Annotated in this window: 55 protein-coding genes (2 of these 55 cut by a window edge); 28 read left to right on the top strand and 27 right to left on the bottom strand. The window is 72.3% G+C overall.

Going from position 1 to position 55,306, the window contains the following annotated elements:
* On the top strand, window positions 1–446 hold the 3' portion of the coding sequence (locus tag AB0H64_RS11730) for a class I SAM-dependent methyltransferase (RefSeq protein ID WP_357622948.1). 313 nt of this gene lie to the left of the window's left edge; only the last 446 of its 759 coding nucleotides appear in the window; the start codon falls outside the window, past its left edge; the stop codon is at window positions 444–446.
* A gap of 142 nt (window positions 447–588) precedes the next feature.
* Entirely contained in the window at window positions 589–936 is a 348-nt protein-coding gene (locus AB0H64_RS11725; RefSeq protein WP_357622946.1) for a DoxX family protein, read from the top strand.
* A gap of 127 nt (window positions 937–1,063) precedes the next feature.
* On the opposite strand, the gene AB0H64_RS11720 is transcribed toward AB0H64_RS11725, so the two are convergent.
* From AB0H64_RS11720 to AB0H64_RS11710, 3 genes are all read right to left on the bottom strand, one after another.
* On the bottom strand, window positions 1,064–2,227 hold the full coding sequence (locus AB0H64_RS11720; protein ID WP_357622944.1) for a histidinol-phosphate transaminase: 1,164 nt from the start codon (window positions 2,225–2,227) through the stop codon (window positions 1,064–1,066).
* Between the two features lie 71 nt (window positions 2,228–2,298).
* Window positions 2,299–4,392 carry a LuxR family transcriptional regulator gene (locus AB0H64_RS11715; RefSeq protein WP_357622942.1) on the bottom strand — a complete coding sequence of 698 codons (2,094 nt, stop codon included), beginning with the start codon at window positions 4,390–4,392 and terminating at the stop codon, window positions 2,299–2,301.
* Window positions 4,389–6,734, bottom strand: a complete 2,346-nt coding sequence (locus AB0H64_RS11710) for a LuxR C-terminal-related transcriptional regulator (RefSeq protein ID WP_357622940.1) — start codon at window positions 6,732–6,734, stop codon at window positions 4,389–4,391. The genes AB0H64_RS11715 and AB0H64_RS11710 overlap by 4 nt, the downstream gene beginning before the upstream one ends.
* A gap of 222 nt (window positions 6,735–6,956) precedes the next feature.
* Here AB0H64_RS11710 and AB0H64_RS11705 point away from each other — a divergent pair, with 222 nt between their 5' ends.
* Complete coding sequence (locus AB0H64_RS11705; protein WP_357622938.1) at window positions 6,957–8,153, top strand: cytochrome P450; 1,197 nt, start codon at window positions 6,957–6,959, stop codon at window positions 8,151–8,153.
* Window positions 8,154–8,171: 18 nt separating this feature from the next.
* Here the strand turns inward: AB0H64_RS11705 and AB0H64_RS11700 are convergent, their stop codons facing one another.
* Window positions 8,172–8,996, bottom strand: coding sequence for a DeoR/GlpR family DNA-binding transcription regulator (locus AB0H64_RS11700; protein ID WP_357622936.1), 825 nt, complete (start codon window positions 8,994–8,996; stop codon window positions 8,172–8,174).
* Between the two features lie 218 nt (window positions 8,997–9,214).
* Here AB0H64_RS11700 and AB0H64_RS11695 point away from each other — a divergent pair, with 218 nt between their 5' ends.
* The 4 genes from AB0H64_RS11695 (at window position 9,215) to AB0H64_RS11680 (ending at window position 14,708) form a co-directional block, all read left to right on the top strand.
* Complete coding sequence (locus tag AB0H64_RS11695) at window positions 9,215–10,516, top strand: extracellular solute-binding protein (RefSeq protein WP_357622934.1); 1,302 nt, start codon at window positions 9,215–9,217, stop codon at window positions 10,514–10,516.
* Window positions 10,513–11,427, top strand: a complete 915-nt coding sequence (locus AB0H64_RS11690; RefSeq protein ID WP_357622932.1) for a sugar ABC transporter permease — start codon at window positions 10,513–10,515, stop codon at window positions 11,425–11,427. The genes AB0H64_RS11695 and AB0H64_RS11690 overlap by 4 nt, the downstream gene beginning before the upstream one ends.
* The gene (locus AB0H64_RS11685) at window positions 11,424–12,236 is read left to right on the top strand and encodes a carbohydrate ABC transporter permease (RefSeq protein WP_310708139.1); all 813 of its coding nucleotides are present in this window, start codon (window positions 11,424–11,426) and stop codon (window positions 12,234–12,236) included. The genes AB0H64_RS11690 and AB0H64_RS11685 overlap by 4 nt, the downstream gene beginning before the upstream one ends.
* 120 nt (window positions 12,237–12,356) lie before the next feature.
* The gene (locus AB0H64_RS11680; protein ID WP_357622930.1) at window positions 12,357–14,708 is read left to right on the top strand and encodes a LuxR C-terminal-related transcriptional regulator; all 2,352 of its coding nucleotides are present in this window, start codon (window positions 12,357–12,359) and stop codon (window positions 14,706–14,708) included.
* Between the two features lie 247 nt (window positions 14,709–14,955).
* Here the strand turns inward: AB0H64_RS11680 and AB0H64_RS11675 are convergent, their stop codons facing one another.
* Both AB0H64_RS11675 and AB0H64_RS11670 read right to left on the bottom strand, forming a co-directional pair.
* On the bottom strand, window positions 14,956–15,150 hold the full coding sequence (locus AB0H64_RS11675; RefSeq protein WP_310708137.1) for a DUF5999 family protein: 195 nt from the start codon (window positions 15,148–15,150) through the stop codon (window positions 14,956–14,958).
* 157 nt (window positions 15,151–15,307) lie between these two features.
* A complete protein-coding gene (locus tag AB0H64_RS11670) occupies window positions 15,308–17,260 on the bottom strand; it encodes a beta-galactosidase (RefSeq protein WP_357622928.1) in 1,953 nt (650 codons plus the stop codon).
* Window positions 17,261–17,407: 147 nt separating this feature from the next.
* Here AB0H64_RS11670 and AB0H64_RS11665 point away from each other — a divergent pair, with 147 nt between their 5' ends.
* The 4 genes from AB0H64_RS11665 to AB0H64_RS11650 are packed head-to-tail and all read left to right on the top strand — an operon-like array spanning window position 17,408 to window position 20,444.
* The gene (locus AB0H64_RS11665) at window positions 17,408–17,986 is read left to right on the top strand and encodes a TetR family transcriptional regulator (protein ID WP_357622926.1); all 579 of its coding nucleotides are present in this window, start codon (window positions 17,408–17,410) and stop codon (window positions 17,984–17,986) included.
* 34 nt (window positions 17,987–18,020) lie between these two features.
* A complete protein-coding gene (locus AB0H64_RS11660; RefSeq protein WP_357622925.1) occupies window positions 18,021–19,433 on the top strand; it encodes an MFS transporter in 1,413 nt (470 codons plus the stop codon).
* A complete protein-coding gene (locus AB0H64_RS11655; RefSeq protein ID WP_357622922.1) occupies window positions 19,417–20,169 on the top strand; it encodes a glucose 1-dehydrogenase in 753 nt (250 codons plus the stop codon). Before AB0H64_RS11660 ends, AB0H64_RS11655 begins: the two co-directional genes overlap by 17 nt.
* A gap of 14 nt (window positions 20,170–20,183) precedes the next feature.
* Entirely contained in the window at window positions 20,184–20,444 is a 261-nt protein-coding gene (locus AB0H64_RS11650; protein WP_357622920.1) for a GNAT family N-acetyltransferase, read from the top strand.
* A gap of 17 nt (window positions 20,445–20,461) precedes the next feature.
* Here the strand turns inward: AB0H64_RS11650 and AB0H64_RS11645 are convergent, their stop codons facing one another.
* The 5 genes from AB0H64_RS11645 to AB0H64_RS11625 form a co-directional block, all read right to left on the bottom strand.
* Window positions 20,462–21,298 carry an NAD(P)H-binding protein gene (locus tag AB0H64_RS11645; RefSeq protein ID WP_357622918.1) on the bottom strand — a complete coding sequence of 279 codons (837 nt, stop codon included), beginning with the start codon at window positions 21,296–21,298 and terminating at the stop codon, window positions 20,462–20,464.
* Complete coding sequence (locus tag AB0H64_RS11640) at window positions 21,295–22,182, bottom strand: alpha/beta fold hydrolase (protein ID WP_357622916.1); 888 nt, start codon at window positions 22,180–22,182, stop codon at window positions 21,295–21,297. Before AB0H64_RS11640 ends, AB0H64_RS11645 begins: the two co-directional genes overlap by 4 nt.
* Window positions 22,179–22,634 (bottom strand): nuclear transport factor 2 family protein, encoded by a 456-nt coding sequence (locus AB0H64_RS11635; protein WP_357622914.1) that lies wholly within the window; start codon window positions 22,632–22,634, stop codon window positions 22,179–22,181. Before AB0H64_RS11635 ends, AB0H64_RS11640 begins: the two co-directional genes overlap by 4 nt.
* Complete coding sequence (locus AB0H64_RS11630; RefSeq protein WP_357622912.1) at window positions 22,631–23,035, bottom strand: nuclear transport factor 2 family protein; 405 nt, start codon at window positions 23,033–23,035, stop codon at window positions 22,631–22,633. Before AB0H64_RS11630 ends, AB0H64_RS11635 begins: the two co-directional genes overlap by 4 nt.
* An 82-nt stretch (window positions 23,036–23,117) precedes the next feature.
* Window positions 23,118–24,038: a helix-turn-helix transcriptional regulator gene (locus AB0H64_RS11625; protein ID WP_357622910.1), complete on the bottom strand. Its 921-nt coding sequence runs from the start codon at window positions 24,036–24,038 to the stop codon at window positions 23,118–23,120.
* A 229-nt stretch (window positions 24,039–24,267) separates the two neighbouring features.
* Between AB0H64_RS11625 and AB0H64_RS11620 the strand changes: the two genes are divergently transcribed.
* Window positions 24,268–25,152: a LysR family transcriptional regulator gene (locus tag AB0H64_RS11620; protein ID WP_357622908.1), complete on the top strand. Its 885-nt coding sequence runs from the start codon at window positions 24,268–24,270 to the stop codon at window positions 25,150–25,152.
* Between the two features lie 35 nt (window positions 25,153–25,187).
* Here AB0H64_RS11620 and AB0H64_RS11615 read toward each other — a convergent pair whose 3' ends face one another.
* Window positions 25,188–27,929, bottom strand: coding sequence for an AAA family ATPase (locus tag AB0H64_RS11615; protein WP_357622906.1), 2,742 nt, complete (start codon window positions 27,927–27,929; stop codon window positions 25,188–25,190).
* Between the two features lie 120 nt (window positions 27,930–28,049).
* Here AB0H64_RS11615 and AB0H64_RS11610 point away from each other — a divergent pair, with 120 nt between their 5' ends.
* A complete protein-coding gene (locus AB0H64_RS11610) occupies window positions 28,050–28,847 on the top strand; it encodes a DUF2306 domain-containing protein (RefSeq protein WP_357622904.1) in 798 nt (265 codons plus the stop codon).
* Window positions 28,848–28,857: 10 nt separating this feature from the next.
* On the opposite strand, the gene AB0H64_RS11605 is transcribed toward AB0H64_RS11610, so the two are convergent.
* Complete coding sequence (locus AB0H64_RS11605) at window positions 28,858–29,622, bottom strand: TetR/AcrR family transcriptional regulator (RefSeq protein WP_357622902.1); 765 nt, start codon at window positions 29,620–29,622, stop codon at window positions 28,858–28,860.
* Window positions 29,623–29,724: 102 nt separating this feature from the next.
* Between AB0H64_RS11605 and AB0H64_RS11600 the strand changes: the two genes are divergently transcribed.
* The 8 genes from AB0H64_RS11600 to AB0H64_RS11565 all read left to right on the top strand — a co-directional run bounded on the left by AB0H64_RS11600 (window position 29,725) and on the right by AB0H64_RS11565 (window position 37,231).
* Window positions 29,725–30,924, top strand: a complete 1,200-nt coding sequence (locus tag AB0H64_RS11600; protein WP_357622900.1) for a DUF418 domain-containing protein — start codon at window positions 29,725–29,727, stop codon at window positions 30,922–30,924.
* A gap of 123 nt (window positions 30,925–31,047) precedes the next feature.
* A complete protein-coding gene (locus AB0H64_RS11595; RefSeq protein ID WP_357622898.1) occupies window positions 31,048–32,127 on the top strand; it encodes a lytic polysaccharide monooxygenase in 1,080 nt (359 codons plus the stop codon).
* Window positions 32,112–32,687, top strand: a complete 576-nt coding sequence (locus tag AB0H64_RS11590; RefSeq protein ID WP_357622896.1) for a hypothetical protein — start codon at window positions 32,112–32,114, stop codon at window positions 32,685–32,687. The genes AB0H64_RS11595 and AB0H64_RS11590 overlap by 16 nt, the downstream gene beginning before the upstream one ends.
* A 389-nt stretch (window positions 32,688–33,076) precedes the next feature.
* Entirely contained in the window at window positions 33,077–33,652 is a 576-nt protein-coding gene (locus AB0H64_RS11585) for a hemerythrin domain-containing protein (RefSeq protein ID WP_357622894.1), read from the top strand.
* Entirely contained in the window at window positions 33,649–34,131 is a 483-nt protein-coding gene (locus tag AB0H64_RS11580) for a hypothetical protein (RefSeq protein WP_357622892.1), read from the top strand. Before AB0H64_RS11585 ends, AB0H64_RS11580 begins: the two co-directional genes overlap by 4 nt.
* Before the next feature lie 103 nt (window positions 34,132–34,234).
* On the top strand, window positions 34,235–34,918 hold the full coding sequence (locus AB0H64_RS11575) for a sensor domain-containing protein (RefSeq protein WP_357622890.1): 684 nt from the start codon (window positions 34,235–34,237) through the stop codon (window positions 34,916–34,918).
* Between the two features lie 198 nt (window positions 34,919–35,116).
* On the top strand, window positions 35,117–36,007 hold the full coding sequence (locus AB0H64_RS11570) for a helix-turn-helix transcriptional regulator (protein WP_357622888.1): 891 nt from the start codon (window positions 35,117–35,119) through the stop codon (window positions 36,005–36,007).
* 114 nt (window positions 36,008–36,121) lie between these two features.
* A complete protein-coding gene (locus AB0H64_RS11565) occupies window positions 36,122–37,231 on the top strand; it encodes a class I SAM-dependent methyltransferase (protein ID WP_357622884.1) in 1,110 nt (369 codons plus the stop codon).
* A gap of 100 nt (window positions 37,232–37,331) precedes the next feature.
* Here the strand turns inward: AB0H64_RS11565 and AB0H64_RS11560 are convergent, their stop codons facing one another.
* The 4 genes from AB0H64_RS11560 to AB0H64_RS11545 form a co-directional block, all read right to left on the bottom strand.
* Window positions 37,332–38,153 (bottom strand): DUF1206 domain-containing protein, encoded by an 822-nt coding sequence (locus tag AB0H64_RS11560; RefSeq protein WP_357622882.1) that lies wholly within the window; start codon window positions 38,151–38,153, stop codon window positions 37,332–37,334.
* A gap of 84 nt (window positions 38,154–38,237) precedes the next feature.
* Window positions 38,238–39,470: a hypothetical protein gene (locus AB0H64_RS11555; RefSeq protein ID WP_357622880.1), complete on the bottom strand. Its 1,233-nt coding sequence runs from the start codon at window positions 39,468–39,470 to the stop codon at window positions 38,238–38,240.
* On the bottom strand, window positions 39,467–39,976 hold the full coding sequence (locus tag AB0H64_RS11550) for a SigE family RNA polymerase sigma factor (protein ID WP_357622878.1): 510 nt from the start codon (window positions 39,974–39,976) through the stop codon (window positions 39,467–39,469). Before AB0H64_RS11550 ends, AB0H64_RS11555 begins: the two co-directional genes overlap by 4 nt.
* 117 nt (window positions 39,977–40,093) lie before the next feature.
* Window positions 40,094–41,608 carry a M28 family metallopeptidase gene (locus tag AB0H64_RS11545; protein ID WP_357622876.1) on the bottom strand — a complete coding sequence of 505 codons (1,515 nt, stop codon included), beginning with the start codon at window positions 41,606–41,608 and terminating at the stop codon, window positions 40,094–40,096.
* Between the two features lie 181 nt (window positions 41,609–41,789).
* Here AB0H64_RS11545 and AB0H64_RS11540 point away from each other — a divergent pair, with 181 nt between their 5' ends.
* Window positions 41,790–41,972, top strand: a complete 183-nt coding sequence (locus tag AB0H64_RS11540) for a hypothetical protein (RefSeq protein ID WP_357622874.1) — start codon at window positions 41,790–41,792, stop codon at window positions 41,970–41,972.
* A 254-nt stretch (window positions 41,973–42,226) separates the two neighbouring features.
* Here AB0H64_RS11540 and AB0H64_RS11535 read toward each other — a convergent pair whose 3' ends face one another.
* The 4 genes from AB0H64_RS11535 to AB0H64_RS11520 all read right to left on the bottom strand — a co-directional run bounded on the left by AB0H64_RS11535 (window position 42,227) and on the right by AB0H64_RS11520 (window position 44,950).
* Window positions 42,227–42,454, bottom strand: coding sequence for a hypothetical protein (locus AB0H64_RS11535; protein WP_310708113.1), 228 nt, complete (start codon window positions 42,452–42,454; stop codon window positions 42,227–42,229).
* 79 nt (window positions 42,455–42,533) lie between these two features.
* The gene (locus AB0H64_RS11530; RefSeq protein ID WP_357622872.1) at window positions 42,534–43,283 is read right to left on the bottom strand and encodes a metallophosphoesterase; all 750 of its coding nucleotides are present in this window, start codon (window positions 43,281–43,283) and stop codon (window positions 42,534–42,536) included.
* A 100-nt stretch (window positions 43,284–43,383) separates the two neighbouring features.
* Window positions 43,384–44,376 (bottom strand): CU044_5270 family protein, encoded by a 993-nt coding sequence (locus tag AB0H64_RS11525; RefSeq protein ID WP_357622870.1) that lies wholly within the window; start codon window positions 44,374–44,376, stop codon window positions 43,384–43,386.
* Window positions 44,369–44,950 carry an RNA polymerase sigma factor gene (locus tag AB0H64_RS11520; RefSeq protein ID WP_357622985.1) on the bottom strand — a complete coding sequence of 194 codons (582 nt, stop codon included), beginning with the start codon at window positions 44,948–44,950 and terminating at the stop codon, window positions 44,369–44,371. The genes AB0H64_RS11525 and AB0H64_RS11520 overlap by 8 nt, the downstream gene beginning before the upstream one ends.
* Window positions 44,951–45,220: 270 nt before the next feature.
* Here AB0H64_RS11520 and AB0H64_RS11515 point away from each other — a divergent pair, with 270 nt between their 5' ends.
* Window positions 45,221–45,910 (top strand): glycosyltransferase, encoded by a 690-nt coding sequence (locus AB0H64_RS11515; RefSeq protein WP_357622868.1) that lies wholly within the window; start codon window positions 45,221–45,223, stop codon window positions 45,908–45,910.
* A gap of 16 nt (window positions 45,911–45,926) precedes the next feature.
* Here the strand turns inward: AB0H64_RS11515 and AB0H64_RS11510 are convergent, their stop codons facing one another.
* From AB0H64_RS11510 to AB0H64_RS11500, 3 genes are read right to left on the bottom strand one after another with little or no spacing between them, the layout of a single operon-like run.
* Complete coding sequence (locus AB0H64_RS11510; RefSeq protein ID WP_357622866.1) at window positions 45,927–47,252, bottom strand: cytochrome P450; 1,326 nt, start codon at window positions 47,250–47,252, stop codon at window positions 45,927–45,929.
* Window positions 47,253–47,262: 10 nt separating this feature from the next.
* A complete protein-coding gene (locus tag AB0H64_RS11505) occupies window positions 47,263–47,547 on the bottom strand; it encodes a hypothetical protein (RefSeq protein ID WP_357622864.1) in 285 nt (94 codons plus the stop codon).
* The gene (locus AB0H64_RS11500) at window positions 47,522–47,866 is read right to left on the bottom strand and encodes a sigma factor (RefSeq protein WP_357622862.1); all 345 of its coding nucleotides are present in this window, start codon (window positions 47,864–47,866) and stop codon (window positions 47,522–47,524) included. Before AB0H64_RS11500 ends, AB0H64_RS11505 begins: the two co-directional genes overlap by 26 nt.
* 204 nt (window positions 47,867–48,070) lie before the next feature.
* Here AB0H64_RS11500 and AB0H64_RS11495 point away from each other — a divergent pair, with 204 nt between their 5' ends.
* The 3 genes from AB0H64_RS11495 to AB0H64_RS11485 all read left to right on the top strand — a co-directional run bounded on the left by AB0H64_RS11495 (window position 48,071) and on the right by AB0H64_RS11485 (window position 50,249).
* Complete coding sequence (locus AB0H64_RS11495; RefSeq protein ID WP_357622860.1) at window positions 48,071–49,384, top strand: GAF domain-containing SpoIIE family protein phosphatase; 1,314 nt, start codon at window positions 48,071–48,073, stop codon at window positions 49,382–49,384.
* Window positions 49,381–49,746, top strand: coding sequence for an STAS domain-containing protein (locus AB0H64_RS11490; RefSeq protein ID WP_357622858.1), 366 nt, complete (start codon window positions 49,381–49,383; stop codon window positions 49,744–49,746). The genes AB0H64_RS11495 and AB0H64_RS11490 overlap by 4 nt, the downstream gene beginning before the upstream one ends.
* A 98-nt stretch (window positions 49,747–49,844) precedes the next feature.
* Window positions 49,845–50,249 (top strand): STAS domain-containing protein, encoded by a 405-nt coding sequence (locus tag AB0H64_RS11485; protein ID WP_357622856.1) that lies wholly within the window; start codon window positions 49,845–49,847, stop codon window positions 50,247–50,249.
* Between the two features lie 16 nt (window positions 50,250–50,265).
* On the opposite strand, the gene AB0H64_RS11480 is transcribed toward AB0H64_RS11485, so the two are convergent.
* From AB0H64_RS11480 to AB0H64_RS11470, 3 genes are all read right to left on the bottom strand, one after another.
* Complete coding sequence (locus tag AB0H64_RS11480; protein ID WP_357622854.1) at window positions 50,266–51,315, bottom strand: NAD-dependent epimerase/dehydratase family protein; 1,050 nt, start codon at window positions 51,313–51,315, stop codon at window positions 50,266–50,268.
* Between the two features lie 36 nt (window positions 51,316–51,351).
* On the bottom strand, window positions 51,352–52,533 hold the full coding sequence (locus tag AB0H64_RS11475) for a zinc-dependent alcohol dehydrogenase (RefSeq protein ID WP_357622852.1): 1,182 nt from the start codon (window positions 52,531–52,533) through the stop codon (window positions 51,352–51,354).
* Window positions 52,534–52,721: 188 nt separating this feature from the next.
* Window positions 52,722–53,282, bottom strand: a complete 561-nt coding sequence (locus AB0H64_RS11470; RefSeq protein ID WP_357622850.1) for a DUF4142 domain-containing protein — start codon at window positions 53,280–53,282, stop codon at window positions 52,722–52,724.
* Window positions 53,283–53,570: 288 nt separating this feature from the next.
* On the opposite strand from AB0H64_RS11470, the gene AB0H64_RS11465 reads away from it, so the two are divergent.
* Both AB0H64_RS11465 and AB0H64_RS11460 read left to right on the top strand, forming a co-directional pair.
* Window positions 53,571–54,569, top strand: a complete 999-nt coding sequence (locus tag AB0H64_RS11465; RefSeq protein ID WP_357622848.1) for a polyprenyl synthetase family protein — start codon at window positions 53,571–53,573, stop codon at window positions 54,567–54,569.
* 107 nt (window positions 54,570–54,676) lie between these two features.
* Window positions 54,677–55,306, top strand: the 5' portion of a protein-coding gene (locus AB0H64_RS11460; protein WP_357622846.1) for a family 2B encapsulin nanocompartment shell protein. Its footprint extends 780 nt past the window's final position; the window shows 630 of its 1,410 coding nt (coding positions 1–630); it begins with the start codon at window positions 54,677–54,679; the stop codon falls past the right edge of the window.

The raw sequence follows: 55,306 nt of genomic DNA, 5'->3' as shown, positions 1-55,306 counted from the left end.
ACCCGGTCGCGGGCACGGCCAAGGCGGCTCAGGTGCTGCGCCCCGGCGGCCTGCTCGCGGTGTTCGCCCACGCGTTCGACCCTCCGGCCCCGATCGCGGACGCGTTCGCCGCCGCACTACGGCAGGTGGTGCCCGACTCGCCGTTCAGCGCCGGCCCACCGAGACCGGCCCAGGAGATCTACCAGCAGATGTTCGCCACGTTCGCCGACGGCATCCGGCAGTCCGCCGCGTTCGGCGAGCCGGAGCAGTGGCGATTCGACTGGGAGCGGCACTACACCCGCCACCAGTGGCTCGATCTGCTGCCCACCACCGGCGGTCTCACCCGGCTCCCGCCGGACAAGCTGGCCGAGGTGCTGGAGGCCGTCGGAGCCGCCATCGACGCGGCCGGAGGCGGCTTCACCATGCACTACACGACGATGGCGGTCACCGCGTCCCGGGCCGCCTGAGCTTCCCGCTTTCGCGCGAGATCGTCCACCGTCAGGTCACATGTCGGTCGAGAAGCCGTGCATCGCGAACGCATCGCGGAGCTATCAACCGGGGCTCGCAGGATTGGCGTCACAGGAAAGCACCAGCTAGGGAGAGTCCCCCATGTCCACCACCACCACCGTCGTCACCGTCCTGGCCGCCCTGTGGGTGGGCTTCTCCGCCTTCTCCCTCCTTCGCCGCGCCGAGTGGGTCGTGAAGCCGCTGACGGACTACGGCGTCCCCAGCTCGTGGTGGCCCTGGCTCGGCGCGGCCAAGGCCGCAGGCGCGGCGGGCCTGCTGGTCGGCTTGTTCGTGCCGGTCGTCGGCGTCCTGGCCGGGATCGGCCTCGTGCTGTACTTCGCCGGAGCCGTCGTCACCGTGCTCCGGGCGCGCTCGTACTCGACCGTCGTCTACCCCCTGCTGTACCTGGGCCCGGTGATCGCTGCCCTGGTGCTGGGATACAACGCCTGACAGCCGCCCGAATCACGGTCCCACGGTTGTCATGTCGCACCGATCCGTTCAGCCGACGAGTCGGGCAAGGCCCGGCTCGACCCGGATGGCGGCCGCTCCTCCGAAGCGGTCGCCATCTTTTTGGGCCTTACGCGGACAACGAGCCGGCGCGGCGGTGGTGCTGGCCCGTGACCGGGATCTCGTGCAGGCTTCCCGAGTACAGGAACTGGGTCATGCCGATCAGCAGCCGCCGCACGTCCTCCTGGGGCCGTACCACCAGGCGCAGGAACTGGCTGGTCGTCCCCAGCTTGTTGCCGCACTCCCGGACGTACACCCCGTGCTCGCTGAGCAGGTGGTCGCGCAGCGGCACCCCGTCGTAGCCGGGCGGCAGCTTGACCAGCAGGAAGTTGCCCTGCGAGGCGTAGACCGACAGCTCCGGCATGGTGCTGAGCTGCTGGAACATCACCCTCCGGTCGTTGTTGAGCCGCCGCAGGCTCTGCTGGTACTCCGGCATGCACTCCTTGAGCATGAACACGACGACCTCGGCGAAGGAGTTGAGGTTCCACTTGGGCAGCGCGTCGCGCACTTTCCCGGCCAGCGCGGGGTTGGCCACCAGGTAGCCGAACCGGATGCCGTGCAGGCCGAAGTTCTTGCCCAGGCTGCGCAGCACGATGACGTTCGGCCGCACCGCCGCCTCCCCGGCCACGCCCGGGTACGGCTCGGCGTCCACGAAGTCGCCGAACGACTCGTCCACGATGACCAGGTCCAGGTCGATGAGCTGGTCCAGCAGGCGCAGCACCTCGTGCTTGGGCAGGTAGCCGCCGTCGGGGTTGTTGGGGTTGCAGATGACCGCCACGCGGGAGCCGCGGGTCCGGATGAAGGAGACGTACTCGTTCACGTCGAGCGTGAAGTTGCGGCTCTCCAGCAGCGGGTACATGTCGACCCGCTTGCCGGTCTCCAGCGGCTGGTCGGTCCAGCGGCCGAACGTCGGGATCGGGACCGCCAGGCTCTCGCGGACCAGCAGGTGGTCGATCCAGGTGATCAGCTCGGTGGAGCCGTTGCCCATCGCGACCGTCTTGGGGTTGAACCCCATGGTGGAGCAGAGCTCCTGGCTGATCGTGTCGGCGTCGCTCGGGTAGAACTTGAGGATCGTCTCCAGGTTCCGGCCCAGGTACTCGAAGATCTCCGGGGTCGGGAAGTACGGGTTGCAGGGGATGCAGAAGTCCACCGGGGGGCGCTGGCCCGAGGAGCCGCGCAGCAGTGAGAAGTACGAAGGGCTGTGCGCCTGTGCACGTAAAAGGCTGAGCTCCACGACACCTCCATGGGCACGCGTCGGACGTCGGGAGGTACGCGCCGTCCCGCACCCCGGTTCAGACGGCGGGCTCAGGCGCGGGACCCGGAGTCGATCGTGTCGAGGACGGTGGGGTCGAGGCTGTGCCGGGCGCCGTCGCGGAAGGCGGCGGCGAAGTCCCGGTCCCCGAGCGCCCGCCGGGCCCGGTCCGCGCAGCGCTCGTGCCAGCCGGCGTGGTACCAGAGCCGGGTCGGCGAGGAGTCCACCGCCTGCCACAGCGCGTGCGCCGCACCCAGCACCCAGGCGGCCCGCGCGTGGTCGCCGCCCGCCCCGGCGATCCACGCCAGCACCTCCAGGCACTGGGTCAGGCACCACCGGTCGTTGATGCGCGCCGTGAACGCGGCGGACTCCCGCACCAGCGACTCGGCGCGATCACAGTCGCCCAGGCTCCAGGCGGCGATGCCGAGCGAGAGCTGGGCGTAGCCGCGGGACACGGCCGCCCGCCGGGCCTCGCACAGCGCCAGCAGCTCCTCCCCCTGCGCGGCGGCCCGCCGCGGGTCGTGGACCGAGCCGTAGGTGGCCGCGAAGTAGAGGTCCAGCGCCACGCCTGCCACGTCGTCCACGGCGCGGTGCAGGACGAGCGACTCCTCCAGCAGCTCCAGCCCGCGCCGGGCGTCCCCTGCGACGTACGCGGCGAGCCCGGAGGTGCGGACGACGTACGGCAGGAGCCGCTCGTCCCCGGTGCTCAGCGCGAACGCGTGGCTCTCCGCCAGCCACGGCGCGGCCGCCGCCACGTCGCCCTGCCGCAGGGCCAGCATGCTGACGACCCACAACGCCGTGGCCCGCGCCTGGCAGGGGGCGGGCGCGAGGTCCAGGCCCCGTTCCAGCCAGTACCGTCCCTCGGCCAGCGAGCCCGCGGGCAGGCTGAACGACCACATCATGGCGGCGGTCTCCAGCCCCACGACGGCCGTGTCGGGCTCCCCCAGGCACAGCTCCAGGGCGGCGCGCACGTTGGGCCGCTCCCGCTGGAGCAGCCGGTAGCGGTCGAGCTGCTCGGGGACGAGCTCGTCGACCCGGTGCCCGCTGACCAGGTCGCGGTGGTGGCCGATGTAGCGCTGCCGCATCGTCCGGTCGTCGCCCGGCCGGAGCCGCTCGCAGCCGTACGCCCGGATGCACTCCAGCATCCGGTACCGCGTCCCCGCCCCGGAGTACTCGCTGACCAGGACGGACTTGTCCACCAACCCCGCGATCAGGTCGAGCACCTCGGCGGAAGCGATGCCGTCGCCCGCGCAGACCGCCTCGGCGGTGTCCAGGTCGACGCCGCCGGGGAACATCGACAGCCGGCCCCACAGCCGCTGCTCCGGCGGCGAGCACAGCTGGTAGCTCCAGTCCAGGGTCGCGCGCAGCGTGCGGTGACGCGGGAGCGTGACGGCGCTCCCCGCGGCGGGGACCTCCAGGAAGTCGTCCAGCTCCCGCATCAGCCCGTCGAGCCGGAGCGTGCGCAGCCGCACGGCGGCCAGCTCGATGGCCAGCGGGAGGCCTTCGAGGCGCTGGGCCAGCCGCGCCACGGTCGGCGCGTTGCTCGCGTCCACGGCGAACCCCGGCCACACGCTGGCCGCGCGGTCCGCGAACAGCCGCACCGAGTCGTGGCGGGCGATCTCCCGGGCCGGACGGCCGGGGTCGGGCACGGGCAGCGACGGCACCGCGAGGACCTGCTCGCCGTACACGCCGAGGAGCTGCCGGCTGGTGACCAGCACCCGCATGCGAGGCGCGCCGCGCAGGATCCGGTCCACCAGGCGGGCGCAGTCGTGCAGCAGGTGCTCGCAGTTGTCGAGGGTCAGCAGCATGCGCTTGTCCGACAGGTAGTCCAGCAGCAGCGCCGCGGGGTCAGGCCCCTCGTCGCGCAGCCCCAGCGCGGCGGCGACGGTCGGCCCGAGCAGGTCACCGGTCTCCAGGGTGCCGAGCTCGACCACCTGGACGCCGTCCTTGTACGCGCCGCGCAGGCTCTCGCAGATCCGCAGCGCCAGCCGGGTCTTGCCGACCCCGCCCGTGCCGGTCAGCGTCAGCAGCCGGGCCCTGGACAGGATCTTGCGCGCCGCGGCCAGCTCGCTCCTGCGGCCGACGAAGCTCGACACCTCCCTGACCGGGTCCGGCCGGGCATGGCCGCCGTCCGTCACCGGCCTCATGGCGTACCTCCTGACCACGGCTCGTCCACGGACAGCTCCTGCCGGCCGATCCAGGCCGCGATCTGCACGCGCGAGCTGAAGCCGAGCTTGCTGAGGATCTTCTCGACGTGCCCCTCGGCCGTGCGCTGGGCGATCACCAGGGAGGCCGCTATCGCCTTGTTGCTCATGCCCAGGGCGACGAGCCGGGCGATCTCCATCTCGCGCCTGGTCAGCGGCGAGGAATCGCGCGGGCGCTCGCCGGTGCGCCTGTCGTCCCGCAGCGCGTACGCGATCACCTGGGCGGGGGTCATCGTGGCTCCCTTTCGGCAGGCCGTCTCGAACCTACGATCGCCGATGGCCGCCCGCGCCGCCTGCTCGCACGCGTCGTGGTAGTGGGAAAGGTGACCGAACAGCGGCCCGCCGAACGCCCGCCGCATCTCCTCCAGCGCGCCGAGCAGCGTCGCGGCCCGCCGCCCGTCGCCCTCCCCGGCCGCCATCCAGGCCAGGGCCTCGGCGCACAGCGCGATGCCGAGAGGGTCCTTGAACGGCTCCTTGAGCCTGATGGCCTCGCGCTCCATCTCCACCGCGCGCCGCGTGTCGCCCTGCTTCCACACCTCTATCCCGTACGTCCACAGGGTGTAGGAGCGGAACCAGCGCTCCCGGCGCGTATCGCAGAGGCGCAGGCACTCCTCGAAGCTGTCGACCGCCTCGTCCGCGCGGCCCAGCAGCGACCGGGCCGTCCCGAGGTAGATGAGCGAGTTGACCACGAGCATCTGGTCACCGGTGACCCGGCCGCATTCGAGCGCCTCACCGAGCAGGCCCAGCGCCTCGGGCAGGTCGCTCCGGAGGACCGCGGCGAGCCCCTCGACGTACGCGGCGGCTCCCGCGATCCCGTCGTCGCCGAGCTTGCGGCCCAGCTCGCGGCACTCGGCCAGCAGGCCGGCGGCCACGCCGAAGTCGCTCTGCAGCACCGCGAGCCGCGCGTCCACGCACAGGGCCCGTGCGCGCGCCCGCACCGGGGCGGCGTCGACGGCGAGCAGCCTGTCGAGCCAGCCGCGTCCCTCGCGCGGCGAGTCGGCGGCGATCCAGTAGTAGCGCAGCGCGGCGGCGAGGGTCATGCCGGCCTCGGCCTCCCCCGGCGTGGACACGCAGTAGTCCAGCGCGGAGCGGACGTTGTCGTGCTCCAGGCGCATGAGCTGGTACCAGGTCACCTGGTCGGGGCCGAACCACGCCTGATGCATCCGCGTCGCGAGGTCGTGGTACCAGACGCGGTGCCGCCGTCGCAGCTCCGCCTCCTCGCCGGACTCGCGCAGCCGGTCGCGGCCGTACTGGCGGATCGTCTCCATCAGCCGGAAGCGCACCATGGAGCCGTGCTCCTCGCGCAGCAGGATGGACTTCTCCACCAGGCCGATGACCACGTCCACGATCTCCTCGGCGACGATGCCGTCACCGGCGCAGACGTACTCCGCGGCCTCCAGGTCGAGGCTGCCGGAGAAGACCGACAGTCGCGCCCACAGCAGCCTCTCCTGCTCGGTGCACAGGGCGTGGCTCCAGTCGATGAGCGCCCTCAGCGTCTGCTGCCGCGGCAGCCGCGCCCGCGACCCCGTCGTGAGCAGCCCGAACCGGTCCTCCAGCCGGGTGAGGAGCTGCTCCGCGGAGATGACGCGCAGCCGCACGGCCGCCAGCTCGATGGCCAGCGGGATGCCGTCCAGGCCCCGGCAGATGCGGGTGACGGCCTCCCGGTTCGCGTCCGTGATCTCGAAGCCGGGCACGACGGCCCGGGCGCGCTCGGCGAACAGCAACATCGCGTCGGAGCACTCGGGCGGCTCCCCGCCGGGCCGCTGCCCGTTCATCCCGGGCACCGTCAGCGCCGGGACCACCATGGTCTGCTCGCCGGGAGCGCCGAGCGCCTGCCTGCTGGTGGCGAGGATGCGCAGGCCGGGCGCGGCGCGTACGAGCGTGGCGGCGAGCACCGCGCACTCGTGCAGCAGGTGCTCGCAGTTGTCCAGGACCATGAGGATCTGACGGTCGCGCAGATGGTCGGCGAGGACGTCCATCGGCTCCCGGGAGGAGTGGTCCACGATCCGCAGGCTCTCGATCACCGCCTGGGCCAGCACCCCGGAGCTCTCCAGCGCGGCCAGCTCGACCAGGCACACACCGTCGCGGAACGCGCGCCGCACCTCGGCGGCGACCCGCAGGGCGAGCCGGCTCTTGCCGACCCCGCCCACGCCGGCGAGGGTCACCAGCCTGGAGCCGGCCAGCAGTCGCTTGACCTCGGCGATGTCCTGCCGGCGGCCCACGAAGCTGGTCAACTCGGCCGGCAACCCGCCGGCGGTCCAGCCGTCGGTTCCCCGTGACGTCATGACTGCTCCACAATTCCGGTGGCGGGGTCCCCTTCCTCGTCACCGGCAGACAGAACTCAGCGTACGCCCATCCCCATACCCCATCGCACAAGATCGTCGCAGGTCGGAGCCACGGCGAGAAACGGGTTTCCGCGTGGATCTTGCATCTGGGCGAGCCGTTGGTACCGTCATGGTCAGGAGTGGTCAGGAGTGGTCAGGATCGCCGGTCACCCGAGGGGACACATGACGGACACCTCGATGATGCCGCTGCACATGCGGCGGGACGGGTTCGATCCCATCCCCCAGCTGGGTGCGCTGCGCGACGACGAGGGCGTCAGGCGGGTCACCACGCCGTTCGGCGTCGAGGCGTGGCTGGTCACCCGCCACGCCGACGTGCGCGCGGTCCTGGGCGACGCCGAGCGCTTCCCGCTGTCCCAGCTCGGCCTGGCCCGGCTGCCCGGCGCCCCGCCGGTCAGCGACGAGGAGCTGGCCGTCCTGCGGGCGGGCAACCTGCTCGCCCACGACCCCCCGGAGCACACGCGGCTGCGGCGGCTCCTGACGCCGGAGTTCACGCTGCGCCGCATGCGCCGGCTGGAGCCACGCGTGACGAGCATCGTCGAGGAGCATCTGGACGCGATGGAGAAGGCCGGGCCGCCGGCCGACCTTGTGCAGGCGTTCGCGCTGCCGATCCCGTCGCTGGTGATCTGCGAGCTGCTGGGCGTCCCCTACGCCGACCGCGAGGGCTTCCAGCACCGCACCAGCCGGATGCTGGACGTGTCGGTGCCCATCGAGAAGCGCATCGAGCTCCAGCTGGAGTCACGCGCCTACATGTCCGAGCTGGTCGCGCGGATCATGGCCGACCCCGGCGAGGAGCTGCTGGGCATGCTGGTGCGCGAGCACGGCGGCGAGGTGACGGCGGCCGAGCTGACCGGCATCGGCAGCCTGCTGCTGTTCGCCGGCCACGAGACGACCTCCAACATGCTCTCCCTCGGCACGCTGGCACTGCTGCGCCACCCGGACCAGCTCCGCATGCTGCGGGACGAACCCGAGCGGGCCGACGCCGCGGTGGAGGAGCTGCTGCGCTGGCTCAGCATCGTCCACTCCGGCACCAGCAAGGTGGCGGCCGTGGACACCGAGATCGCCGGCCGTACGATCCGGGCCGGGGAGATGGTGATCTGCGCGCTGCCGACCGCCAACCGCGACCCCGAGCTGCTGCCCGACCCGGACGCGCTGGACATCACGCGTGGGGCGCCCGGCCACGTGGCCTTCGGCCACGGCGTCCACCACTGCCTGGGCGCGCCGCTGGCCCGCATGGAGATGCGGATCGCGTTCCCGGCGCTGCTGCGCCGGTTCCCCGACCTGCGCCTGGCCGAGCCGGGGCCCGCCTTCCGGTCCTTCCACGTCGTGTACGGCCTGACCTCGCTGCCCGTCACCTGGTGACGCGGGCGCACGGGGACGCTACGGCTCGGTGACCTCGGCGACGTCCACCCGGTGGTGCCGGTCGCGCAGCCGCTCGATCGCCTCGGCGGGGGCGCGGGAGTCGACCACGATGACGTCGAACGCCTCCAGCGGGGCCACCCGGTGCAGGGCCACCCGGTCGAGCTTGGTGTGGTCCACCGCGAGGACGCACCGCGTGCCGGAGGCCAGCATGGCCCGCTTGACCAGCACGATCTCCTGCTCCTGGTGGAAGGCGTGCCGGTCGGACACGGCCGAGGTGGAGACCACGACCGTGTCGGTGTTCATCGCCTCGACCGCGTCGACGCAGGCCACCCCGAGGAACGAGTCGTGCGTCGGGTAGTACTCGCCGCCGAGCGCCATCAGCCGGATGCCCGGCACGGGCGCCAGCAGCCGGATGGCCTCCAGGAAGTTGGTCACCACGGTCAGCGGGGTGACCTCGCTCAGGTGGCGGGCGACGGCCAGCGCGGTCGTGGAGTCGTCGAACATGACGGAGCTGCCCGGCTCGATCAGCCCCACGACGTGCCTGGCGATCGCCTCCTTCTCCGCGGTCTGGGCGGTCTTGCGGTAGGCGATGTTGCTCTCGAACACGCTGGTCGCCTGGGCGCTGGCCCCGCCCCGGAACTTGCGCACCATGCCCTGGGTCTCCAACACGTCCAGGTCACGGTGGACGGTCATCACGCTCACCTCGAAGGTCTCGGCGAGCTCCGCCATCGAGACCGAGCCCTGGCGCATGACGTGCTCGGCCATCGCCTGGCGTCTGCTGGCCCCACTGGCCGCGCGTGGACGCGACTTCACCTGCTGCGCTCCCATGCCCTCGATGCCCATGTCTGTTTGTTACGGCGACTCAATCTCTCACACCCTTGACACCTCGGGGAGTGCCTCATAGTCTCCACGCAACATCACAAGTTCACACGTTTTAGCGTTAGATTTAACGCAACCCCCAGATGCCGCCCGAAACCGCAGCGCATCCACGACCCTCCCAATTAAAACGTTCGCATGCCACCCCACCCCCCGCCGCGTGGGAGTTGTACGGAGGAGACCTCATGACCGACCTACGCGAAGCCCGCATGAGCCGCGCCCAGTTCTTCCGCATGATGGGCGGGCTGGCGGCGGCCGCCGCGGCCACCGCCTGTTCCACCAAGCCGGAGGCCACCACCGCGCAGGGCGGCAAGCCCGCCGCCACCCAGCTCAGGTTCGTCGGCGTCGCCGACCAGAAGGCGCCGATGGACGAGCTGGTCGCCGCCTACAAGCAGGCCAAGCCCAGCGTCTCCCTGTCCACCTCCTTCGCGCCGACCGACCAGGTGCAGACCTCGGTCCGTACGCAGCTCGGCGCCGGCAACGCCCCGGACCTGCACGTCGTCTTCCCGGGCAACGGCAGCGCCATGTCGATGAGCCAGATCGCCAAGGCCGGCCTGCTCGCCGACCTGTCCGACCAGGCGTGGACCCAGACCATCCCGACCGGGTTCAAGCCGGCCTTCCAGATGGACGGCAAGACCTACCTGTACTCGGCGGGCTCCTCGGTCATCGGCGCCGTCTACAACAAGAAGGCGTTCGAGAAGGCCGGCATCGAGGCGCCGCCCACCACGTGGACCGAGTTCCTGTCCGTGTGCGACAAGCTGAAGAAGGCCGGGATCACCCCGATCGCGCTCGGCGCCCAGACGCCCTGGGTCACCCAGCTCATCACGTACGCGCTGGTGCCCTCCACCGTGTACGCCAAGGACCCCACCTTCGACGACAAGCAGCTCGCCGGGCAGGCCAGCTTCGCCCAGTCGGGCTGGCGCGACGCCATGGAGATGTACCTGGAGCTGCAGAAGCGCGGCTTCTTCAACGACAACCCCAACGGCACCACGTTCGAGCAGCAGACCTCGATGGTGGCCACCGGCAAGGCGGCCATGGCCATCCAGGTCTCCGCCGTGCTGCCCGACTTCCGCAAGGCCGCCGCCACGCCCGACGACCTGTCGATGTTCCCCGTGCCGGGAGCCGACTCCGCCGACCAGGTGTGGATCCCCGCCGGCGTGGTCGTCGGCCTGGGCGCCGCCGCCAAGGGCAAGAACGTGGCCGAGGCCAAGGCGTTCATCGACTTCCTCGGCAAGCAGGAGAGCATCAACCGCTGGGCCAAGGCCATCTCCGCCATCCCGCTCACCCAGGACTCCAGCTCCACCATCGACCCGGCCGTGCAGTCGTTCCTGCCGTTCACCAAGGACCGCGCGGTGCCGTTCATGGACCAGCGCTGGCCGAACGCCGAGGTGCAGCCCGTGCACTTCGCGGTCGTCCAGGAGCTGCTGGCCGGCAAGACGAAGATCGACGACGCCCTCAAGAAGATGGACGAGGCGTACGCCAAGTGACCTCGAACGTCGTCCGGAGCCTCCCCTCCACGGCCCGCCGGCCGTGGGGGCGGTTCAGCTCGCTCACCCCTTCGTGGATCTTCGCCCTGCCGGCCCTGCTCGTGTACGCCGCCGTCGTGCTGTACCCGAGCCTGGCCGGCATGTTCTACGCCTTCACCGACTGGAGCGGCATCGGCGAGGACAAGACCTTCGTCGGGCTGGCCAACCTGACGGCCATGTTCCACGACGACCAGGCCATGGGCTCGATCGGCAACACGCTGCTGCTGACCGTGACCATCGTCGCGGTGCAGAACGGCGTGGGGCTGCTCCTCGCGCTCGGCGTGCACGTCAAGCTGAAGAGCCGTGCCGTCCTGCGGGTGGTGTTCTTCGCCCCCGTCGTGGTCAGCCCGGTCATGGTGGCCTTCCTGTGGAAGTACATCTACAACCCGGACCCGACGGCGGGCCTCAACGGCGTGCTCGGCACCCATGTCGACTGGCTCGGCAACCCGTCGCTGGCGCTGTGGTCCATCGCCGGCACCGTGGTGTGGCAGTACGCCGGCTACTCGATGGTCATCTTCCTGGCGGGGCTGGAGGGGATCCCGCCGGAGCTGCACGAGGCGGCGATGATCGACGGCGCGGGGACGTGGCAGCGCTTCCGCTACGTCACCTGGCCGCTGCTGGCGCCGTCGCTGACCATCAACCTGATGCTGTCGACGATCGGCGGGCTCAAGCTGTTCGACCAGGTCTTCGCGGCCACGAACGGCGGCCCCGGCTACGCCACCGAGACGCTCTCGACGGTCCTGTACAAGCAGGCGTTCGTCTTCGGCAAGTTCGGCTACAGCACGGCGATCGCGCTGGTGCTGGCGCTGTTCGTGGCGGCCGTGTCGATGGTGCAGCTCTACTATCTCCGCAACCGTGAGGTGGCCCAGTGAAGCGGACGTTCCTCCTGGAGATCGTCATGGTCGCGGTGGCCGTGGCGTTCCTCTTCCCGGTGTACGCGCTGATCACGCTGTCGCTGAAGGACCCGGCGCAGATCTCGCACACCCCGCTGTCGCTGCCCTCGCCGCCCACGCTGGACAACTTCGGCAAGGCGTGGACCGCCGCCGCGCTCGGCCCGTCGCTGGTCAACAGCACGGTGATCACCGTGGTCAGCCTCGTCGCGCTGGTGGCGCTCGGCTCGTTCGCGGCCTACTACCTGGCCCGCGCCAAGAGCCGCATGGGCTACGGCCTGTACGTGCTGTTCCTGCTCGGCATCGTGCTGCCGTTCCAGCTCGGCATGATCCCGCTATACCAGCTCGTGACCGACCTCGGGCTGATCGGCTCCCACACCGGGATGATCATCTTCTACACGGGGATCCAGCTCCCGTTCACCGTGTTCCTCTACACGGGCTTCATCCGGGCCCTGCCGCGCGACTACGCCCACGCCGCCCAGATCGACGGCGCCTCCCACTTCACCGCCTTCACCAAGGTGGTCTTCCCGCTGCTGCGGCCCATCACGGGCACGGTGCTGATCCTCAACGCCGTGTTCATCTGGAACGACTTCTTCACCCCGCTGCTGTACCTGGGCGGGTCGGGGTTCGAGACGATCCCGGTGAGCGTCTTCGCCTTCGTCGGCCAGTACGTCTCCGACCACGGCCTGGTCTTCGCCGGCCTGGTGCTCGGGGCGCTGCCGATCGTCGTCGCGTTCCTGCTGCTCCAGCGGTACGTCATCAAGGGCTTCGCCAGCGGCCTCAAGGGATGAGCGGTCCGCCCCCGGGCGGGCCCGCTCCGCTTCCCACCGGCGGTGACCAGCGCATAACCTGAGGTGAAGGCCCGGGTGATACCCGGTGGCCCGGGCGGCGGGGCATTCATGATGCTGGCTATGAACGAGTCCAGGCGGCAGCAGTGCGTCAGGCTGCCCGCCGAGGTGACCAGTTTCGTAGGGCGTGGGCACGAGGTGGCCGAGGTCAAGCGACTGCTGTCCATGTCACGGACCGTGACGCTCACCGGTGTGGGCGGCGTCGGCAAGACCCGGCTGGCCCTGCGGGTCGGGCTCGACGTGGCCCGCGACTTCCGCGGCGGCGTGTGGTTCGTGGAGCTGGGCGCCCTGGACAACCCCGACCTGCTGGCGCAGGTCGTGGTCGAGGCGCTGGAGATCCGCCGCCAGAGCGCCGAGCCCCCGCTGCGGCTGCTCGCCGACCATCTGCGCGACAAGCACGCGCTGATCATCCTGGACAACTGCGAGCACCTGGTCCGCGCGTGCGCCGTCCTCGCCGAGCAGCTGCTGCGCGCCGCGCCCCGGCTGCACCTCCTGGCCACCAGCCGCGAGGCGATGGGGTTCGCGGGTGAGCGGATCATGCCGGTCCCGACGCTGTCCGTGCCGGAGGTGGACGGGGCGGAGCTGTCCATCGAGTCGCTGGCGCGCTCCGACGCCGTGCGCCTGTTCACCGAGCGGGCCATGGCCGTCCTGCCGTCGTTCGCCCTCACCGAGGACAACCGCGACGTCGTCCTGCAGATCTGCCACCGGCTCGACGGCCTGCCGCTCGGCATCGAGCTGGCCGCCGTCCGGCTGCGCGCCCTGTCGGTGCGGCAGCTCCTCGACCGGCTGAACGACCGGTTCCGGCTGCTCACCGCCGGGTCGCCGGCCGAGGCGCCGCGCCACCAGACGCTGCGCGCCCTCATCGACTGGAGCTACGCGCTGTGCTCGGACAAGGAGCAGCTGCTGTGGGCACGCGCGTCGGTCTTCGCGGGCGGCCTCGACCTGGAGGGCGCCGAGACGGTCTGCTCCGGCGCCGGCATCGACCGCGAGGAGGTGCTCGACCTCGTGTGCGGGCTGGTCGCCAAGTCGATCCTGATCAGGGAGGAGAACGGCTCGCGGGTCCGCTACCGGCTGCTGGAGATCATCCGCCAGTACGGCCTCGAACGGCTCGCCGCTCAGGGAGAGGACGCCGAGCTGCACCGGCGGCACCGCGCCTACTACCGGGAGCTCGCCGCCCAGGCACGGGCGGAGCTGTTCGGGCCGTCGCAGGTCTCGTGGTTCACCCGGCTGCGTCAGGAGCACGCCAACCTGCACACCGCGCTCCAACGCTGCCTCGACGACCCCGGGGAGGCGGGGGCCTGTCTGGAGATGGCCGCCGACCTCCTCTACCACTGGATCACCGGCTACTACCTGGGCGAGGGCCGCCGCTGGCTGGACCGCGCGCTCGCCACCGGCGGCGGGAGCCCCGAGACGCGGGCGCGGGCGCTGTGGGCCGGAAGTTGGCTGGCCATCATCCAGGCCGACGTCCCGGCCGCCGCGGCGATGCTGAAGGACAGCCAGACGCTGGGCGAGCGGCTGGAGCTGGCGGACGTGCTCGCCTACGTCTCGCTGTACTCCGGGATGATCGCCATGTACGAGGGCGACACGGACACGGCCATCGAGCTCTACGAGCAGGCCCTGGCCCGGCACCGCGCCACGGGTGACCCGGTGGGCACCACGCTGGCCCTCATCCGGCTCTCCCTGGCCCACTCCTTCCGCGGTGACTCCGACCGTGCCATCGCGATGGGCGACGAGTGCCTGGCCCTGGCCGACGCGCACGGGGAGGGCTGGCACAAGGCGTACATGATGATGGCGCTCGGCGTGGACGTGTGGCGGCAGGGCGACCCACGGCGGGCCTTCGAGCTGGAGACGCAGAGCCTGACCTTCAACCGCGCGGTCGGCGACCCGCTCGGCGCCGGGGTGAACCTGGAGGTGCTGGCCTGGATCGCCGCCACCGAGCAGCACCACGAGCGGGCGGCGCGGTTGCTGGGCGCCCTGCAGGCGGTGTGGGAGGCGATCGGCGCGCCGCTGTCCGGCTACGGGCACCTGGCTTGCTACCACGACGACTGCGAGCGCCTCGCCCGGGAGGCGCTCGGCCGGTCCGCCTTCGAGGCGGCCTTCGAGGAGGGCGCCCGGCTGTCGTACGACGACGCGCTCGACTACGCGCTCCAGAGGGACGAACGCGTCGGCGAGCCCGCCGCCGCCGGCGGCGAGCGCCCTGCCTCCAAGGGAGGGTCCACTCCCCTCACCCGGAGGGAGCTGGAGATCGCCCGGCTCGTCACCCAGGGTCTGAGCAACAAGGAGATCGCCTCGTCCTTGGTGATCTCGCAGCGCACCGCGGAAAGTCACATCGAGCACATCATGAGCAAGCTCGGCTTCCACTCGCGGGCGCAGGTGGCGGTCTGGATGAACGAGCACGACGGCGGCCCGGGCTGAGGCGTCCCCACGGCACTCACCCGCGGGGCGGCGCGCCCCCGATCAGTACGGCAGGGTCAGTACGGCAGGGTCAGTACGGCAGGCGGCGGCCGGATGGGGTCCGCAGGTCGGGGCCGGGGTCTCCGGCGCTCGGCTTCTTGGACTTGCGGATCTGGATCCTGCGCACGGGATGACTGTTCCTTTCGCGCTCCGCCGCCGGAGGCGGCCGGTTCACAGGACGCCGGAGGCGGCCGTTTCACAGGACGCCTCAGGCGGCCGTTCCACAGCACACGGGGCCCGTGGAGATGCTCCGGCCGTCCGGCAGGAGCTCCCCCGTGTCCTCGAAGATGACCACGCCGTTGCAGAGGAGGCCCCATCCCTGCTCGGGATGGAAGGCGACCAGGCGGGCCGCGTCGTGACTCGGGTCGTCCGCCGGTGGACACGGCGGCTGGTGCTGGCACATGGCTCGTACCTCTCTCCTTCGGTTGAGCCCATGTCTAAGCACTCAGCCTGCCCGGCGAACGGCAACAGAGCCACGGGATAAATCCCTATTTCGGTACCTAGACGCCAGCACCTGAGTAGTCAGGTCAGGAAACGGTCGAGCGGGAGGCACCGCACGGTCAGGCGGGCGGAGCCTCGCGGACGACGCGCACCTCGCCCGCAGGGACCGTGAGCGCGCCGTCCACCGGCCGGCCATCGGGAAGCGTGACGCCCGTGACCGGCACCGTCGCCCCGGCCTCCGTGTGGTTGATGGCGAACAGGTACGACCGGCCGTCCGGGTGCGCCCGCCGGACGAGCTCGACGCCCGGATGGGACGTGGTGCCGACCCCGGCGTCCGCGCAGACCTCGGCCACCACGCGGCCCAGCAGGTCGCCGTCGGGCAGCGTGGTCAGGTAGTGGGCCGTGCCCTCGCCCCACGTGTTGCGGGTCCAGGCGGGCTCCCCGCTGGTGTAGACGTCGAGGATCTTCGCGGTGGTGGCGTGCGCGAGCTCGCTCCACACCGTGCCGGCGCCTCCGCCCGCGAGCGTCACCGACTCGCCGGCGGCGAGCGGGAAGAACTCCTCGACCGTCACCCCGAGCAGCTCGCGGAACGCCCCCGGGTAGCCGCCCAGCCGCACCCGGTCGTGCTCGTCCACGATCCCGCTGTACGGGCCGACGAGCACGGTGCCGCCGGCCGCCGCGAACCGCTCGACGTTGGCCGCGCCCCGGTCACTGATCAGGTACAGGGCGGGCACGACGAGCAGTTTGTACCCGGACAGGTCACCCTCCGGGTGGGCGACGTCGCAGGTGACGCCGGCCTTCCAGAGCGCGCCGTACCACTGGCGGATCACCTCGGCCGGGTCGTGGTCGGCGGTCGGCTGGGCCGGGTGGTCCTCCGCCCAGACGCTGGCGTAGTCGAGCAGGACGGCGGCGTCGGCCTTGACCGTGCTGCCCTCCACCTCGGCCAGGTCCTTCAGCAGCGCGCCGAGTGCGGTCACCTCGCGCCAGATCTTCGTGTCGGTGCCGGTGTGCGGGACCATCCCCGAGTGCCACTTCTCGGCGCCGGCCCGGGAGGCCCGCCACTGGAAGAACATGATCGCGTCCGCTCCCCTGGCGAGGTGCTGGACGGAGTTGCGCAGCATCTCGCCGGGCCGCTTGGCGCGGTTGTATCCCTGCCAGTTGACGCCGCTGGTGGAGTGCTCCATGAGCAGCCACGGGCGGCCGCCGTTCAGCGAGCGGGCGAAGTCGGCGGAGAACGCGAGGTGGATGTGGGGGTCCTCGCCGATGAGGTAGTGGTCCGTGGCGACGGGGTGCACCTCGGGGGCGAACGACCAGTAGTCCATCTCCCAGTGCATCCCGGCCATGAGGTTGGTGGTGGCGGGGACGCCGGGGGTGATGCCGGCGAGCAGGTCGCGCTCGGCCCGGAAGAGGTCGAGCAGCGCGTCGGAGCTGAACCGGCGGAAGTCGAGCTGCTGGCCCGGGTTGGTGAACGTGGGGGTCGCCCGGGGCGGCAGGATCTGCTCCCAGTCGCTGTAGCGCTGCGACCAGAAGGCGGTGCCCCAGGCGTCGTTGAGCGCGTCGAGGGTGCCGTAGCGGCCGCGCAGCCAGACGCGGAAGGCGGCGGCGGAGGTGTCGCAGTGGCAGCGGGCGTTGTGGCAGCCGTACTCGTTGTGGATGTGCCACATGGCCAGCGCCGGGTGGTCGCGGTAGCGCCGGGCCACCTGCTCGGCGATGCGCAGCGCCCGCTCCTTGTAGATCGGCGAGCTGGGGCAGAAGCCCTGCCTGCTGCCGTGGTGCAGCCTGCGGCCGTCGGCGTCGACGGGCAGCGCCTCGGGATAGGTGTGCCCGAACCACGGGGGCGGGGCGGCCGTCGGGGTGGCCAGGCACGCCTGCACGCCGTTGGCGTGCAGCAGGTCCATGACCTTGTCGAGCAGGCCGAAGTCGAACCTGCCCTCCTCCGGCTCCAGGAACGCCCACGAGAAGATGCCGACGCTGACCCGGTTCACCCCGGCCTCGCGCATGAGGGCGACGTCCTCGGCCCAGGTCTCCTCGGGCCACTGCTCGGGGTTCCAGTCGCCGCCGTAGACGATCACAGGGGGGCTCCTCGCGGGGACGGCGTTCGGGGGCGCGTGGCCGCGCCAGGGGTATTAAAACGTTCTTCTTCGTCCGGGACAAGGGCGGTCCGCAGGCTGACATCGCCTGAATTGACCGATCGTTCCAGTAAGGGCTAGGGTTTGAGCATGGCCAGGAGCAAGGAGTTCGACCCCAGTGCGGCGCTCGACGCGGCGCTGGAGCTGTTCTGGGAGCGGGGCTACGAGGGCACCTCGATGGCCGACCTGGTCGAACGACTGGGCATCGGCCGGGCCAGCCTGTACGCGACGTTCGGCGGCAAGCACGAGCTCTACATGAAGGCGCTCCAGCGCTACCTGGACGCGCAGAGCCCGTCGCCCGTCGAGATGCTGTCCCAGCCCGGCCCGGCACTGCCGGCCGTCCGGCGGCTGATCGAGACGTACGCCCGGCAGTCGTCCGGCGAGGAGGGCAAGCGCGGCTGCATGATCGTCAACGCGGCGGCGGAGCTGCTGCCGCGCGACGAGGAGGTATGCCGGTTCGTCGACCGCAACTGGGAGGGCCTGGAGACGGCCCTGACCTCGGCGCTCATCCGGGCCAGGGCGCAGGGCGAGCTCGCCGCGGACCGCGATCCGCGGGCGCTGGCCAGGTTCCTCATGGTGCTGCTGCAGGGGATGCGCGTCATGGGCAAGGCGTCGGCCGACCCGGCGAGGATGCGGGACGCGGCGGCCCACGCCCTCAGCCTGCTCTGAAGCCTCCCATCTTGAAGACGAGGAAGACTTTGCCATGCCCGCTATCTGGAACGATCGATCTAGTTTGGCGAGTCCGGCGTTCATCGTGCTCGCCGGCTCACAGGTCGTCCTCATCGCGTCGATCACGCTCCTCGTCGTCCCGCTCCCGGCCGTCCAGCGTGAGTTCGGCATGGACCCGGCCGACCTGGCGCTGCTCAACTCGGCCTACGGGCTGTCGTTCAGCGGCCTGCTCCTGCTCGGGGGAAGGCTCGGCGACCTGTACGGGCACCGCCGCGCGTTCCTGGCCGGCGTGGCCGTGTTCGGGGTCGCCTCGGCCGCGGCCGCGCTCGCGCCCGGAAACCTCGTGCTGCTCGTGGCGCGGTTCGCCCAGGGGGTGGGGGCCGCGCTCACGGCTCCGGCGGCCATGGCGCTGGTCCGGCAGGTGGTGCCGGAGGAGCGCCGGCCACGGGCGACGGCCGTGTGGGGGACGCTGTCGGTGACCGGCGCGACGGCCGGCAGCCTGCTGTCCGGGGTGATCGCCGCCCTGGTGTCATGGCGATGGGCCTTCGCCATCCCGATCGCGGCCTCGGCCGTCGTCGTGGCCGCCGCCCGGCTGCTCCCGGGCCGGGCCGCCGGCGGGACTCCCGGCCGGGCGCCGCGGCTCGACGTGCCCGGAGCGGTCCTGGCGACCGCGGGCATGGTGACGCTGAGCTTCGGGCTGCTGTACGCCGCGCCGATCGTGGCGGGCGCCGGCGGGCTGCTGCTGCTGGCGTTCGCCGCCGTGGAGCTCCGCGCGGCCGAGCCGCTGCTCCCCCTGGGTTTCCTGGCCTCGCCCCGCCGGCCCGCGGCGCTGGTCGCCGTCCTCGTCACGGCCGCCGCCAGCGCGACCACCACGTTCTTCCTGACGCTCTGGCTCCAGCAGGTACGCGGCCTGACGCCGCTGCAGACCAGCGCCGCGTTCGCCCCGTACCTGCTGGTGCTGGCCATGGGGCCGGTGTCGGGACGGCTCGTCGGGCGGCTCGGCGCCCGCGCGGTGACCGTGTGCGGGCTGGGGCTCGGGGCGCTCTCCATGGGGCTGCTCAGCCTGATCGAGCCGGGCACCCCGTACGCCGGAGTGGTGCTCGCCGGGCTGCTGCTGTTCCCGGTCGCCTCCGGGCTGGCGCTGTCGGGGGCGACCGTGACGGCGCTCGACGGCGTGCCCGCCCGCCAGGCCGGGCTCGGGGCCGGGCTGGTCAACACCGCGATGGAGGTGGGGCCGACCGTCGGGCTGGCGGCGCTGGCGGCCCTCGCCGCGGCACGCACCGGCCCGCACCGGGACCCGGCCGCCGTCACCCACGGCTACGGCTTCGCGCTGGCCGTCACCGCACTGCTCTTCGTCCTGACCGCGGCGCTGACCGGCATCGCCGGCCGCAGCCCGCGCAACGAGAACACCCGCAACAGAGAGGATCGTCATGAGGTTCGCAGATAAGGTCGCGCTCGTCACCGGCGGCGGCTCCGGCATCGGCCGCGCCACCGCGCTCGCCTTCGCCCGCGAGGGCGCCCGCGTCGTGGTCGCCGGGCGGAGCAGGGAGCCGCTGGAGCAGACCGTGAAGCTGGCCGAGGAGGCCGGCGGCCGGGCCGTCGCGATCACGGCCGACGTGACCCGCGCCGCGGACGTGGAGCGGCTGGTGGCCGGGACCGTCGCGACGTACGGGTCGCTGGACGTCGCCGTCAACAACGCCGGGGTCCTCACGACAGGGAAGGCGGCCGAGATCGACGAGGACGACTGGGCCTTCACCTTCGCGGTCAACACCACGGGCGTCATGCTGTCCATGAAGTACGAGATCGCCCACATGCTCACGGCCGGAGGCGGGGTCATCGTCAACATCGCCTCGCAGATCGGCGCCCATCAGCGCCTCCCCGGCCTGGGGGCGTACGCGGCGAGCAAGGCGGCCGTGGCCGCGCTGACGCGCACGGCGGCCCTGGAGTACATCCGCGAGGGCATCCGGATCAACGTCGTCAGCCCGGGAGCGCACGACACGACGATGTCGATGCGCCCGGGTGAGACGGAGGCGGACCGGGCGGAGCGGATGCGCGACGCGCTCCCCGCCGGGCGGGTCGGCACTCTGGAGGAGGCGGCGGGCGCGATCCTCTGGATCGCCTCGCCGGAGGCCGGCTTCACGGTCGGCCACGACCTGGTGGTGGACGGCGGCGCCGCCCTCTGACGCGGCTTCCCCTGGTGGGGTGGGGGCGGGTTTCGCGGCACCTGGCTTTCCTGGCGGTCCACCCGTCACGGCAGGGCCAGGGGCTCGGCACCGCCCTGCTGCGCCACCACCAGGCCGAGCTCGGCGGGCTGCCCGCGTACCCGGAGGCGAGCAGCCCGCGCAGCCGGGCCCTGTACCTGCGCCACGGGTACCGGCCACGCGATCCGTTCGCGCTGCCGGACGGCTCGACGTTCTGGCCGATGTGGCGCCCCGGCGACGTCCCCTCGGCTGCCTGACCGGTCTCCGGCGCGTTCTACGCCGGGCCCGCGTCCACCGTGAAGGCGGTGCGATGGGCCAGGGCCCACTGGTGGAAGGTGCGCGGCGGTGCCCCGGTCACCTTCTCCACGGTGGGATAGATCTGGGATTCGTCCAGGGTGCCGTCGCTGTAGAAGCTGAAGAACGCCTGGATGTACTCCTCCGGCACGCGCCCCGCCATGTCAGCCCTGGCCTCCTCGTCCGACAGGGCCTGGAAACGCAGGTCACGCCCGAGCACGCCGGCCAGGACGGCGAGCCGCTGCGCGGGCAGCAGCCGCTCCGGCCCGCTCAGCGGGTATATCCGGCCCTCGTGCCCGGGGTCGAGCAGGGCGCGGACGGCCACGGCGGCGATGTCGTACGGGTCGACCGAGGCGATCGGCACGCCGCCGAACGCGTCCTTGACGACGTTCCCGGCCCGCAACTGCGGCAGCCAGCGCAGCGCGTTGGACATGAACGCGTTGGGCCGAAGGAACGTCCAGGCCAGCCCTGACTCGCGCACCGCCGTCTCCGAGCCGATCATGTACTGGGAGACGGCGTTGCGGGTGTCGGTGGCGACGGTGGCCAGGCTGGACAGCAGCACCACCCGCTCCACCCCGGCCTCCCGGAACCGGGTGAGCAGACCGGGCATGTCGCGGTAGCCGGGCAGCAGGAAGACCCCGCGCACGCCGTCGAGGGCGGCGCCGAGCGAGCTCGGCGCGTTCAGGTCGCCGACGGCCTGCTCCACCGGCAGGCCGGCGGGCTCGCGGACCAGCGCCCGCACGGGTTCTCCCGCGCCGACCAGCGCGCGCACGACCTCGCCGCCGACGTTGCCGGTGGCTCCGGTGACGAGGATCATCGCAGCGTCCTGCCGAAGTGCGCGGCCACGGCGTCCACCGCGACCGCCACCTGGGGCTCCTGATCGTAGAAGTCGAACTGGGTGCCCTGGGTCCACAGGATGTCCTTGGCGCCGGCGAGCCCGGCGTGGAAGCGGTGGGCGCCTTCGGGGATGGCGGCGTCCTGGCTGTGCACGAGCAGGGTGGGCTGGAAGATGCGCGGCGCCAGGGCGATGGAGTCGTAGGTGAGCCAGTCCGGCCACGCCATCACGGCGAAGCGGTTGGGCCAGGCGGGGATGCCGCCACGCTCGGGGTTGAGGTAGAAGTCGATGTCGTACGGCATGGCCGCGCGTGGGTCGGTGGCGCTGACGACCGGCACGTAGTCGATCTCCCCGGTCTCGTCGTAGCGCGACCGGGCCTCCCGTCCGAGCTTGATCTTCTCGGCTACCGCGTCGGCGCCGCCGTACGCCTGCTCGCAGATGGAGGCGTCGTGCAGCCAGGGCGCCACCAGAGCCAGGGAGGCGACGAGCGGGTCGTGGGCGGCGTTGTCGGCCATGTACATCGCGGCCGCGCAGATGCCCAGGGCGCCCAGGCGGTCGGCGTCCACGGCCGGGTGGGTGGCCAGGAAGGCGACCGCGTGGTGGATGTCGAGGACCTTGCGGGCCGGGTTCTCCACGTCGCGCGGCTCGCCGCCCGACTCGCCGAAGCCGGTGAAGTCGAAGGACAGGGCGGCGTATCCGCGTTCGGCCAGGCGCTGCGCGTAGCGGTCGGCCATCAGCTCCTTGACACTGGTCCAGGTGCCCGCGACGACGACGGCCGGGGCCCGCTCCACCCCCTCGGGCAGGTACAGGTTGCCGGCGAGGGTGACACCGTCGCTGTCGAAAGCGACCTTGGTGACCTTGTTCACGCGTACTCCAGAGTGGCTTTGGTGATCAATCCGTCGGTGATGTCGAAGTGGTAGTTGGCGCGGAAGCCGCCCACGCCGCCGGGCTGGAAGCGGACCAGCATGGTGACCCCGCCGGCGCGCGGGGTGTGGTCCAGCAGCGTGTAGACGCCGCCGATGACCTCGTCGGCGGCCCACCGCCGGATGGCATCCCGGCCGCGGATCTCGCGCCCGACGTCGATGACCAGGCCGTCGGGCGCGAAGCCGGCGGCCAGGGCGTCGGCGTCCTCGGCCGCCACCGCGTCCAGGTAGCGCCGCGCCGCCGGGTCCAGCGGTCCGCGCGAAGCGGTCACCGAGGGCAGGGGCTCGACGGCGTCGGTGGCGACCGCCCGCAGGAAGTCGCTGCCGGCCACGGCCACCACTCCGCCGGCGACCAGCACGGCGGTCGCCGCCCCCACGATGGTGCGCGTCCTCATCGGGTGCCGTCGCTCCAGGCCGCGGTCATCACCACGCCGGTGATCCGCCACCCGTCGCCGGTGCGCACGAGGTCGAAGCGGTAGGTGCCGCCCAGCGTCCACAGCGAGTCGTCGTCCTTGCGGTGCGTGGCCTGGAAGGAGGCCGTGCACACCGCCACGTCACCGGCGACGGTGACCAGGTGGTTGCCGATCAGGTGCTGTGTGGCCACGTAGGCACTCAGCGCGCCCTCCCAGCCCTCGACGATCTGCGCCGGGGTGAGGGTGACCGGCTCGCCGCCGTTGAGGCTGGTGTAGTCCAGCAGCACCTCGTCGGCGAACACCTCGGCGAGCTCGCTCCACTCCCGCTGGTCGGCGTGCCATGCCATCCGGGTGCAGGTGTCGATGACATCGAAACGATCCATACGGCTCAGCATGTCGGCCCCGGGCAGGCGCGCAGGAGACGAAGAAGTTGCAGGTCCGGGTGCAGGAACCTGCACCCGGAGCTCACAACCAGCCACGCTCCTTGGCCTGCAGTGCCGCCTGGAAGCGGGTGGCGGCGCCGAGTCGTGCCATCAGGTCGGCGATGTGGGCGCGGAACTTGCGCACGGATATGTTGAGCGAGCGTGCGGCGGTCTCGTCGGTGTCGTGACGGGTCAGGGCGTGCAGGACCTGCCGCTCGGCCGGGGACAGGGGCAGGTCGTTCAGGTCCCGGGCGCGATCCCACATGCCGTCGAAGACGTCGGCGAGCATGGCGACCAGGCCGGGCTGACGGATCTCCAACGCTCCGGCTTCCGGGCCGTGCGGATCGGCCTGGACGAAGGCGACCGCGCGGTTGACGATCGCCAGGTGCCGGGTCGGCTCGACGGTCACCCGCTGCAGGTCACCCAGGGCGTGCAGGGACCGGGTGTGCGGGTCCTGCGCCGGGTCGGCCAGGACCCGGGCGGGGAACAGGGTGCGGCTGCGCAACCCCCGTGCCAGCAGCCGCTGGAACGGCCGGTGGTCGTAGGGCGTGCTGCTGTGAGCGCGGGTCGTCACGTGGGCGAACTCGCCGGGGTTCTCGGCCAGCAGGGCGCGCATGCGGCGGGTGACGGCCGGCCCGTCCGGGATGTGCTCGACCATCTGGACGAGACGGCCGCTGCGATGCTCCTCGGCCAGCTCGGTCAGCACGTCCCAGGCCAGGGTGAGCTCGGTGAGCCGGCGCCGGGTCTGCTCGATGCGCCGCCGCACCAGCAGATCGACCGCGGCGGCAGGGGGAAGCGCGGTCAGTGCGTCGCCGACCAGGCCGAAAGCTCTCAGTTCGGCGAGCACGCGGCGGGCCTCCGGCATGACGAGATCGACGGCGTCCGCGTCGAGATGCGGGTGACGCAGCAGGTAGCGGTAGAGGTGCTCCTGTTCGTCGGTCAGACCGAGACTCGCCAGACTCATGATCACCGGGAGGGGGAAGGGGTAGGGGCCGTTCGCGGGCGTTCTCCAGGTTGCCCGGCGCCGGCGTCTCCATCAACGCCGTCCTCGCACTCGCTCGATAACATGAGGATTATCGGGCGAAAGGGATGTCTATGGAGCTATGGGGCATCGGGCTCATCCTGCTGATCGCCAAAGGGCGTCGGCTTCGAACCCGGCTGCCCGTCACCCCGGCCTCTCCTGAGTGACGTCCATGGAAATCCGGGACATCGAGATCTTCTTGACGCTGGCCGAGGAGCTGCACTTCGGCCGGGCCGCGGCACGCCTGCACGTCTCGCAGGCCCGGGTCAGCCAGGCCATCAGGGAGCAGGAGCGCCGTATCGGCGGCGCGCTGTTCGACCGTTCCAATCGTCGCCACGTCCAGCTCACCCCGCTCGGCCGCCAGCTCCGCGACGACCTGAGGCCCGTCTACGCCGGCCTGCGCGACAGCCTCGAACGCGCCCGCCTGGCCGCCCGGGGCACCACCGCCGTGCTCCGCGTCGGCATGATGCCGCTCAACGTCCACGACCTGCGCCCGTACTGGGACACCTTCCGTGCCCGTCACCCCACCTGGGAACTGCGCATCAGCCATCCCACCTTCGACGACCTGTTCGGCAGGCTGCGTCGCGGCGAGTTCGACGTCCTGGTCGCCTGGCTGCCCGCCGAGGAGCCCGATCTCACCGTCAGCCCCGTGCTCTTCGCCGAGTCGCGCGTGCTGGGTGTGGCCCCCGGGCACGAGCTCGCCGGCCACACGTCGATCTCGCTGGAGACGGTCAGCGACTTCCTGCATCCCGACATCGAGTCCAGGCCGGACTACTGGCTCGACGCCTATGTCCCGCCCCACACCCGCAAGGGCCGCGTCATCGAACGCGGCCCGCTCGTGCGCAACCCCGCCGAGATCTTCACCCGGATCGGCATGGGCGAGATCGTGACGCTCTTCCCGGAGCACATGACGCGGTACTGGGTACGGCCGGACGTCGTCTACGTACCGGTCCATGACCTGACGGCCCTGCCGTACGCGCTGGTGTGGCGGTCGGACATCGAGAACGACCTCATCCGCGCGCTGGCCCAGATCGTGCGAGACCTCGGGCCGCTCTGAACGAGACGCATCCCGATCGCGGCGTCGGTGATCCGTCAGTCGAGGTCGAGGTCGAGGTCGCGAAGCTGGGCGCGCGTCGAGATCCCCAGTTTGGGGAACGCCCGGTACAGGTGCGAGCCCACCGTCCGTGGGCTGAGGTGCATCCGGTCGCCGATCTCGCGGTTGCTCAGCCCTCTCGCGGCGAGCCTGGACACCTCCAGTTCCTGCGGGCTGAGCAGGGCGGCGACGTGCCGGCTCCGGCGGAGCGGGACGCCGCCGGCCGCCCGCAACCAGCCGCGCGCCCGCCGGGCCCAGGGCTCGGCCCCGAGCGCGTCGAACGTCTCGCTCGCGGCCCTGAGCATCACCTGGGCCTCGGTTCTGCGGTGGTTTCCGTGCAGCCACTCGCCGTACAGGAGTTCGGTCCGGGCCCGGTCGAAGGGGCGCTGGTCGGGGCCGAAGCTCGCCAGCGCGCTCCGGTAGTGGGACTCGGCGTGGGCGTCGTCCGAGAGCAGCGCGTGGGAGCGATGCCTCCCGGCCAGGGCCACGGGGCCGCGGACATCGCCGGTCCGAGCCTCCACGGCCTCGACGATCCGCCGGGCCGGCTCGGCGTCCCCGGCGCGTACGGCGGCCTCGACCAGATCCGGGAGCATCGCGAGCGCGACGAAGTCGTTGGCGTGCGGCGAACCACGCTCGAACAGGCGCATCAGCTCCGCGAACGCCTCGGCCGAGGCGCCCTCCCCGAGCGCCAGCAGCCCCAGCGCGCCGGTCGCCGTCGCGGCGGCCAGGCGCTCACGCAGCGGGAACGCGACCTCCAGCGCCTGCCGGGCATACCGGCGACATGCCGCCGCATCGCCGCGCACGGCGGCGAACCGCGCCGACTGGGCGAGGAAGCCGGCCGTCCACCCCCGTTGGCCGGTCTCGTAGCTGAACCGGAGACCTTCCTCGGCGTGCGCGGCGCCCTCCGCCCAGCGGCCGAGCCGGAACTCGATGTCGGCGTGGTAGAACAGCACCTCGGTCAGCAGCGCGGCGGAGCCCTCGGCACGGACCCGGCGGCCGGTGGCTTCGGCGAGCCGGAGGGCCTGGTGGTCGTCGGGGCCCATCCAGCCGATCACGGTCGCCCACATCCATTGCCGCTCCTCTCCCCCGCCCCGCCCCCCGGGCAGGGCGGCCGGCAGTTCCCACAGCTCGGCGCCGGTGACGATCCCCTCGAAGCCGCCGAGGAGACCTTCGGCGGCGCGGAGCGTCGCCGAAGAGCAGTCCAGGGCGGTGATGCGCCGGGTCGCCAGCAGCGTCGCCTCCATGTCCCCGGCGCGCAACGCCGATCCGGCCGCGAGCAGGAGGGTCCAGGCGGCCTCCTCGGGCTCGGTGGACGCCATGAGTTCGGCGCACCGCATCAGGTGCGTGAAGGCGATGGCGGGGTCCCCGCCGTACAGCTCGATGGTCCCGTTGAGCTGGGCCAGGGTCGCGGCGGGCACCGGCTCGGCCATGACCTGGTCGACGAACGTCCTGGCCAGGCCGGGCCGGCCCGTGTCCAGGGCGACGAAGGCGGCAGTCACCGTCCGGTGGCGTCGACCGGCGGGCGACTCGCTGAGCCGCGCGGCCTGCCGTAGGACGGAGATCGCCGCCGCCGCGCCGCCGCGCCGGCGGGCGGCGTCGGCGCTGCGCTCCAGCGCGGCGGCGATCTCCTCGTCCGGCGTGGTCGTGACGACGGCGCGGTGCCAGGTCGCCCGATCGTTCTCTCCGGCGGCGCTCAGGTGCTCGGCGATGGCCAGGTGCGCGGCCCGGCGGCGCTCGAAGGACGCGTCGGCGTAGACGGCGGAGCGGAGCAACGGGTGCCGGAAGCGGAGGTCGACCCCGCCGAGTCGCACCAGTCCCGACCGCTGGGCGTCGTCCAGAGCGTCGGCGGGCAGGCCGAGCCGGGCGGCGGCCCCGAGGACGGTGCCTACGTCCCCGGTCTCCTCGGCCGCCGCCACCAGCAGGGCCGCGCGGCCGTCCGGGGACAGGGCGTCGACCTGACGCAGGAACGCCGCTCGTACCTTGGCGCTCACGGGCAGGGTCCCGAGCATGGCCAGGTCGAGCATGGCGCGGTCGGGTTCGTCGAGCCGGGCCAGTTCGATCAGGGCGAGCGGGTTGCCGCCCGTCGCCGCGATGAGGGCGTCGCGCCGGCGGTCCGGCAGCGTCCAGCCGTGCGCGTCGAGCAGCCGCGCCGCGTCCTCCGGTGGCAGCCCGTCCAGCGTCAGTTCGGTCAACCCGGCCGTGTTGACCGGCGGAGACTCGGGCTCGCGTACGGCGAGCAGCATCGCGACGGGCTCGCCGGCCAGCCGGCGGGCGGCGAACAGCAGGGCGGCGGCGGAGGCCCGGTCCAGCCACTGCACGTCGTCGACCGTGACCAGCAGCGGGCGGTCCGCCGCCACCGCCGCGAGCAGCGTCAGGACCGCCGCCGAGACCAGGTGGTCCGAGGCGCGAGAGCGGCTGAGGCCGAGAGCGCCGCGCAGCGCCTCCGCCTGGACGGCGGGCAGCGCGTCCACATGGTCGAGCACCGGCCGCACCAGCCCCAGCAGCCCGCTGAACGCGTGCTCCACCTCGGACTCCACGCCGGCACACGCGAGTACCCGCATGGACGCGGGGGTCCCCGCGGTCGCGGCGGCGTGGCGCAGCAGTGCGCTCTTGCCGATCCCGGCCTCACCGCGCAGGACCAGCACCCCGCCGCGTCCCTCTCGGGCGTCGGCGAGCAGCCGTGCGATCGCCGCCCGCTCCCTGCCCCTGCCGTACATCACGGGCGGTGTCCGCCTGTCCACCGGAGGTGTCCCGTGCGACTGCAGTCGGTTCGACTCTGGCCCCGGATCCGCGTCCCCGCGAAGCTGACCGCGATCGGCGGGCGTCACGCGCCCGCCCCGACTCTGACGAGGAGACCTTCTGTGGCCACGACGTTGACGGAACCGGGTCCCGTGCCCGGTGAGGAAGGGGCGGAGGCGTCGCCCGCGCGCCGCAAGGCGGGGCCGAGGCGGCGGCGCCAGCTCGGCTGGATCGTTCCGTTGCTCATCGTGATGCTCGGGTTCGTGGTGTACTCCCTGCCGCCGTACCTCACCTTGGACCCGGCGCGATCACGGGTGGACGTGTCAGATTCGCCGGCATTCTTCTATCCCCTCCTCGTGGCGCACATCGTCTTCGGCACGGTGGCCTTGCTGACGGGGTGCTTCCAGGTGTGGCCGTGGTTCCGGCGCTCCCATCCCCGGGCCCATCGCCGGATGGGGCGGGCGTACTTCTTCTGCGGCGTGTTCCCGGCGGGAATCACCGTTCTCGGGGTGGCACCGTTCGGCCACACGGGGTTCGGCGGGAACACCGGGAACACCATGCTGGGCATCGTGTGGCTGATCACCGGTGTCGCGGGGTGGCGGATGGCGCGGCAGCGGCGGTTCCCCGAGCACCGCAGGTGGATGATCCGCAGCTTCGCGCTGACCACGTCCATCGTGGCCAGCCGGCTGTGGGCCGGGGTGTTGCTCGTCGTCCAGCTTCCGCGGCTCGACAGCGCCTACGGTGGCGACCAGCAAGCGATGATCGAGGCGATCGGCTCCGCCGGCGTATGGCTCAGCTGGGTCGTCAACCTGCTGCTCGCGGAATGGTGGCTGGAGTACACGGACCACACCGGCAGGCCGAAGTCCCGTGGACGCTCCCGACGAAGTGCCGCCTCCGGGGCAGGGTCGCCCGCCGGCTGAGAAGCGCACCTCAGGAACCGGAGGGCGCGATCCGCACGGCGACACCGTCCAGGATGAGTTCGAGGCCGAGCGAGAAGTCCTCGTCGGCGGCGGTCTCCGCGGAAGCGGTCGGCGGTGGCGCCTGGAACAGCGCCGAGGAGAAGAGCCGGGCCGTCTCGGGAAACCGCTCGGGGTCCACGAGCCGTACCAGCGCCCGAGCATGGTCGCGCGCGGCGTCGGCCTGCTCCTGACCTTCTGCTCTGACCTCGGCCAGGTCGCTGTGCTGACGCACCGACTGGAGCACGTAACCGCCGATCACCGACAGGACGCCGACCCTGTGCGCCCAGTCGAGGCCGGTGCCGGACATGATCGCCAGTGCGGCCTCCATCCACGCGATCTGGTTCGGCCCCGAGGGCGGCCCGGAGATGGGCACGCGAGTCAGCCACGGTCGCCGCCGGAACACCGCGCGCTGTGCGAGCGCCCACCTGCGCAGCCCTTCGCGCCAGTCGTCGGTGTCGAGGGCCGGCGGCATCCCCACGGCGTGGTCGGTCATCAGCGCGAGGAGCTCCTCCTTGGACCCGACGTGCCGGTAGAGCGACATCCCGGTGACACCGAGGCTCTTGGCGACCTTGGGAAGGGTCACGCCGCCGAGCCCGTCGCGGTCGGCGATCTCCACAGCAGCGGCGACGACCAGGTCGACGTCCAGGGTGGCGGGCCGCCCCAGACGCGACGACTCCGACACCTCCGGGATCCGCCACAGCCGCCGTAGTGCTACCGGAACGTTCTCGCTGGTCATGGCTCCCTCGCTCGCCCTGGAAGATCGCGGGACTCATCATGGCAGAGCCTCATTAGTATATGAGTGATAGTTTCTCTCACAAATTAAGTCGAAAGGACGGACATGAGCCTCTACATCGCATCGCGGACATCGAGAGGGCCGGTGCGGCGCACCGAACGCGCCCTCGCACCGGACCTGGCCCGGGGAGCGATGCTGCTGATCATCGCGCTGGCCAACGCCGCCGGGGTCGTCTTCGCCGGCGAGCCCGGCCTCGACGCCACGCCGGACGGCGTCGACAGCGGCCTGAACTTCTTACTCTTCGAGCTCGTCCACGCCCGCGGGTACCCGGTCTTCGCCATGATGTTCGGCTACGGCCTCGTCCAGCTCGCCCGCCGCCAGGACGCCTCCGGCGCGACACCGGAACGGGTCCGCTCGGTGCTGATGCGGCGCAACCTCTGGCTCGTCGTCTTCGGTCTCGCGCACGCGACGTTGCTGTACTACGGCGACTTCCTCGGCGCGTACGGGATCGTCGGCATCGTGATGACGCTGGTGCTGCTGCGCCGCAGCGACAGGTTCCACCGGATCGCGCTGGTGCTCTGGGCACTGTCCGCGGTCGAGGTCCTGGTCCTCGGCGCCGTCGTGGTGGGCGGCATCCTCGCGGGCCCGGCCGGGTCGGCCGCGCTGCCGGCGGGCCACGTCGACTCCCTCGCCGCGCCCGGATACCTCGCGTCCATGCTGGACCGCCTCGCCGAATGGCCGGCGCACACGCTGACCGTCCTGCCCTTCATCCTCATCGCCTGGCTGGGCATGTGGGCCGCCCGCCGCGGCGTCCTCGAAGAGCCGGCCCGCCACCGGAGCCTGCTCATCCGGACCGCGGTCGTCGGCCTCGGCGTCGCCGTCGCCGGCGGCCTGCCGGCCGCTCTGGTGAGTGCCGGATGGCTGCACGTCGACGAATCGGCCGCCGGGCTGATGCTGACGCTGCACGGCGGCAGCGGCATGTTCGCCGGACCGGGGTACGCGGCCGTCTTCGGCCTGATCGTCCTGCGGATCTCCCGACCCGGCCCCGTCGTGGGCGCGCTCGCGGCCCTGGGCCGGCGCTCCCTGTCGGGGTACCTGTTCCAGTCCGTCGCCTGGCTCGTCCTCCTGGCGCCCTTCACCCTCGACCTCGGTGGGCGTTTCAGCAGCCCCACGGTAACCGGCCTGGTCGTCGCGGTGACCGTCTGGCTCGCGACCGTCCTGGCCGCGAGCCTGTTCGACAGGCTCCGGTACGCCGGCCCGGCCGAGACCGTCCTGCGCCGCCTCACCTACGGGCCCCGGCCGTAGGCTGAAAGTTTCATCGCGCGTTGCCGAGCCCGCGACGCCGTGTTTCAATGCGCACACACGGGTGCTGCCGGGCGGGGCGGGTCGTGGACGGATTCCCCTTTCGCTCGAACAAGGGACTCCTCCATGAGACCGATCCGGTCGGCGGCCCTGGTGGCCGCGATGGCCGTGGCCCTGGTGACGAGCCTGCTGGTGGCGTTGTCGCCGCAGCAGGCACAGGCCCACGGCGTCACGATGTTCCCCGGCGCGCGCACGTTCCTGTGCTGGCAGGACGGCTTACGCGACAACGGGCAGATCATCCCCTACAACCCGGCCTGCGGGGCGGCGGTCGCGCAGAGCGGCTCGACCCCGCTCTACAACTGGTTCGCGGTGCTGCGCTCCGACGGCGCCGGCCGCACGACGGGATTCATCCCCGACGGCCAGCTCTGCAGCGGCGGCACAGGCGGCCCGTACGACTTCACCGCCTACAACGCGGTGCGCCCCGACTGGCCCGTCACCCACCTGACCTCGGGCGCGACCATCCAGATCCGGCACAGCAACTGGGCGGCGCACCCCGGCTCGTTCGTCTACTACATCACCAAGAACGGCTGGAACCCCGACGGGCCGCTCAAGTGGTCCGACCTGGAGTCGTTCGGCAGCGTCGCCAACCCGCCGCAGTCCGGCGGGACGGGCGGGCTCAACTACTACTACTGGAACGTCCAGCTCCCGTCGGGCAAGAGCGGCCGGCACATCCTCTACATCCACTGGATCCGCTCCGACAGCCAGGAGAACTTCTACAGCTGCTCCGACGTCGTCTTCGACGGCGGCAACGGCGAGGTCACCGGCGTCGGCCCGAACGGCCAGTCGCCCGGCACGACCCCGACCGTGACGTCCACCGTGACCCCGCCCCCACCCGGGAACTGCTCCGCCACGTGGCGCACCATCGCCACGCCGGGCTGGGCGGGCCACTTCCAGGCCGAGGTGACCGTGCGCAACCCGGGCTCCACGCCACTGAACGGCTGGACGGTCCGGTGGGCGTACAGCGGAGGCCAGGGCTTCGACGGATCACCGTGGAACGGCGTGCTGTCCGCGCAGCCGCCCAACGTGACGGTCAAGAACGCGCCCCACAACGCGCAGCTCGCGGCGAACGCCAGCACCACGTTCGGGTTCAACGCGACCGGCACCGCCCCCGACCCGGCTCCCGCGCTGACGTGCACGAGCCCCTAGGCGACGGCCGGCCCGGGGCGGGCGCCGTGACCCTGTCCCGGCGGAAGGGGGTCGTGGCGGCGGTCGCCGCGGCCCTCCTCCTGCTGGCCGGGGTGGCCGTGGTCCTGGGCGTGCAGCAGGCGGGACGGCACGACCTGGAGCGGCGGCTCGCGGCCCGGGTGACGGCTCTGCTCGAACAGGCGACCCCCGCCGAGCACCACGAGCACGGCCACGACTTCGGTGAGAACGCCGGGCGGGTGGTGTGCGCGGTGGAGCCGTTCGGCTTCGACCCGCCGGCCGCCCGGACGGTGGCCGAGGTGCGGTGGGTCTACGCCCGGCACATGTGCGCGATCACCGGCGCGGGGACGAACTGGGCCATGTCGGTCCGTGCCTCGGGCCCGATCGCGGTACGGCTGGGTGACGCGCCGTGGGTCAGGGTGCCCGAGCCGGGACCGGGCTATCCGGACCGGGTCAGGGAGATCGTCCCGGAGCGCTGTCACGAGGAGGCGTTCGAGGAGTTCGCGGACGAGGGGGTGATCGACGCGGCTCGCGATCGGTTCGAGCGGGAGACGGCTCGCTGACCACCGGCTCACCGCCCGTCCGGCGGGCCATGACGTGGAGAACGCGGCCGGCGGAGAGGGGGGAGGTCTCAAGGCCGGCCGCGTCCCTGCCATCCGGGCGGGATGGTGTCATGGAGCGGTCACACGGTTCGACGGGGCGGCCTCACCTCCTGGCTTCGACGGGAGCGCAACAGGGGAGCGCGTTATGGGAGCGCTCCCAAGCAGGATTGTGGGAGCTGGCGGCCAGATGTCAACGAAAAGGGGCCACGGACGGCGAGACTTCCCGCCCCACCTGGATCTCTCCTTGAAACTTTCACCGGAGGTCGGCGAAGCTACCGGAACGGGTCATGACACGCGTGACACAAGCCCTCCGGGGTAGGGCGGCGGCGTGTAGTCGAGAGGAGACCGCCATGACCGCCAGCTCGCACCGTCCGGAGACGATGGAGGAGACGGACGTCATCGATCTGCTGCTGGCCCAGCACGCCATGATCAGGGACATGTTCGACGAGGTCGAGAAGGCGAGCCCGCAGGAGCGGGGCGAGGCCTTCACTCGCCTGGTACGCCTCCTCGCCGTGCACGAGACGGCCGAGGAGGAGATCGTCCACCCGTACGCCCGCAAGGTCATCGACGGGGGCGAGGGCGTCGCCGACGAGCGGCTGGCCGAGGAGCGCGAGGCCAAGGAGCTGCTCCAGCAGATGGACAAGGACGGGCCCGACGCCCCGGACTTCCTGGAGCGGCTCGCGGTGCTGCGCGCCGCCGTCACCGCGCACGCCCGCAGCGAGGAGCGGTACGAGTTCGCCAAGCTGCGGGCCGGGACCAGCCCCGCCGAGCGCCGCGCGATGTCCGCCGGGGTCAAGGCCGCCGAGGCGATGGCACCCACCCATCCGCATCCGGGCGTCGAGTCGGCCACCAAGAACGTCCTGGTCGGGACGCCCACCGCGATGATGGACCGCATCCGCGACGTCATCCGGCAGGCGAAGAGATGACCGTCCCGCCCGCTACCCGCGCCCCGGCCCGCGGTGAGGTGCCCGGGGCGAGCGGGCCCGCCCTCGGGGCCGAGCTCGGCCCCGGGGCGCTCGGGGCCGCCGCCGTCCCCGACCGGGGCACGGCGGCGCTGGTCCGGGCGCACGGGCTGTTCAACGTGGTGGGCGGGCTCTGGCCGCTGCTGCACATGCCGAGCTTCGAGCGGGTCTTCGGCCCGAAGACCGACCGCTGGCTGGTCCGTACGGTGGCCGGGCTGCTGGTCGGCGTCGGCTGGACCCAGCTCCGGGGCGCCTCGACCGTGGCGGGTGCCGAGCAGGCGCGCCGCGTCGGCCGGGCCACGGCGGCCACGCTGCTGGCCGTCGACCTGGTGTACGTGCCGAAGGGCCGCATCTCGCCCATGTACCTGCTGGACGCGGCGGCGGAGACGATCTGGCTCCTCGCCTGGCTGCGCCGCCCGCGGCCACGCGTCAGACGGAGGTGAGACCGGCGCGCCGTCCGAGCGGAAGGAGGTAGGGCTGTCCCTACCCCCGACCGGCCTGCGGGCGGCATCGTCCGGAGCCGTCCGCGTCCGTAGCGTTCTCGTCATGACGACCCTCCGGCAACGCATCGCCACCGACACCCGCTACACGCTCCTGGGCCTGCCGGCCGCTCTCGCCTCGTTCGCCCTGGTCGTGACCGGTGTCGCGGCCGGGCTGGGCAGCGCGGTCGCCGTCGTCGGCCTGCTCGTGCTCGCCGCCACCGCCCTCCTGGCGCGCAACGTGGCCGACAGCGAGCGCGCGGCCCTCGCCGACGTCCTGCGCCGGCCCGTTACCCGTCCCGTGTACGCCCGGCCGCCGGTGTGGGCCGGCTGGTGGCGGCGCACGCTGAACCCGCTGACGAGCGCCCAGACCTGGATGGACCTGCTGTACGGCATCCTGGCGCTGCCGTTCGCCATCGTCGCGTTCGTCGTCACCACCGTCTGGTGGGCGGTGGCGATCGCCGGTCTGACGTTCCCGCTCTACGGGTGGGTCATCGCGGGGATCCCCGGCCTCGACGGCGGGCTGCCGCAGGTCCTGGGCCTCGGCAGCGGCACGACGACGTTCGTGCTGTTCAACACCGCTGTGGGAGTGCTGTTCGCGCTGACGCTCGCGCCCGCGGTGCGGGGGGCCGCGCTGTTCAGGGCGGTGCCCGCGCAGATCCTGCTGGGCCGCCCCGTCACGAACCACCCGTACGAGCCGTCCGAGTACGTGCCCTCGCACCCGGCCTTCCGCGCCACCGCCCACCTGTGAAACCGAGCGACCGCGAACCGGGGCGAGGCAGAACGAAAGGGGCCGGCCGCCACAGAATCCCTCCCGGTCAGCGGCGGCCGGCCCCCTCCCCCCTCCATGTCAAAGCTTGACGGTTAGCGCGTTGACCAGGAAGGATGCGGCGTTCCGAGGAACGGTTTTCCCCGGTGAAAGCTCCGTATAGGTGCCATAATCCCGGTGATGCGAGCACCGGACGCGAGCCCGAGAGGGCCGCTGGGCGACTTCCTGAGCACGCGGCGATCCCTGGTCACCGCCGCGGACGTGGGCCTGCCGGAGACCGGCTACCCGCGACGGGTGCCGGGGTTGCGCCGGGAAGAGGTGGCCCAGCTCGCCGGCATCAGCATCGACTACTACACGCGCCTGGAGCAGGGCCGCGTGCGCACCGCCTCCCGCCCGGTGCTGCACGCCATCGGCCGCGCCCTGCTGCTCAACGACGACCAGCAGCGCCACCTCATCCAGCTCGCGCACCCCGACGACGCCGCCGAGCGGCGCGGCGGCTCGGCGCCCCGGGTGAGCCCCCAGGTGGAGCGCCTGCTCGCCAACCTCGCCGACACCCCGGCCCTGGTCATGGGCCGCTACTTCGACATCCTGGCCTGGAACCGGCTGGCCGCCGCGCTGCTCGGCGACCTGGCCGCCATGGAGCCCCGGCACCGCAACTACGTGTGGATGACGTTCCTCGACCCCCACGTCCGGGCGATGCTCGTCGACTGGCGCGAACGCGCCCAGGAGGCCGTGTCCGCGCTGCGGCTGGCGGCGGGGGTGGCCTGCGACGCGCCCCGGCTGCGGGAGCTGGTGGGCGAGCTGTCGCTGCGCGACCAGGACTTCCGCACCTGGTGGGCCCAGCACCTGGTGACCATGCGCACCTCGGGGAGCAGCCGGCTGGACCACCCGGTGGCGGGCCGGTTCAGCGTGGACTGGCAGGTCCTCACCTCCGTGGACGACGGCGCCCAGGCGATCGTGCTCATGAGCGCCCCGGCCGGCGGCCCCGACCACGCCGCGATCAGGACGCTCGACGCCTGGGCCGAGCGGCAGGGCCTCACCCACGGCGCCGCCCCCCTTCCACCGGCCTGAGAGCCCGCGCTCCGCCCGGGGTCATCGGGGGGCCGTCTTGACCAGCGCGAGGGAATAGCCGCTCACAGACAGGGGCAAATCCCCGGCATTCCGCTCTTTATCAGAGGTGTTGCCATGGTTTCCGCGCGTCGGCTGATCAGCCGGATCGTCTACGGTTCCCGCTACAACCGCGTGCCCTCGGGCCAGCGGGTCTACGTCCGCCCCGGCGAGCGGCTGGTGCACGAGGCGCGGTGGCGCTGGCGGCTGCGGCGTGCCCCGGTGGTGTCGCTCGCGGACTACGCGGCGGGCATGCCGCTCGGCGACATCGAGGAGTTCGTCGCCTGCACGATGTGCGGGGAGTCGCGCCAGCAGCCGCTGTTCGAGCCGGCCAACGGCGACGGGTGGAGCTACCACGTGGTCCGCTGCCCCTCGTGCGGCTTCCTCTACCGCAACCCGAACATCCGCCCCGAGCACCTGGGCGACCTGTACGCCACCGGCTACAGCGGATTCCTGACCGGCGCGTACGCGGCCAACCGGCAGCGCCGCTACCGGCTGACCATGGACGCGTTCGCCCCGGTGTTCAGCGACGGGCGGGGCCGGCGGCTGCTCGACTTCGGCTGCGGCGCCGGGCTGTTCCTCGAACTGGCCGAGCAGCGCGGCTTCGAGGCGTACGGCGTGGACCTGTCGCCCGACTCGGTGGAGCAGGCGAACGCGCGGCTGACCCGGGCGCGGGCGTACTTCGGCGCCCCGCAGGACGTGCCGGAGGTCGCGGAGGGCGGCTTCGACGTGATCACGCTCTGGTCGGTGCTCGCGCACCTGCCGAGGCCGCTGTCGGACTTCACGGAGTTCAGGCGGCTGCTGGCGCCGGGCGGCGTGCTGCTCGTGCTGACGGTCAACGCCCGGTCGCTGCTGCTGAAGACGTACGGCCCGACGTGGAGCGGCTTCACCAAGAACCACCTGATGTTCTACGCGCCCGAGACGCTGCGGACGCTGCTGAGCCGTACCGGCTTCGAGGGCGTGTCGTACGCGCCGCACTACGGCGACCCCGTGGAGGCGGGCACCGACCGGCTGACGGCGCCGCAGCGGCGGCGGTTGCGGCGCACGATCCTGACCTCCTACAGCGGCAACATGATGCGCGCGCTGGCCTTCGCCGACGAGGAGGCGATCAACCGCTGGGGCGGCGACCGGCGGATCCACCGGCTGACGGGGAGCACGGAGACGCAGCCCGTCCCGGCCGTCGATTGACCGCTCCACCCGGAGAGATCCGCTTTCGACCGGGTGAACCTGCGGCCGGGCCGGGGGCTGACCCCGGCCCGGCCGCAGGTTCCGTACGGCGGACGGCGCGTCAGGTGCGGCGCCAGCGCGACTCACCGAAGCAGTAGCCAGCGAACAGCAGCAGCCCGACGGCCACCACCATCAGCAGCCACGGCCCCACCGGGGTCTCGGCGAAGGCCCGCAGGGTGGCGTCGATGCCGCCGGCCTTGTCCGGGTCGTAGGTGATGGCCGCCTGCACCACGAAGACGCCGGCGAGGGCGGCGATGGCGCCACGCGCCAGGTAGCCGGCGGTGCCGAGCCGGTCCATCGCCTTGCTCGCCGCGGGCGACATGCGGCCCTGGTCCAGCTCCCTGCGGAACTTCTTCTTCCATCCCTGGTACATCCAGTAGACGCCGAGCCCGATGATGCCGAGCCCGATCAGGCCGACGATGAACTGGCCGCCCGGCAGGTCGAGCAGCTTGGCGGTCACGTCCTGCGACTTCTTGTCGTCCGAGCCGGACTTCCCGGCCAGCAGCAGGGTCAGCAGGGAGCCGACGATCAGCGTGTACACGGCGGCGCGGAACGCGGCCTCGACGCGGTCCTTGGTGATCCTGAGCCCGCCGAACAGCGCCTCGGACGCCTGCCAGATGGCCAGCGCGGCGAAGCCCACGACCATGACCCACAGCAGCACCGCGCCGAACGGCAGACTCGCGATCGTGGTCATCGCGCCGCCCTTGTCGGCCTGCTTGCCCCCGTGGCCGAGGGCGATCTGCACCGCCAGCACCCCGATCAGGGCGTACAGGACGCCCCGGCAGGCCAGGCCGACCCTGGCCAGCCGGTCGAGCATCGGGTGGTCGGCCGCCCGCCGCGCCATCGCCTGGGCCTGACGCCCGGCGTTCTCCACAGTGGTCACCGGATCCTCCTCAAATCGTCCGAAGACGACCTTCCGAGTGCCCTGGAACGCGGCGTCCAAGCCTGTGGAGAACGTGTGGCCAGGTCAGCGGGGCGTCAGGACCCACTCCCAGGAGCCCGCACCCTCGCTCTTGCCGGTGGCGGCGAGCTGCGTGGTCCTGCTGCCGTCCACGCTCACGAGCACGAGCCCGTTGTCGAACTCGTCGTCGCACTTCCTGGCGCAGCCCAGCGCGATCACGTTGTCGTCGTCGGCCCAGGCGAGGAGCTGGAGCACCTTCTGGCGGCCGGCGACCTGTCCCGACCGCGCGTCCGTGATCTCCGTGGGCAGCCCGGACTGCCGGGGACCGATGACCAGCTCGCCGTTGGGGGACAGGGCGGTGCGGCCGGTGTAGGGGATGTACCGGTCGGCGGGCGGGTCGTGGCGCTCGCCGTCCGGGGTGTAGAAGAGGCGGTCCGGCATGGTGTCGGTGGGCGCCCAGATCAGGGAGCCGTCGACGCTCCAGCCCATGTCCTGCCGGGAGTTGCCGTTCCCCGGGGCGGTGTCTTCCTCCTTCGAGGGCGAGGTGAACGCCGGCAGCTCGTGATACTCCTTCTCGCCCGTGGTCACGTCGATGACGTAGTAGCCCGTCCGGGTGCCGATCTTCGTGTTCGCGTCGTACGTGATCGTGTTGTTCTTCATGGGCGGCTGCTCGTCGGGAAAGCCCGAGTACGTCGTGACCAGCAGCCTGGTGCCGTCCGGCGACCAGACGACCGAGCCGGCGTCGTGCTCCAGGTCGATGAACGTCCGGACCTGACGTGTCGCCATGTCCACGATCGCGATCTGCCGGCCCAGCAGGTCGCCATTGATCGCGGCGGCGGTCTGGAGCCCCGGGGCGACGTCCACCCAGGCCCAGTCGGTCTTCTCGTAGCCGTCGTTCCTCGGGTCGTACAGCCACCACGTCCGCCTGTATCGCTCCAGCTTCTCGGACACCTTCTCCGTGGTGGTGGTCCAGTAGGCGGAGACCGCGACGTTCCCGGCCGCGATGAGCGTGCGCGGCGGCCGGCCCTCGGTGTACGTCCGCACGTCCGTGGGCGCGGGCGACGGCCGGGCGGGGAGCGTGACGCCCGTCGCCGGCCGTACCGTGGCCTGCCGGTGGTCCACGCCCAGCCCCGACACGGCGACGGTGACGGCGACCGCCACCCCCGCGGCCAGGACGCCCACGCCGGCTGAGAGCGCCCACCGCCTGCGCCGGCCTCCGAGCGCCCGGTCGGCCAGGTCGTGCGGCACCCGGGCCTCGCCGGCCCACTCCTCCAGGGTGTCACGCAGCAGTCGGGTCATCGGACGGCCTCCAGTTCCTCGGCGAGCTCGGGGGCGATCTCGCGCAGCCGGGCGAGGGATCGGTGGGCGGTGCTGCGGACCGTGCCGACGGAGCAGCCGAGCTCCCGGGCGACCTGGTGGTCGGGCAGGTCCTCGAAGTAACGGAGCACGAGCACGGTGCGCTGCCGCGCGGTCAGCCGGGCCAGCGCGCCCCGCAGCACCATGCGCAGCTCGCTCTGGTGGGTGCGGTCCTCGCCGGGCCGCTCGGGCGGCACGGCCTGGACGACCTCGCCGCGGCGGGCCGTCGTGCGCCACCAGCTGATGTGCTGGCGGTACATGATCTGCCTGACGTACGCCTCGGGCGCCTCGACCCGCCGCCACCGGGACGCCAGCTTCGCCAGCGCGCTCTGCACCAGGTCCTCGGCCGCGTACTGGTCGCCGCCGGTGATCAGGAAGCCCAGGCGTATGAGCGCGGGCGAGCGGGCGGAAACGAACTCGCGGAAACCTCGCTCGTCTGCGGGGTCCACGGTCACCTCCAAGAGATGTGGATGTCACCCTCTATGACGCCGCGTCCCCCTCCGCGCTATGCGCTGCTTCCACGCGAAGGGCGGCCGCCCTTCCGGCGACCGCCCTCCGGCCCGCGATCAGTTCGTGGTGCGCGCGGCGAGACGGGACGCCCCCGCCGTGTCGCCGCGCTTCGGGATCGAGCTCAGGTTGAAGGCGTACCTGATGGTCGAGTCGGCGATCGCGTCGGCGTTGACGTCGAGCGCGGTCGCGTCGATGTTGGCCGTGGTGTCGCACGCCTGGTGGTAGCAGGCGTCGTAGGCGACCCCGGCCGTGCCGCCGAACACGGCGGCCTCCTCGGCCGTCTTGATGCCCTCGGCGCCCGTGAAGATGCCGCCGGACGGGATGCCGGCCTCGATGAACGGCCCGTAGTCCGAGCGGCCGTCGAAGTCGGTGCCCACGTGACCGAGGTCGCGGGCGTCGTAGAAGGCTTCGAGCTGCTTCTCGATCTGCGCCGAGCCGGGCGGGCCCGCCGGGGACCCGGTGGCGTCGGAGTCGTCGCCGTCGTACAGCATGTAGGCGTAGTTGGGCGAGGCCACCATGTCGAAGTTCAGGTACAGCCTGATCCGGTCGCGCTGCTCGTCCGTCAGTCCCTCCACGTACTGCTCGGAGCCGAGCAGGCCGATCTCCTCGGCCGCCCAGAACCCGAAGCGCACCTTGTTGCGGACCGGGTAGTGGGCCATCCGCAGGGCGGTCTCCAGGATGGCCGCGCTGCCGGAGCCGTTGTCGTTGATGCCCGGCCCGGCCGGCACGCTGTCGAGGTGGGCGCCGGCCATGACGACGTTCCGCGGGTCGCCGAGGCGCGTCTCCGCGATCACGTTGTGGTCGGTGCCCAGCTTGAGCGTGGCGTCCACCTTGAGGTGCGCGGTCGCGCCGGGCGTGGTGGCCAGCTCGGCGCCGACCGCGAAGTCGGCGAAGACCATCGGCACGCCGGCCCGCCACTCGCCGATGTCCAGCGGGAACGCGTCGGTGCGGCCCGGCTGGCCCTCGTTGAACACGATGATCCCGGACGCCCCGGCGAACCCGGCATTGCGGATCTTGGTGGCGAACGCGCATGTGCCGCGCTGGATGAGCGCGATCCGGCCGGCCACGAACCCGTCGAAGTCCGATCGCTCGCAGCCGCTGGTGGAGGTCGGCGCGGGCGTCGGCGGCAGCGTCAGGTCCACCCCCTGGACCTGCGCGGTGACCTCGCCGGCGGGCGACGGCTGGAAGGTGAAGAAGTCCTCGTCCGGGGTGTACGTCTGCCGGCCGGGAGCGGTCAGCTCCAGGGCCGGCGGGCTGTTCTCGGTCCAGCTCTCGACGAAGTCGACGGGGTCGAGCGTGACCCGGTAGCCGGCCTTGCGCAGCTTGCCCGCCACATAGTCACGGGAGGCGGCGTAGCCGGGCGTGCCCGCGGCCCGGGTGCCGCCGTTGGCGTCCGCGATGCCCTGGAGCGCGTCCAGGTGCTTGCGCACGTTCGCCCCCGTGACCTGCCTCGTCAGCAGCCCGGCGAAGGAGTCGTCGAGCCCCTTGGCCTGCGCCGGGACGGTCGCGGCCACGGGCAGGGCGAGGGCCGCGACGACGGCGGTGACTCCTTTGATGATGGATACACGCATATGGCTCCCCCACAGCGAGATGAATGACCGGATTCACGAACCAGGAAGGCCCGTAACCGGCCGTCCGGAGTGGCTTCCGGCTCGTTCGCCGACATGAGCGCGCCCGTCGCGGGCAGGGGCTCGATGTCCGCCGCCCGCCGGCCCCCGGCCACGGGCGGTCCATCGGATCGCAGGAGGAGCCATGTCGCAGCCCGACGAGCGGCCGCTCGCCGACCGGCGGGAGAATCCCGAGATGTACGACGACGCGGACTTCGCCGAGGAGTTCGACCCGTCTCCCACCGACCCGGCCAACCAGCCGGAGCAGGACCCGCACCGCAAGGTCTACGGCGAGTCCGAAGGCTACGACCGGCCCACCGAGGCCTGAGCCCCGCCGGACGCCGAGGTCCCATGGGCTTTCCCCTCGTTCCCGCGAACACGCACCGAATCGACCGGTGAGATCATGAGAACGGGAAAGGCGAGGAAAGTCCACTCGCACACGCGCGCCATGAGCACCTGCTGACCCACGGCGGATCACGGGTTGGATCAAGGGCTGGGTCACGGGCCTCGGGAGAAGGGCCGGTTCCGGCCGGGCCCCGCCGCCCAGCCGGAACCGGCACACCTGGTGGCTCCGGGCGTGACTCAGTGGCCCTGGTGCCCGGCGTGCTGACGGGGCTTGGCCTCCACCCACTCCCTGGCCGTGTCGGCGCGGTCGCGCAGCGCCGTCAGCAGCGTGGCGAGGTTGGCGTGGTCCATGTAGGCGGTCTCCTGGATGGCCGTGGAGTGCGCGGCCAGCTGGTCGGCCAGTGCGCGGATCTCGCTCAGGGACTCCAGGACGTCACGGCTTTCCCGTGGGTTCAGATCGCACATGACTCGAACGTAGGGGCGCCGTCGCGCACCGTACATATACGTGATCGCGCCAAAGACCTACCCATGAGGGAAGGCCCCGTCAGGCGAGGGCGCGGTAGTGGGTGGTGAGCACCCCGTCGTCGTCGAGCACGTGGAAGGCCAGCGACACGGGGGCGTCGAAGTCGACGCAGGTCGCCATGGCGTCCGCGCCCTCCTCCCACGGCAGCACGAGGGCGGAGACGACGCCCGGCGCGGCCCGCAGGGGCCGCCCCGCGAAGGTCGAGGCGACCGCCATGTGGCAGTGCCCGCACAGCACGGCCGCGACCTTCGGGTGCCGGGACACCAGGGCGGCCAGCCGGTCGGGCTCGGCCAGGCCCATGGTGTCGGCCACGGCGTGGCGCAGCGGGATCGGCTGGTGGTGGAAGGCGACGAACACCGGCGCGTCGGCCTCGTCGAGCACGCCTTCGAGCCAGTCGAGCGTCTCTCCGGCCAGCAGGCCGCCGTCCTCGCCGGGGACGGTCGAGTCGCACAGCGCGTAGACGGCGCCCGCGGTCCGGTGCACCTGGTTCACAGGGCCGGTCGTGGGCGGCTCGCCGAGCAGCACCCGGCGGAACTCCGACCGGTCGTCGTGGTTGCCCGGGCAGAGGAACGTGGGGTGGCGCAGGTCCAGCAGCTTGCGCGCCTCCTCGTACTCCTCCGCCCGCCCGTGGTCGGCGATGTCGCCGGTGACCAGCACCGCGTCCAGCTCGTACGGCAGGCGATCCACGAACTCGGCGACCCTGCGGGTGCGCTCGGCGGCGCGCGCGGTCCCGTCGAGATGGGTGTCACTGAGATGCGCGATCACGATCATGGCCTGGGTCCTCTCCGGCGGGATGGACGGGACTCTACCGGCGGGCCGCGACCGCCCTGTAGGTCCAGTCGCGGCCTGAATGCGAAAGCCAGTTTCCCGGTCACAGGCGCTGGCCGGGGCGGTCCACGATGCCGGACACCAGCTCGGCCCGGGCGTCCGACTGCCCGGCGGAGCGGAGCAGGTCTCCCCCCGCCACCTCGTCCCGCAGCCACAGCGTCCGGTCGCCCAGGTACCGGTACGTGCCGGGCTGCAGGATCAGGTACTGGCGGGCCGCCCAGTGCGGGTCGTCCCGGAAGACGCCGAGCCCCTTGCGCCCGGCGCCGTCCTGGACGTCCGCCTGCACCCCGACGCCGGGGATCAGGGCCAGCGCCCGGTACATCGCGGCCTCCAGCTTCGGCGGCATGAACGCCTGCTGCTGCAGGTAGATCGACAGAACCCGGAACGCCCGCGCGTCCGGATCCTCCTGCCCGGCCTCCTCCGTGGGCAGCCGCTGCCAGTGCTCGTCCGCCCGGACCCGGGCCAGCAGCTCGGCCGGGTCGGTCGGGAGCGCGCGCAGCTTGCGGTGGTACTGCTGCGGCGTCAGGTCGTCGTCGCCGGGGTCGGGCCGCGTGTTCTCCACCCGCAGCTTGCCCCCCGGGTCGAAGCCCGCCGTCTGGGTCCCGTCGTAGCGGGTCCAGCTCTCCATGATCCTGCCCTTGCCGGGCCCCTCGCCGTGGCCGGTGGCCATGGTCCTGCGGTACTGCCACTGGTCGGGCCGCGGCGAGCCGGTGGAACGGATGGAGCGGGCCGAGGCGACGAGCGCCGCCTGTTCGAGCACCGCCGACGGGCTCTCGTACCTCGGCGGCTCCGCCGGGCGGGAGGGGCCCTGGCGCTGCACGACGACGACGGCCACGGCCGCCACCAGGCACGCGACCGCGGCGACCAGCACCGGCCGCACCCTCAGCGCCGACCGCGCCCGGCGGCCCGGCCGGGATCGGAGGCCCGGCTCTCCGCGCGCCTCCGCCAGCAGGCGGGCGCGGGCGGGCGCGAGATGTCCCGCGTCGGCGGCCGGGGCGTCGGAGCGCAGCTCGCGCAGCGTGTTCAGGTCATCCACGGTCCAACTCCTCCTCGATGGCGGTGGGGTCGCCGCCGAGCGCGGCCCGCGTCCTCTTCCTGGCCCGGTGCAGCCGCGAGCGCACCGTCCCCACGGGGATGCCGAGCGCGGCGGCGGCCTCGTCGTAGCTGAGGTCGGCCCAGGCGACCAGCAGGAGCACCTCACGCTCGGCCGCCGGCAGCGCCGCGAGCGCCCCCGCCAGCTCGCGCTGCGCGGCCGACGCCGCCACCCGGGCCTCCACCCGGTCGGCGTACGACTCGGCGACCTCGTCCACGCCTGACCTGGCCAGCGCCCGGTAGAACCTGACCTCGGTACGGCGGTGCTTGCCGATGAGGTTGGCCGCGATGCCGTACAGCCAGGGCCGGGCGTCCACACGGGTCAGGTCGTAGCGGGCGCGCTGCCGGAAGGCGTCCAGGAACGTGTCGGCGACGATGTCGTCGGCCAGGGCGTCGCCCAGCCGGCGCAGGACATAGCGGTGCAGCTCCGGCGCGTGGCGGTCGAACAGCGCCGCGAACGCCTCCGGATCGTCGCGGGAGCGCCGGACGAGCTCCGCGTCGTCGAGATGGTCGGCCATCTGGCGGCTCTCCGTGTCGGGGGTCAAACGTGGCTCCGCTCGGTTCAAGCCTCGCCCGTGCAAGGCGAGGCCCGTACAAGTGAGGTCGTGCAAGTGAGGTCGTGCAAGTGAGGCCCGTGCATGTGAGGCCCGTGCAGGTGAGGGTCGTCATCCCTACTCACCCGAACCGGGCCGCCGAGTTCTCCACGTCCTGTTCCGCCACCGCCGTCATGCCGTTGACGAGGGGCGTGGCCAGGGAATTACCAGGAACGCTGGGTAGCCTTCAACGGCATGACCTGGCAGCGAAGGCTCAACGAGGCGCTCAGGAGGTATGCCGGCGTCCGGTTCGAACGCGTCAGTGCCGCACGGCCCGACGGCCCGTCGGACGGTGCGGCGGAGACGTCCCCGGAGACTCCCCGGCCCCCCGCGGACCCCGAGCACGACCGGTTGCTGACGGCGCCCGTGTTCATCCTGTCCCCCGTCAGGTCGGGCTCCACCCTGCTGCGCGCGATGCTCGACGCGCACCCCCTGCCGCACGCGCCGCACGAGCTGCACGTGTGGCGGCTGAGCGTCGGCTTCGGCACCTCGCTGGCGCGCAGGGCGATGGAGGAGCTCGGCCACAACCAGGCCGACCTGGAGCACCTGCTGTGGGACCGGGTGCTGTCCTCCCGCTTCGAGGGCCTGCCGATGGTGATGATCGAGGCCATGGGGCAGGTCGCGGCGTTCGACTGCCCGACCGGTCCGGGCGACGTGGTCACGCACGAGGTGGACGGGCTGCTCGTGCCGCCGGAGGACGTCGGCGCGCTGGCCGCGGCGCTCGACCGGCTCATGGGCGACCGTGAGCTGCGGCTGCGGATCGGAAAGCGCGCGGCCCGCACCGCCCGCGGCTACGCTCCCGAGGCCGTCATGCCGCTGTGGGAGGACCTGTTCAGCGAGCTGATGGCGCGCGAGCCCATCAACGACACCTACTGGACCCGCTGACCCGGCTCGCCGGGCATCACTCGGCCGGCTCCCCCGGTATCACGCGGTCGATGACGAAGCCGCTGGCGGGCAGCGCCGGCGCGCGCCACCGCGGGATGCTCAGGTCCTGCTCCGGCACGACGCCGTACGACATACGGCGGGTGAGCGCGGTCACCGCCACCTTCATCAGGTCGATGGTGATCCACTCGCCGGGGCAGCGGTGGCCGCCGTACGGGTCGCCGCCGCCCTGCGGCACGAAGTCGAAGGCGCCGCCGTCCCACTCGGCGAACCGCTCGGGATGGAACTCCTCCGGCCGGTCCCACAGCCGCGGGTCGTGGTCGATGCCGTGCAGGTCGAGCAGGACGCGCCGGCCCTTCGGGAAGCGGTGGCCGCGCCACTCGAACGGCTCGGCCACCTTCGCGGCGACCATCGGGAAGAACGGGTAGAACCTCCGCACCTCCTGGACGAAGTACTCCAGGTAGGCGTCGTCGCCGGACCGCAGCCGCTCCCGGCAGTCCGGGTTGGCGTGCAGGGCCAGGGCGGCGAACGTGACGAACCGGCCGACGGCCACGATCGGCCGCAGCAGGTTCAGCACCTCCACGGCGGCGACACGCGGGTCGAGCAGCGCGCCGTCCGGGTCGCGGTGCAGCGCGACCGTCTCCAGCGCGGTCCCCGCGAACCGCTCGGGCCGCTCGCGCACCCGCTTGACCAGCTCCGCGATGGCCTTCTCGGCCCTGATCCGGGCCGTGCGGCCCCGCAGGTAACGGGGGCCGGCGGCGGCCGGCGCCTCGATCATCGCGAGGAGCCGCGCGGTCGCGTGCGGGATGCTCCGGCGGTCGAGCCGGACACCCGTCCACGCGCACGCCACCTCGCACAACAGCTCGCTGACCTCGTCGAACAGCGTGACGCTCGGCCTGCGCGCCCAACGCTCGATCCGCTCGCCCCAGGCCGCCTCGGCCAGCCCGCGCAGCCGCTCCCGGGCCTGCGGCGTCATGAGGGACATGAACATCGCCTTGCGCGAGCGGTGCGCCCCGCCGTCCAGCGACTGCACCCCGCCCTTGCCGAACAGCGTCAGCAGCAGCCGCCGCGGCGCCGCACCGTGCCGGACGAAGCGGCGCTCGTCGTAGAAGACCTTCGCCGCCTCGGCTCCGGTCATGCACGTGGTCGGCCGCAGCAGCAGCCGCGTGTCGAAGACGTCGGTGCCGAGCTCACCGGCCCGCTCGGCGATGAACGTGTACGGGTTGAGCCGGAGTGCCGGGGTGTCGTCCACACCCAGGACAGGCGGCGCCGACACCTCGGCGCCTGTCCGGGGGCACCGCGTCGGCGGCTCCTGCTCGCGCGAGGGCGACTCCAGAATGCTCATGGCCAGGGAACTATCCCGGACCCGGCTCCGGAAACCTTCCCTTTCGCCCCTCGGCGGCCGGCAGGCCGGGGCGTTCGCCGGTCCAGCCGAGGTTCCGGTACGCGGTTCTGTGGCGGAGCACGACCGGATCGCCGCCCGGAAGGGTCTCCGGCGTCGTCGACTCCCTTCCCAGCGGGAGGCCGGTGACCGTGTCCACCACCAGCCGCTCCTCCCCCGCCCGCGAGCGGTAGACGACCGCCTGGCCCCTGCGCCCCAGCAGGTCGGTGGCCTCACCCTCGGCGCGCAACCCCGGCATGGACGCGAGCAGCCGGTAGGCCGACGCGCGCACCACTGGCGACGTCGCCACCTGCGCGCACACGATCTTCAGGACGGCGTCGCGAAGCCGTTCGTCCGGCCCGGAGGGCGAGGCCGCCGGCCCCGCGCCCCGGGTCGTACGAGCGGCGCTTGTCGTACGCCACGAGGAAGGTCTCCGCGGCGAGATCGTCGGCGACCTGCGCGCCGACCCGCCCGGCGACGTACCGGTAGACATCGCCGAAGTAGCGGTCGTAGAGCACCGCGAAGGCGTCGGGGCGCCGCCGCGACTGCTCGATGAGCGCGGCGTCGTCGATCCTCACAGGCACTCCGGGGGAGCGGTCATCCGGCTGGTGTCCCTTCATCGGGGTTACACCGGTACTCCGTCGAAGCGGCGATCCGTCTTCACGCCCGATCTTTTGGGAAGAGTGACCCCTTGGGAGGTTTGTTATCGATAGGGCGGAAGGAACGCAGGTTGACAAGTAAACTTCGTGCGTCCTCGAAAGAGAAAACGGTGACGCGAGTACATGACGGCAACGTTGACCGACCCCGATGTCGAGACCACGCGGCTCGAAGCACTGCGCCGCTGCCAGATTCTCGACACGCAGCCTGAGGGGGCGTTCGACCGTGTCGTCGCGCTCGCGGCCCGCGCCCTGGACACGCCGATCGCCTCGGTGACGTTCGTGGACACGGACCGTGTCTGGGTCAAGGCCCAGACCGGCCTGCCGGACGGCCTCCACGAGCTGGGGCGCGATCCCGGCCTGTGCGCGTCGGCGATCCTGCGCTCGGACCCGTACGTGGTGAGCGACACCCTCGACGACCCGCTCGCGGGCGACCACCCGCTGGTACGGGGCGAGCCGGGCGTGCGGTTCTACGCCGCCGCGCCGATCATGACGACCGACGGCCACTGCCTGGGCACCGTCAACGTGATGGACGTCAAGCCGCGCGAGGTCACCGAGACCGGGCTCAGCACCCTGACCGACCTGGCCGCACTGGTGGCGAGCCAGCTGGAGACGCGACTGTCCGCCCGCTCCGCGGTCACGCTCGAACGCCGGCTGCGCCAGCAGGCCGAGGCCGAGCGCGGGCGGCTGGAGCTGCTGACCTCCACGCTGCGCAAGGTGCTGCTCCCGCCCTCCCCGCCGAAGGTGCCGGGGCTGGACATCGCCACGCACTACCACGTGGCCTCCACCGACCAGGTGGGCGGCGACTTCTTCGACGTCTTCCGCCTGGACGAGGACAACTGGGCGTTCTTCCTCGGCGACGTGTGCGGCAAGGGCGCCGACGCCGCCGTGGTCACCGCCCTGGCCCGACATACCCTGCGGGCCGCCGCCGTCTACGCGGGCGACCCGGAGGCGGTGCTGGCCAACCTCAACATGGTGCTGATGGACGAGTTCCTGGGCGCCGATCCGTGCTACTGCACGGTCCTGTACGGGGTGCTCACTCCCACCGGCGAGGGCGTGATCGTCAACGTCGCGGGGGGCGGCCATCCCCCGGCGCTGGTCGTCCGCGCCGACGGCTCCGTGGAGGCCCTGCACACCCACGGCGGCATGCTCGTCGGGCTGCTGCCGGAGGCCCGCTTCGCCGTGGCCGGCACCACGCTCGGCCCCGGCGACGGCCTGCTCCTCTACACCGACGGCCTCACCGAGGCCCGCACACCGGCCGGGCACATGTACGGTGAGGACCGCCTGCGAAAACTGGCCGCGACCCTGGCCGGACAGTCCGCCCAGGCCGTGGTGACGCGGCTGGAGGAGACTCTGTCCGCGTTCGGGCCCGGACTGACCGACGACACGGCCATCCTGTCCATGACCGTTCCTCCGAGCGTGAAAAGGCACTCACGGTGACCACACCCGTTCAGCTGACGCAGATCTCGGCCGACCCCACCACGGGCACGTGCGTCCTGGCTCTGGTCGGTGAGCTCGACTACATCACCGCGGCCCAGCTACGGGCCGACATGGAGAGCACCCTCCGGCCCGAGGACCGCCACCTCGTGCTCGACCTGAGCGGGCTGGACTTCTGCGACTCGACCGGCATCCGCCTCTTCCTGGTCTTCCGCAAGCTCACCATCGAGCGCGGCGGGTCGATCGCGCTGGCCGGCCTGACCAGCCGGCTCGAACGCGTCTTCCACATGACCGGGCTGTCGCAGGCCTTCCACCTCTACCCCGACGCCGACCAGGCCAAGGCCGCCATCACGGCCGGCGCCTGACGCGCTTCGGCCGGGAGGCCGGAGCGCGGGCACGGGACGGGATATCGTTCACTCATGGTGACCTCTCTCGGACGGCCCTCCGGCCGGCGGATTCCCTGATGTCCCGGCTCGACCTCGCCTGCGAGCACCTTCCCGGAGCCACCGTGATCGCCGTGGGCGGTGAGATCGACTCCACCAACGCCGTCCGCCTGGAGTCGTTCGTCGCCGCCTCGCGCCGGGGGCCCGGCGAGCAGCTCGTGTTCGACCTGTCCGGGGTGAGCTTCATGGACAGCACGGGCCTGCGCACCCTGCTCAACGCCCACCTGTACGCGGAGGACCACGGCGGCGGCGTCCGCCTCGCGGCGTTGCAGTCCATGCCGGCCCGGCTGGTCGCGATCACCCGCGTCGGCGACCATCTGCCCGTCCACGCGACGGTCGAGGACGCGCTGACCGCCGTTCTCACCCCGCCCGAGCCCCCGTACCGCCCGGTCGGCGGCAACGGGACGGGCACCGGCGTGGCCTGAGCCGTCCGCCTCCTCGCTAGGGGCGTCCGCCGACCCCGGTCGTGGTCTCCCTGAGCCGCCCGGCCGGTCCCTCGTCCGGCGCGAGGGGCGCGGTGTCCATCCCGGCGCCCTCGTGCATGCCCTCGACGACCTCCCGCACCGCCTCGGCCGACGAGCGCGCGGGCGTCCAGCCGAGCACCTCCCGTGCCCGTGTCACGTCCATGAGCGGGATCTGCAGCAGCATCTCGAACAGTCCCGGCGCGGCCGGCAGCAGCCGCAGGTGCCAGCCCGCCGCCATCGCCGTCCGGGCCAGCCACGGCGCGACGGTCATCGTCCGGGTGCCGAGCAGCCGGGCCAGGTCCTGCGGGTCGAGCACCGGCTCGGCGGCCAGGTTGAACGGGCCGCTGACCTCCCGGGTGACGGCCAGCCGGTACGCCTGCGCGGCGTCGTCCGCGTGCAGGGCCTGCAGCCGCAGCCCCGGCATGTCGGGCACGAACGGGATCAGCCCCGGCCGTACCAGCCGACGCGGCACGAACGGCCCGCCGAACAGGCGGCGCTGCTCCGTGGAGGACTCCCGCTTGAAGATGAAGCCGGGCCGCATCCGCACCACGCGGATGTCGGGATGGTCGTGCTCGAAGACGTCCAGCACCCGCTCGACGTACGCCTTCTCCCGCCCGTACGCGGCGCCCGGCCAGCCGTGCGTGGGCCAGCTCTCGTCCACCGGCCGGTCCTTGGGCCCCGGCGAGTAGGCGCCCACCGAGGAGGCGTACACCAGGGCGGGGACCCCCGCCTCGGCCACGGCGCGGAAGACCCGCATGCCGCCCAGCACGTTGGCCCGCCAGGTCACGGTGGCGTCCCTGGTCGGCTGGAACAGCCACTCCAGGTGGACGACCGCGTCGGCGCCCTCGAAGACCGGCGCCAGGTCGTCGGCCACCACGTCGGCCCGCCGCCACTCGACGCCCTCGGGACGCCACCCGGGCGCCCGGCGGGCGACGCCCACGATCGACGTCACCCGGTCGTCGGCGCGCAGCGCCTCCACCACGCTGGTGCCCACATTGCCGGTCGCCCCTACAACCACCACTCTCATGCCGCTCCGGCTGCCCCCCGGCCGGGGGCCGAAACCCTACGGCTGGAGCAGCACCTTGATGGCGCCGTCCTGCTTCTTCTGGAAGATCTCGTAGGCGTGCGGCGCCTGGTCCAGCGGCAGCCGATGGGTGGCCAGGTCCATCACGCCGAGAGGGTCGGCGTCGTCGGTGACCAGCGGCATCAGGTCGTCGATCCAGCGCCTGACGTGGGCCTGCCCCATGCGCAGCGTGACGCCCTTGTCGAACAGGCGGAGCATGGGCAGCGGATCGGTCATGCCGCCGTAGACGCCGATGATCGAGATGACCCCGCAGCGCCGCACGGAGTCGATGGCCTGGTGGAGCGCGGCCAGGCGGTCGACGCCCGCCTGCGACATGAGCGGTGCGGCCACCTTGTCCGGCAGGAAGCCGGTGAGCGTCTGCGCCAGCTTGGCGCCGGGCGAGCCGTGCGCCTCCATGCCGACGGCGTCGATGACGGAGTCTGTGCCGCGCCCGGCCGTCATCCCGCGCACCGCGTCGGGCACGTCGTCCGCATGGCGCGAGTCGATGACCTCGACGCCGTGGCGGCGCGCCATCTCCAGCCGCTCCGGCACCCCGTCCACCGCGATCACCCGGTAGCCCCGGTGGCGCGCGATGCGGGCGCACATCTGCCCGATCGGTCCCAGGCCGAAGACGGTGACGCTGCCGCCCTCGGGCACCTCCGCGTACTCCACGGCCTGCCAGGCGGTGGGCAGCACGTCGGACAGGTAGACGAACCGCTCGTCGGCGGGGCCCTCCGGCACCTTGATCGGGCCGAAGTGGGCCTGCGGCACCCGGAGGTACTCGGCCTGCCCGCCGGGCACCTGCCCGTACAGCTTGGTGTAGCCGAACAGCGCCGCGCCCATGCCGTGCTCGCGCACCTGGGTCGTCTCGCACTGGGCGTACAGCTTCAGGCCGCACATCTGGCAGCGGCCGCAGGAGATGTTGAACGGCACGACCACGCGGTCGCCCGGCCTGATGTGCTCGACGTCGGCGCCCACCTCCTCGACCACGCCCATCGGCTCGTGCCCGAGGATGTCGCCCTGGGTCATGAACGGCCCGAGGACCTCGTACAGGTGCAGGTCGGATCCGCAGATGGCGGTGGTGGTTACCTTGATCACCGCGTCGGTCGGCTCCTTGATCGCCGGATCGGCGACCTCCTCGACCCGCACGTCCCGCTTGCCGTGCCAGGTGACGGCCTTCATGGCTGCTCCTCCCGCCGGGTGTCGTGCTCGTGGCGGTCGGCGTCGCCGGACCGGCCTCACGGCCGGGCGGCTCCCTGCGCCGCCGACGATGCCGACCGGCGCCTCATACCCTCACCACCGCCGCCAAACGGCTCCGGCCGGACGCGGCCCGTGCTCCGGCCGGAAGCCGCCGTGCGACGGCCCCGGGGTCAGGACCCGTCCACCTCGCGCAGCATGGCCATGTGGCTCTCCAGGGACGGGAGCGTGGTCCTGGCCAGCGAGACGATCTCGGGGGCGGAGCCCTTCTTGATCTCCCGCTTGGTGGCGGTGATGGCCTGCTTGTGCGCTCGGGCGGTCGCCTTGAGGAAGCGGCTGTCGAACCGGGCGCGCGCGGCCTCCTCCAGCGCGGCGGCCTTCTTCTGCTGGGCGGCGGACAGCTCGGCGGGCAGGCTGAGGCCGTGCCGCTCGGCGGCGTGCACGAGCTGGTCGTCCAGGCTGTCGTAGTCCTTGACGAACGTGCCGCCGAGCGACTTGACCACCTCGGTCGAGCCCTTGTCCTGGGCCAGCCTGGCCGCGTGGATCTCGGCCAGGCCGCCCATGTGGATCTGCCGGATCCAGGCCCGGTCCTGGCCGGAGGCCTGCTCGGCCGGCGCTGACGCGGACGACGACGCCTCGCTGGAGGCCGAGGAATCGGTGGCGCCGCCACCGCAACCGGCGGATGCGGTTACGGCCACAGCGGCGAGGAGCAGGCTCAGATGTGAGCGGCGCATGGACATGGAATCCCCACTTGTTTGGAAACGCACTGCGTGTAATTACAAGTAGACACCTTTCGGATGCTCTCCGTAGTCATGCACACTGCGTGTCGCCCGAGTTCTCCCAGCTCAGAGCGCTCTGACGGGTTCACGGCCGAGCTGTGGCCCACCTGGAGCCGCAGGAGTCGCTTTACACACTCCGTGTTCGATGAATAACTACATGTAGTGTGGCCTTGGCGGAAGGGGCCTTCAGTAATGACAGTCGGCTTCACTCACAACCTTGTCGGACCACGCGTTGACCAGCGCTTGACCGGCTTCCTCGAAGCGTGGCGGGCGCCGGTGTCCGACCCCGACGTGGTCGCGGCGTACGAGCTGCTGACCGACTTCATCCTCAGCGGCGGCAAGAGGGTGCGGCCCCAGCTCTGCTACTGGGGCTGGCGCGGGGCCGGCGGCGACGACTGCGACGAGATCATCAGCGCCGCGGCGGCGCTGGAGCTGTGCCACGCCGGCCTGCTCATCCACGACGACATCATGGACGGCAGCGAGCTGCGCCGCGGCCACGCGACCGTCCACCGGCGCCTGTCCCAGCTCCACGCCGGCCCCGGCGCCGAGACCTTCGGCCAGGCGGGCGGCATCCTGCTCGGCACGCTCAGCCTGGCCTGGGCCGACGCGCTGCTGTCGTCGTGCGGGGTGGAGCCCGGCCGGCTGCGCGTGGCCCACCACCTGTTCGACGCCATGCGCAGCGAGGTCATCAGCGGCCAGTACCTCGACATCCTGGCCCAGCTCCGCTCCGGCGCCACCGTCCCCGAGACCCTCACCGTGATCCGCTACAAGACGGCCAAGTACACCGTGGAGCGCCCGATGCAGATCGGCGGCGCGCTCGCGGGCGCGCCGCCCGAGCTGCTGGAGTCCTACTCCCGCTTCGGGCTGCCGCTCGGCGAGGCGTTCCAGCTCCGCGACGACGTGCTCGGCACCTTCGGCTCCTCCGCGGAGACCGGCAAGTCGGCGCTCGACGACCTGCGCGACGGCAAGCACACCGTGCTGTTCGCGCACGCCGTGCAGCGGGCCACGCCGGCCCAGCGCGCCTACCTGCGCACCTGGCACGGCCACCCCGAGCTGACCGAGGAGCAGGCCGACGAGCTGCGTCAGATCATCGTCGCCACCGGCGCGCTCGCCGAGGTCGAGGACATGATCGTCGAGCGCGTCCGGGAGGCCGACGCCGAGCTGCGGGCCGCCCTCATGACCACCGAGGCGCGTGAGGCCCTGGCCGTGCTGGCCGGGCAGCTCGCGCACCGCGACCGGTAGCGCCGTGGCCGGCGACCCCACGGGGCCGCGCCGCTCCGCATCTGGAACGTTCCATCCCCCCAAGCCGGTTCTCCGGCGTCGTCACCCATGAAGATTGGTGGTGCAGTATGACCGAATCACCCGAGTCGGCCGCTCCCAACGGGCAGAACCAGCAGCTCAGCCTCAGCACCGAGGCCGCCCGTAATCTGGCGACGACCACCAAGACCGTCCCCCAGATGCAGGAGATCACCTCCCGCTGGCTGCTGAAGCTGCTCCCCTGGGTGCAGACCTCCGGCGGCGTCTTCCGGGTGAACCGCCGGCTCACCTACACCTTGGGCGACGGGCGCATCACCTTCACGACGACGGGCGCCGAGGTGCGGGTCATCCCGGCCGAGCTCACCGAGCTGGCCCCGCTGCGCGGCTTCTGCGACATGGAGGTGCTGGAGGCGCTGGCCGCCCGGTTCAGCCAGCGCGAGTACGAACCGGGCCAGGCGATCGTCACCGAGGGCAGCCCCGTCGACCAGCTCGTGCTGATCGCCCACGGCCGGGTCACCAAGAGCGGCCACGGCGCCTACGGCGACGAGCAGTCCCTCGGCGTGCTGGCCGACGGCGACCACCTCGGCGAGCAGCTTCTGACCGAGCCGGGCCGCTTCCCCTTCACCGCCAAGGCCGCCACCACCTGCACCGTGCTCGTGCTCTCCCAGCACGACTTCCAGCAGATCTACGACCAGTCGCCCGAGCTGCGCGAGCACCTCGCG

The sequence above is a fragment of the Nonomuraea sp. NPDC050733 genome (assembly GCF_040654215.1).
GTDB lineage: Bacteria > Actinomycetota > Actinomycetes > Streptosporangiales > Streptosporangiaceae > Nonomuraea.
This window is presented reverse-complemented; position numbering and strand designations above follow the sequence as displayed.

Coding starts and splice junctions, on each gene's coding strand:
- AB0H64_RS11725 (WP_357622946.1), top strand. CDS start 589: ATGTCCACCACCACCACCGTCGTCACCGTCCTGGCCGCCCTGTGGGTG.
- AB0H64_RS11715 (WP_357622942.1), bottom strand. CDS start 4,392: ATGAGGCCGGTGACGGACGGCGGCCATGCCCGGCCGGACCCGGTCAGG.
- AB0H64_RS11710 (WP_357622940.1), bottom strand. CDS start 6,734: ATGACGTCACGGGGAACCGACGGCTGGACCGCCGGCGGGTTGCCGGCC.
- AB0H64_RS11705 (WP_357622938.1), top strand. CDS start 6,957: ATGACGGACACCTCGATGATGCCGCTGCACATGCGGCGGGACGGGTTC.
- AB0H64_RS11700 (WP_357622936.1), bottom strand. CDS start 8,996: ATGGGCATCGAGGGCATGGGAGCGCAGCAGGTGAAGTCGCGTCCACGC.
- AB0H64_RS11695 (WP_357622934.1), top strand. CDS start 9,215: ATGACCGACCTACGCGAAGCCCGCATGAGCCGCGCCCAGTTCTTCCGC.
- AB0H64_RS11680 (WP_357622930.1), top strand. CDS start 12,357: ATGAACGAGTCCAGGCGGCAGCAGTGCGTCAGGCTGCCCGCCGAGGTG.
- AB0H64_RS11675 (WP_310708137.1), bottom strand. CDS start 15,150: ATGTGCCAGCACCAGCCGCCGTGTCCACCGGCGGACGACCCGAGTCAC.
- AB0H64_RS11665 (WP_357622926.1), top strand. CDS start 17,408: ATGGCCAGGAGCAAGGAGTTCGACCCCAGTGCGGCGCTCGACGCGGCG.
- AB0H64_RS11660 (WP_357622925.1), top strand. CDS start 18,021: ATGCCCGCTATCTGGAACGATCGATCTAGTTTGGCGAGTCCGGCGTTC.
- AB0H64_RS11655 (WP_357622922.1), top strand. CDS start 19,417: ATGAGGTTCGCAGATAAGGTCGCGCTCGTCACCGGCGGCGGCTCCGGC.
- AB0H64_RS11645 (WP_357622918.1), bottom strand. CDS start 21,298: ATGATCCTCGTCACCGGAGCCACCGGCAACGTCGGCGGCGAGGTCGTG.
- AB0H64_RS11635 (WP_357622914.1), bottom strand. CDS start 22,634: ATGAGGACGCGCACCATCGTGGGGGCGGCGACCGCCGTGCTGGTCGCC.
- AB0H64_RS11630 (WP_357622912.1), bottom strand. CDS start 23,035: ATGGATCGTTTCGATGTCATCGACACCTGCACCCGGATGGCATGGCAC.
- AB0H64_RS11625 (WP_357622910.1), bottom strand. CDS start 24,038: ATGAGTCTGGCGAGTCTCGGTCTGACCGACGAACAGGAGCACCTCTAC.
- AB0H64_RS11620 (WP_357622908.1), top strand. CDS start 24,268: ATGGAAATCCGGGACATCGAGATCTTCTTGACGCTGGCCGAGGAGCTG.
- AB0H64_RS11605 (WP_357622902.1), bottom strand. CDS start 29,622: ATGACCAGCGAGAACGTTCCGGTAGCACTACGGCGGCTGTGGCGGATC.
- AB0H64_RS11600 (WP_357622900.1), top strand. CDS start 29,725: ATGAGCCTCTACATCGCATCGCGGACATCGAGAGGGCCGGTGCGGCGC.
- AB0H64_RS11595 (WP_357622898.1), top strand. CDS start 31,048: ATGAGACCGATCCGGTCGGCGGCCCTGGTGGCCGCGATGGCCGTGGCC.
- AB0H64_RS11585 (WP_357622894.1), top strand. CDS start 33,077: ATGACCGCCAGCTCGCACCGTCCGGAGACGATGGAGGAGACGGACGTC.
- AB0H64_RS11580 (WP_357622892.1), top strand. CDS start 33,649: ATGACCGTCCCGCCCGCTACCCGCGCCCCGGCCCGCGGTGAGGTGCCC.
- AB0H64_RS11575 (WP_357622890.1), top strand. CDS start 34,235: ATGACGACCCTCCGGCAACGCATCGCCACCGACACCCGCTACACGCTC.
- AB0H64_RS11570 (WP_357622888.1), top strand. CDS start 35,117: ATGCGAGCACCGGACGCGAGCCCGAGAGGGCCGCTGGGCGACTTCCTG.
- AB0H64_RS11565 (WP_357622884.1), top strand. CDS start 36,122: ATGGTTTCCGCGCGTCGGCTGATCAGCCGGATCGTCTACGGTTCCCGC.
- AB0H64_RS11555 (WP_357622880.1), bottom strand. CDS start 39,470: ATGACCCGACTGCTGCGTGACACCCTGGAGGAGTGGGCCGGCGAGGCC.
- AB0H64_RS11545 (WP_357622876.1), bottom strand. CDS start 41,608: ATGCGTGTATCCATCATCAAAGGAGTCACCGCCGTCGTCGCGGCCCTC.
- AB0H64_RS11540 (WP_357622874.1), top strand. CDS start 41,790: ATGTCGCAGCCCGACGAGCGGCCGCTCGCCGACCGGCGGGAGAATCCC.
- AB0H64_RS11535 (WP_310708113.1), bottom strand. CDS start 42,454: ATGTGCGATCTGAACCCACGGGAAAGCCGTGACGTCCTGGAGTCCCTG.
- AB0H64_RS11530 (WP_357622872.1), bottom strand. CDS start 43,283: ATGATCGTGATCGCGCATCTCAGTGACACCCATCTCGACGGGACCGCG.
- AB0H64_RS11520 (WP_357622985.1), bottom strand. CDS start 44,950: ATGGCCGACCATCTCGACGACGCGGAGCTCGTCCGGCGCTCCCGCGAC.
- AB0H64_RS11515 (WP_357622868.1), top strand. CDS start 45,221: ATGACCTGGCAGCGAAGGCTCAACGAGGCGCTCAGGAGGTATGCCGGC.
- AB0H64_RS11510 (WP_357622866.1), bottom strand. CDS start 47,252: ATGAGCATTCTGGAGTCGCCCTCGCGCGAGCAGGAGCCGCCGACGCGG.
- AB0H64_RS11505 (WP_357622864.1), bottom strand. CDS start 47,547: ATGCCGGGGTTGCGCGCCGAGGGTGAGGCCACCGACCTGCTGGGGCGC.
- AB0H64_RS11495 (WP_357622860.1), top strand. CDS start 48,071: ATGACGGCAACGTTGACCGACCCCGATGTCGAGACCACGCGGCTCGAA.
- AB0H64_RS11485 (WP_357622856.1), top strand. CDS start 49,845: ATGTCCCGGCTCGACCTCGCCTGCGAGCACCTTCCCGGAGCCACCGTG.
- AB0H64_RS11480 (WP_357622854.1), bottom strand. CDS start 51,315: ATGAGAGTGGTGGTTGTAGGGGCGACCGGCAATGTGGGCACCAGCGTG.
- AB0H64_RS11475 (WP_357622852.1), bottom strand. CDS start 52,533: ATGAAGGCCGTCACCTGGCACGGCAAGCGGGACGTGCGGGTCGAGGAG.
- AB0H64_RS11470 (WP_357622850.1), bottom strand. CDS start 53,282: ATGCGCCGCTCACATCTGAGCCTGCTCCTCGCCGCTGTGGCCGTAACC.